This window comes from Acinetobacter sp. NigerLNRRAM0016, assembly GCF_054112845.1.
Map to the genome: position 1 here is coordinate 288,357 of NZ_JBSYVT010000001.1, position 43,658 is coordinate 332,014.

41 protein-coding genes (1 of these 41 only partly in view) are annotated in these 43,658 nt (G+C 43.2%); 14 read left to right on the forward strand and 27 right to left on the reverse strand.

Annotated elements, in window-relative coordinates; genetic code table 11:
• Together lptG and lptF are read right to left on the reverse strand one after the other, a co-directional pair.
• Positions 1 to 150, reverse strand: partial view of an LPS export ABC transporter permease LptG gene (gene lptG / locus ACWQ4X_RS01385; protein WP_457902441.1) — the 5' end (the start) only. The gene continues 921 nt to the left of window position 1, outside the view; only the first 150 of its 1,071 coding nucleotides appear in the window; its start codon is at positions 148 to 150; the stop codon falls past the left edge of the window.
• A gap of 2 nt (positions 151 to 152) precedes the next feature.
• Positions 153 to 1,253 (reverse strand): LPS export ABC transporter permease LptF, encoded by a 1,101-nt coding sequence (gene lptF, locus ACWQ4X_RS01390; RefSeq protein WP_142769718.1) that lies wholly within the window; start codon positions 1,251 to 1,253, stop codon positions 153 to 155.
• 159 nt (positions 1,254 to 1,412) lie between these two features.
• Between lptF and ACWQ4X_RS01395 the strand changes: the two genes are divergently transcribed.
• From ACWQ4X_RS01395 to ACWQ4X_RS01410, 4 genes are all read left to right on the forward strand, one after another.
• Positions 1,413 to 2,861, forward strand: coding sequence for a leucyl aminopeptidase (locus ACWQ4X_RS01395; protein WP_457902442.1), 1,449 nt, complete (start codon positions 1,413 to 1,415; stop codon positions 2,859 to 2,861).
• Positions 2,854 to 3,261 (forward strand): DNA polymerase III subunit chi, encoded by a 408-nt coding sequence (locus ACWQ4X_RS01400; RefSeq protein ID WP_457902443.1) that lies wholly within the window; start codon positions 2,854 to 2,856, stop codon positions 3,259 to 3,261. Before ACWQ4X_RS01395 ends, ACWQ4X_RS01400 begins: the two co-directional genes overlap by 8 nt.
• A 22-nt stretch (positions 3,262 to 3,283) precedes the next feature.
• Positions 3,284 to 3,916: a cell division protein BlhA gene (blhA, locus tag ACWQ4X_RS01405; RefSeq protein WP_457902444.1), complete on the forward strand. Its 633-nt coding sequence runs from the start codon at positions 3,284 to 3,286 to the stop codon at positions 3,914 to 3,916.
• Positions 3,917 to 4,046: 130 nt separating this feature from the next.
• The gene (locus ACWQ4X_RS01410; RefSeq protein ID WP_142769721.1) at positions 4,047 to 4,265 is read left to right on the forward strand and encodes a hypothetical protein; all 219 of its coding nucleotides are present in this window, start codon (positions 4,047 to 4,049) and stop codon (positions 4,263 to 4,265) included.
• 45 nt (positions 4,266 to 4,310) lie between these two features.
• Here ACWQ4X_RS01410 and ACWQ4X_RS01415 read toward each other — a convergent pair whose 3' ends face one another.
• The 7 genes from ACWQ4X_RS01415 to glnK form a co-directional block, all read right to left on the reverse strand.
• Entirely contained in the window at positions 4,311 to 4,859 is a 549-nt protein-coding gene (locus ACWQ4X_RS01415; protein WP_457902445.1) for a VTT domain-containing protein, read from the reverse strand.
• Between the two features lie 108 nt (positions 4,860 to 4,967).
• A complete protein-coding gene (locus ACWQ4X_RS01420; protein WP_161933099.1) occupies positions 4,968 to 5,627 on the reverse strand; it encodes a riboflavin synthase in 660 nt (219 codons plus the stop codon).
• 26 nt (positions 5,628 to 5,653) lie between these two features.
• The gene (locus ACWQ4X_RS01425) at positions 5,654 to 6,949 is read right to left on the reverse strand and encodes a DNA adenine methylase (RefSeq protein ID WP_161933098.1); all 1,296 of its coding nucleotides are present in this window, start codon (positions 6,947 to 6,949) and stop codon (positions 5,654 to 5,656) included.
• Positions 6,946 to 8,031: a bifunctional diaminohydroxyphosphoribosylaminopyrimidine deaminase/5-amino-6-(5-phosphoribosylamino)uracil reductase RibD gene (gene ribD, locus ACWQ4X_RS01430; protein WP_457902446.1), complete on the reverse strand. Its 1,086-nt coding sequence runs from the start codon at positions 8,029 to 8,031 to the stop codon at positions 6,946 to 6,948. The genes ACWQ4X_RS01425 and ribD overlap by 4 nt, the downstream gene beginning before the upstream one ends.
• 8 nt (positions 8,032 to 8,039) lie before the next feature.
• A complete protein-coding gene (nrdR, locus tag ACWQ4X_RS01435) occupies positions 8,040 to 8,501 on the reverse strand; it encodes a transcriptional regulator NrdR (protein ID WP_026441105.1) in 462 nt (153 codons plus the stop codon).
• Between the two features lie 140 nt (positions 8,502 to 8,641).
• The gene (locus tag ACWQ4X_RS01440; RefSeq protein ID WP_457902447.1) at positions 8,642 to 10,042 is read right to left on the reverse strand and encodes an ammonium transporter; all 1,401 of its coding nucleotides are present in this window, start codon (positions 10,040 to 10,042) and stop codon (positions 8,642 to 8,644) included.
• Positions 10,043 to 10,100: 58 nt separating this feature from the next.
• Positions 10,101 to 10,439 carry a P-II family nitrogen regulator gene (gene glnK / locus ACWQ4X_RS01445; RefSeq protein WP_016168502.1) on the reverse strand — a complete coding sequence of 113 codons (339 nt, stop codon included), beginning with the start codon at positions 10,437 to 10,439 and terminating at the stop codon, positions 10,101 to 10,103.
• Positions 10,440 to 10,717: 278 nt separating this feature from the next.
• Here glnK and ACWQ4X_RS01450 point away from each other — a divergent pair, with 278 nt between their 5' ends.
• Both ACWQ4X_RS01450 and ACWQ4X_RS01455 read left to right on the forward strand, forming a co-directional pair.
• Entirely contained in the window at positions 10,718 to 10,945 is a 228-nt protein-coding gene (locus ACWQ4X_RS01450) for an accessory factor UbiK family protein (RefSeq protein ID WP_100242593.1), read from the forward strand.
• Between the two features lie 66 nt (positions 10,946 to 11,011).
• A complete protein-coding gene (locus ACWQ4X_RS01455) occupies positions 11,012 to 12,499 on the forward strand; it encodes a YifB family Mg chelatase-like AAA ATPase (RefSeq protein WP_457902448.1) in 1,488 nt (495 codons plus the stop codon).
• 76 nt (positions 12,500 to 12,575) lie between these two features.
• Here ACWQ4X_RS01455 and ACWQ4X_RS01460 read toward each other — a convergent pair whose 3' ends face one another.
• Positions 12,576 to 13,343, reverse strand: coding sequence for a TorF family putative porin (locus tag ACWQ4X_RS01460; protein ID WP_374528328.1), 768 nt, complete (start codon positions 13,341 to 13,343; stop codon positions 12,576 to 12,578).
• 1,149 nt (positions 13,344 to 14,492) lie between these two features.
• Between ACWQ4X_RS01460 and ACWQ4X_RS01465 the strand changes: the two genes are divergently transcribed.
• Complete coding sequence (locus tag ACWQ4X_RS01465; protein ID WP_457902449.1) at positions 14,493 to 15,797, forward strand: OprD family outer membrane porin; 1,305 nt, start codon at positions 14,493 to 14,495, stop codon at positions 15,795 to 15,797.
• 102 nt (positions 15,798 to 15,899) lie between these two features.
• Here ACWQ4X_RS01465 and ppa read toward each other — a convergent pair whose 3' ends face one another.
• Positions 15,900 to 16,424, reverse strand: a complete 525-nt coding sequence (ppa, locus tag ACWQ4X_RS01470) for an inorganic diphosphatase (protein ID WP_374528324.1) — start codon at positions 16,422 to 16,424, stop codon at positions 15,900 to 15,902.
• Between the two features lie 111 nt (positions 16,425 to 16,535).
• Positions 16,536 to 16,934: an MAPEG family protein gene (locus ACWQ4X_RS01475; RefSeq protein WP_457902450.1), complete on the reverse strand. Its 399-nt coding sequence runs from the start codon at positions 16,932 to 16,934 to the stop codon at positions 16,536 to 16,538.
• 107 nt (positions 16,935 to 17,041) lie between these two features.
• Here ACWQ4X_RS01475 and ACWQ4X_RS01480 point away from each other — a divergent pair, with 107 nt between their 5' ends.
• A complete protein-coding gene (locus ACWQ4X_RS01480) occupies positions 17,042 to 17,428 on the forward strand; it encodes a hypothetical protein (RefSeq protein ID WP_457902451.1) in 387 nt (128 codons plus the stop codon).
• A gap of 50 nt (positions 17,429 to 17,478) precedes the next feature.
• On the opposite strand, the gene ACWQ4X_RS01485 is transcribed toward ACWQ4X_RS01480, so the two are convergent.
• From ACWQ4X_RS01485 to ACWQ4X_RS01510, 6 genes are all read right to left on the reverse strand, one after another.
• On the reverse strand, positions 17,479 to 19,155 hold the full coding sequence (locus ACWQ4X_RS01485) for a long-chain-fatty-acid--CoA ligase (protein ID WP_100242600.1): 1,677 nt from the start codon (positions 19,153 to 19,155) through the stop codon (positions 17,479 to 17,481).
• 151 nt (positions 19,156 to 19,306) lie between these two features.
• Positions 19,307 to 21,526, reverse strand: coding sequence for a DNA topoisomerase IV subunit A (gene parC, locus ACWQ4X_RS01490; RefSeq protein WP_457902452.1), 2,220 nt, complete (start codon positions 21,524 to 21,526; stop codon positions 19,307 to 19,309).
• Between the two features lie 260 nt (positions 21,527 to 21,786).
• Complete coding sequence (niaP, locus tag ACWQ4X_RS01495; RefSeq protein ID WP_457902453.1) at positions 21,787 to 23,106, reverse strand: niacin transporter NiaP; 1,320 nt, start codon at positions 23,104 to 23,106, stop codon at positions 21,787 to 21,789.
• A gap of 197 nt (positions 23,107 to 23,303) precedes the next feature.
• Positions 23,304 to 23,948, reverse strand: coding sequence for a trimeric intracellular cation channel family protein (locus ACWQ4X_RS01500; protein ID WP_100242603.1), 645 nt, complete (start codon positions 23,946 to 23,948; stop codon positions 23,304 to 23,306).
• A 63-nt stretch (positions 23,949 to 24,011) separates the two neighbouring features.
• Entirely contained in the window at positions 24,012 to 24,479 is a 468-nt protein-coding gene (locus ACWQ4X_RS01505) for a YchJ family protein (protein ID WP_457902454.1), read from the reverse strand.
• A gap of 72 nt (positions 24,480 to 24,551) precedes the next feature.
• Positions 24,552 to 26,129 carry a TerC family protein gene (locus ACWQ4X_RS01510; protein ID WP_457902455.1) on the reverse strand — a complete coding sequence of 526 codons (1,578 nt, stop codon included), beginning with the start codon at positions 26,127 to 26,129 and terminating at the stop codon, positions 24,552 to 24,554.
• Between the two features lie 334 nt (positions 26,130 to 26,463).
• Here ACWQ4X_RS01510 and ACWQ4X_RS01515 point away from each other — a divergent pair, with 334 nt between their 5' ends.
• On the forward strand, positions 26,464 to 27,081 hold the full coding sequence (locus ACWQ4X_RS01515; RefSeq protein ID WP_457902470.1) for an LOG family protein: 618 nt from the start codon (positions 26,464 to 26,466) through the stop codon (positions 27,079 to 27,081).
• Between the two features lie 63 nt (positions 27,082 to 27,144).
• Here the strand turns inward: ACWQ4X_RS01515 and ACWQ4X_RS01520 are convergent, their stop codons facing one another.
• The gene (locus ACWQ4X_RS01520; protein ID WP_100242623.1) at positions 27,145 to 28,110 is read right to left on the reverse strand and encodes a hypothetical protein; all 966 of its coding nucleotides are present in this window, start codon (positions 28,108 to 28,110) and stop codon (positions 27,145 to 27,147) included.
• A gap of 167 nt (positions 28,111 to 28,277) precedes the next feature.
• Positions 28,278 to 30,056: a choice-of-anchor I family protein gene (locus ACWQ4X_RS01525; protein ID WP_457902456.1), complete on the reverse strand. Its 1,779-nt coding sequence runs from the start codon at positions 30,054 to 30,056 to the stop codon at positions 28,278 to 28,280.
• Positions 30,057 to 30,220: 164 nt separating this feature from the next.
• Between ACWQ4X_RS01525 and mdtD the strand changes: the two genes are divergently transcribed.
• The 4 genes from mdtD (at position 30,221) to ACWQ4X_RS01545 (ending at position 34,394) form a co-directional block, all read left to right on the forward strand.
• Positions 30,221 to 31,612, forward strand: a complete 1,392-nt coding sequence (gene mdtD, locus ACWQ4X_RS01530; protein ID WP_142769736.1) for a multidrug transporter subunit MdtD — start codon at positions 30,221 to 30,223, stop codon at positions 31,610 to 31,612.
• 76 nt (positions 31,613 to 31,688) lie between these two features.
• Positions 31,689 to 32,459: a glycoside hydrolase family 25 protein gene (locus tag ACWQ4X_RS01535; RefSeq protein WP_457902457.1), complete on the forward strand. Its 771-nt coding sequence runs from the start codon at positions 31,689 to 31,691 to the stop codon at positions 32,457 to 32,459.
• A 101-nt stretch (positions 32,460 to 32,560) separates the two neighbouring features.
• Positions 32,561 to 33,616: a DNA polymerase IV gene (gene dinB, locus ACWQ4X_RS01540; RefSeq protein ID WP_457902458.1), complete on the forward strand. Its 1,056-nt coding sequence runs from the start codon at positions 32,561 to 32,563 to the stop codon at positions 33,614 to 33,616.
• Positions 33,617 to 34,037: 421 nt separating this feature from the next.
• A complete protein-coding gene (locus ACWQ4X_RS01545; protein ID WP_142769739.1) occupies positions 34,038 to 34,394 on the forward strand; it encodes a RidA family protein in 357 nt (118 codons plus the stop codon).
• Positions 34,395 to 34,433: 39 nt separating this feature from the next.
• Here ACWQ4X_RS01545 and ACWQ4X_RS01550 read toward each other — a convergent pair whose 3' ends face one another.
• The 3 genes from ACWQ4X_RS01550 to ACWQ4X_RS01560 form a co-directional block, all read right to left on the reverse strand.
• Complete coding sequence (locus ACWQ4X_RS01550) at positions 34,434 to 34,979, reverse strand: DUF2726 domain-containing protein (protein ID WP_457902459.1); 546 nt, start codon at positions 34,977 to 34,979, stop codon at positions 34,434 to 34,436.
• A 323-nt stretch (positions 34,980 to 35,302) separates the two neighbouring features.
• Positions 35,303 to 37,696, reverse strand: coding sequence for a YgiQ family radical SAM protein (locus tag ACWQ4X_RS01555; RefSeq protein WP_457902460.1), 2,394 nt, complete (start codon positions 37,694 to 37,696; stop codon positions 35,303 to 35,305).
• Between the two features lie 270 nt (positions 37,697 to 37,966).
• Positions 37,967 to 39,334 (reverse strand): MFS transporter, encoded by a 1,368-nt coding sequence (locus ACWQ4X_RS01560; protein WP_100242612.1) that lies wholly within the window; start codon positions 39,332 to 39,334, stop codon positions 37,967 to 37,969.
• A gap of 246 nt (positions 39,335 to 39,580) precedes the next feature.
• Here ACWQ4X_RS01560 and ACWQ4X_RS01565 point away from each other — a divergent pair, with 246 nt between their 5' ends.
• Positions 39,581 to 40,126 carry an NADPH-dependent FMN reductase gene (locus ACWQ4X_RS01565; RefSeq protein WP_457902461.1) on the forward strand — a complete coding sequence of 182 codons (546 nt, stop codon included), beginning with the start codon at positions 39,581 to 39,583 and terminating at the stop codon, positions 40,124 to 40,126.
• Between the two features lie 197 nt (positions 40,127 to 40,323).
• Here ACWQ4X_RS01565 and ACWQ4X_RS01570 read toward each other — a convergent pair whose 3' ends face one another.
• From ACWQ4X_RS01570 to ACWQ4X_RS01585, 4 genes are all read right to left on the reverse strand, one after another.
• Positions 40,324 to 40,572 (reverse strand): hypothetical protein, encoded by a 249-nt coding sequence (locus ACWQ4X_RS01570; RefSeq protein WP_457902462.1) that lies wholly within the window; start codon positions 40,570 to 40,572, stop codon positions 40,324 to 40,326.
• 462 nt (positions 40,573 to 41,034) lie between these two features.
• Positions 41,035 to 41,247: a hypothetical protein gene (locus tag ACWQ4X_RS01575; RefSeq protein WP_457902463.1), complete on the reverse strand. Its 213-nt coding sequence runs from the start codon at positions 41,245 to 41,247 to the stop codon at positions 41,035 to 41,037.
• A 5-nt stretch (positions 41,248 to 41,252) separates the two neighbouring features.
• On the reverse strand, positions 41,253 to 41,618 hold the full coding sequence (locus tag ACWQ4X_RS01580; RefSeq protein ID WP_158293840.1) for a hypothetical protein: 366 nt from the start codon (positions 41,616 to 41,618) through the stop codon (positions 41,253 to 41,255).
• Positions 41,619 to 41,813: 195 nt separating this feature from the next.
• A complete protein-coding gene (locus ACWQ4X_RS01585; protein ID WP_457902464.1) occupies positions 41,814 to 43,163 on the reverse strand; it encodes an aromatic acid/H+ symport family MFS transporter in 1,350 nt (449 codons plus the stop codon).
• Between the last annotated feature and the right edge of the window lie 495 nt (positions 43,164 to 43,658).

Sequence of the window (43,658 nt, forward strand, 5' to 3'; positions counted from 1 at the left end):
CTGCCAAGCGGTATAGGTCTCGCTCAGGTCACTCAGTTCACCCAAGTACGTAAATAAAATCTGTAACACCGACAAGACAGCGGTGGCGCCCAACATGGCATAAGCCGTGGTCTTAGTGACATGTTTCGCGACAATACGACGTGCAAACATTTTTAAGACCTCACTCGCTGAATCTGTTTCTTAATTTTTGGGGCTAATTTTTGCTTACGCGAGAAAAGCGCAGCGGCAATGGCATAGACAAAGAGCACCAATGGATAAGCCCAAACCCCAATTTCCTGTTTGCTCACGCGGGTTTTAATCGCCATCATTGCCACAATCAAGCTGGCAAAAATCAATAAGGCAGGGAACAATTTTAAATAACGTCCCTGACGCGGACTGACTTCAGATAATGCAACTGCCAAACCTAATGCCACAATCATGACCAAAGGCACAAACATCCGCCAACCCAGTTCACTGGCAACGACAGGATCATTGCGGTTTTGCCAGAGCTTGCCAGTCGGGAGCGCTTCAACTTCCGCACTTTCAAATTTGGCTTCTTTATCACTTTCTAAACGTAAACGATAACTTTGGAATTCGGCTTGGGTGTATTTGGGCTTGCCTGGATAGATTTCATAACGACGCCCTTGCACCAGATCCACCACATTGGCGCTGTCATTCGCGACTTCCACCCGTGTGGCTTCCTTCGCCAAAATCATCACATCTGGCTTGCCTTCTTTTTCCGCACGCTGGTAGAAGAAAATATCTTTCAGATTACGGCGATCTTCAGATAAATCCCCTGCATAAATGGTATAGGGACCTGAAGAGATAAACTCTTTGGGACGAACCAGATCGAAACCAGTACGTACCGCTTGGCTGGTGGTTAGCTGTTCAAACTGACGTAGCCCCCACGGGGACATCCACAGCATCAAACCAGCTTGAACCAGCATAAACACCAAGGTCATTGGGATAAGCAAACGCGCCAACTGATGACGGCTCACCCCACTGCCATTCATGACGGCCATCTCATGATCGACATATAAACGACCAAAGACCAGCATCAGGCCAATGAAGAAACCCAAAGGAAGAATCAGGGTTAAGAACTCAGGCAAGCGATAGCCAATGATGCTAAATAAAATACTGGCATCTAAACGACCTTGAGCAGCCACGCCGAAGTATTTGATTAATCGGCCACCCATCATGATTAAGGTCAATAAGGCAATTACAACCAATGAGGTAGAGACCACTTGCTTGACTAAATAACGCCGAATAATCAAATTGATTCTTCCAATTTTAAAAAGAGTAAAAACTATCGATAGTTTACCCGAATGTTAAAAATATAAAACCTATTCCCCTGCTTCTGCATTGAAACTCTATCCATAAAAATGTTTCAATGGTTGAATGACTTAATACTCTCAAAGGCGTGAAGACCCCCTATGAAACTCAGCTTGAATACCGCTCTATCCACTCCCGCTACCGATCAGGCTTTATTCATTTTAGCCACCAATGCTCAACTTGCTCAGATTGCAGCCACATATCAAATCAATGACTTAGAACAGATTGCTCAAGCAACTCAATTTAAAGCGGGCTTAAATGAGACATTGCCTTTGCTGGCAAAGATTCCTGGCTATGCTCATGCTGTCTTAATTGGATTAGATAAAGCTGAAGAGTTACAGCCAGCAAAGTTAGCAAAAATTGCACAAACTATTATCAAATCTTCACAAAAAAAATATCAGCAGATTCAAGTTGATCTGAATGCTTTGCCGGAAGCCTTACACTATGTCTTTGCCCTAAGCCTGACCCAAGCAGCTTATGGCTACGATGAATTCAAATCGAAGAAAAATGAGTTTTTACTCAGCGAAATTGGACTAATTGCGGCACAAAGTCCGTTAAGCAACCAACAGTTAAGTCTAATTCAAGCGATTCAATCGGGTCAGAATTATGCACGTGACTTAGGCAACCGTCCTGGCAATATCTGCTTCCCAGAATATCTTGCCGAGCAAGCCTTGGCATTGGCACAGCAATATCCAGAACAGCTCAAAGTCACCATCATCAATGAACAAGAAATGGCGGATCTGGGCATGTTTGCCTTCCTTGCTGTCAGCCGTGGTTCAGATCGCCCAGGTCGTATTATTACCCTTGAATATAATGGTCAGCCTGAACAAGCACCGATTGTGTTGGTCGGCAAAGGCGTGACCTTTGATACAGGTGGTATTTCATTGAAACCGGGTCTGGGCATGGACGAAATGAAATTCGACATGTGTGGTGCAGCCTCTGTACTTGGAACGCTACGTGCCCTTTGTGAAGCCAAATTGCCAATTCATGTGGTGGGTGCGATTGCTGCCGCAGAAAATATGCCTTCAGGTCATGCAACCCGCCCGGGTGATATTGTCACCAGTATGAGTGGTCAAACCGTTGAAATCTTGAATACTGATGCTGAAGGTCGTTTGGTACTGTGCGATACTTTGACCTATATCAAACGCTTTAATCCAGAACTCGTGATTGATATTGCGACGTTAACAGGTGCGTGTGTGGTGGCATTAGGTTCAGTGCTCACAGGTATGTTTACCCCTGATGATGAACTGGCAGTAGAACTTAATGCGGCAGGTCAAACCGCTTTTGACCGTGTATGGCGCATGCCCGTGATTGATGATTATCAGGAACAATTGGATTCTCCTTTTGCCGACATTGCCAACATTGGTGGTCCAAAAGCAGGTTCAGTGACTGCAGCATGCTTTCTACAGCGCTTTACCCGTGAATACCGCTGGGCGCATTTAGATATTGCTGGCACAGCATGGTTATCTGGCAGCAGCAAAGGGGCAACTGGTCGTCCAGTCCCATTGTTAATGCAATTCTTAGCCAACCGCGTTAATACGAATGGCTAAAGTTAGCTTTTATCTGTTTGAAAAAAGTCCAGAACGGCAAGTCGAAAGTACTTGCCGTTTGTGTCGTAAAATTTTGCGTCAACCGAAACGGATTTGGCTGTATTGCCCCGATCCCACTTTACAGCAACAACTGGATGAACGCTTATGGAGTTTTGACGACACCAGCTTTATCGGACATGGCATGGATCAAGAACAGGCACGCGTCTGCATCTCTGCGCACTTGCCTAAAGAAAATGATTGGATTGTCTTTAATTTTAACAATCAGGCACTTGATCAATTTCATGAATTTAGCCAAATTATAGAAATTATTGAGAATAATGATTCTGCCAAACAGCTCGGTCGTGAAAAATTTAAACAATATCGACGCTTAGGCATTGAACCTCAAACTTTCAAGCTGTAATTGTTCAACCTCAGGGAGATATATGGTGGCATTAAATGTCGGTCCAGATTTTAAACAGCGCTGGTTAGATGCGCCCGAAGCTGTGCGTCAGACATTTATGGATGACCTGAATCATATCTGTGATTTATTGCAGCCAGATACCCAGACGCAACTGTGGTTGGCAGCAGATCAAAAAGCTCAAGATCAAGCGCAGCAGATTATTGAACAGGCCTATGCCGACTTAAAAGCACGCTTGATTGAAGAAGCTCGGATTCGTCGCCAACTGGCACTGGAAAAATCTCTAGCAGAAAAACGCGCAGCAACAGCGTTATATGCGCAACAGCTATGGGAAGATGAAGGTCGTCAATTTGCCGAGCAAACCCAAACCTTAGCTCATTTACGCCAGCAGATTGAACAAGAAACCCTCGACTATGCCGAGCGTTACCATCAAAATGATAGTAGCCAAACCCTAGATTTTGCACCGGGTCTTGGACATTTTGACCAACACATTCACTCTGAACTAGAAAGCGTACGCTTACGTCTTGAGCTTGAAGCGGAAGCCCAAATTGAACAAGCGGTCAATCAATTCCGACACAAACTACGTGCTGCAGCACAAGAAGAAATTGAATACATATTACAAAATTCTAATTTTTCTGATGTAAAACCAATCATTTAATTTTTTCTTTCTGATTTTAACATTGTCATTAAACTGACATATAAATGTCACAAGATGGTCATCACTTTAAAACAAACGGTTTAAAGTGACCGCGCCAAAAATTGACTTATCAATAAATCAGGAAGAAAAAATGGACCTACTGAACCACGTTTCTCACCGCATTGCTGCACTCGATTCAGGCGAACAATGGATTGTATCTGCGCAAAAGTTACTGATTAGTCGAGCTGATTTTCAATCACTTTCAGTATTTTTAACCCGCGAATCGGAAAAAGGACATTTCAGCCTCTCCCCTGAAAGTGAAAGCCTCACGTGGCATGATGAACCTGCTGTGACCATTATCAAACACTAAACTTCAATCATCCCCGCTGAAGTTATCGAGTGATCTGTCAGCAGATCACTCCACCAATTCCAGTGTCGCAAAAAAGATATTGCCCGCCCCATAGCCTATACTGAGCAAGACGCCAATCCAGATCAAACTGCCCATGGTGTTGTACCACATAAAACTGGAAAATTTCATATGCCCCGCACCTGCGGCAAAGGGCGCAAATGAACGGACAAAGGGAATAAAACGCGCCAACATAATGGTCTTACCACCATGTTTGACAAAGTAATGATTGGTTTTACTCAAATATTCAGGCTTCATCCAACGCGAATGGCGATGTAAATACTTAAAGCCCAGTTTCTTGCCCGTGTAATAATTCACGGCATAACCCAAAATCGCGGCAACAATCAGCACCATCCCCATACTATGTAGCTGTATGATGGCTGAAGAGGAACACAATGCGCCTACGGCAATCAACAAACTATCGCCCGGCAGAAAAAACATAAAGACAAAGCCAGTTTCTGCAAAAATAATCAGAAACAAGATGGCATAAATCCATGTCCCATACTGCGCCAGCAGCATCGGCAACATTTGTTCAAGATTTAGAAAAAAATCAAGCATTACATAAATCTACGATATTCAATTTAGGTATCACGTGCTTTATTTCACTCAAATAGAAACGAAAACAGCCTAGTATTCTAGGCTGTTTTCAGAGCAAATATGTAGTTTTTATTTCAAAAAACCGTTTTCAGCCAAGAAATCCATGCTAATTTTTGACTGTGCTTGAGTCTCTGCCGCTTTGTCACCCAAGAGCAAACGTTCGATATAACGTGCCAACACATCGACTTCCAAATTCACTTTAGAACCCACTTTCCACGTGCCAATATTGGTCCGTTCAGCGGTATGTGGAATCAAGTTCAAACTCAAGATATTGCCACGTAAATGGTTAATGGTCAGACTGATGCCATCAACTGTCACTGAGCCTTTCTCCGCCAGATATTTGGCAATTTCTGCTGGCGCAGTCACTTCAAAATAAAGAGAGCGAGCATCTTCACGGACTAAAGTAATTTCACCTACGGCATCGACATGCCCACTGACAATATGTCCACCAAAACGCGTGGTCGGCAGCATGGCTTTTTCGACATTTACGGGTTGCCCAACTTTCCAATGCCCCAGGGTGCTTCGGTTCAGACTTTCACGTGAAACATCAGCCGCATACCAGTTATCGCCCCATTCAATCACGGTGAGGCAAATCCCATTGGTGGCAATCGAGTCGCCTAGGTGTACATCCGACATGTCCAAATCAGTTTGAATACGTAAACGTACATCACCGCCCACACTTTGTAAGCTTTCGACGCGACCAAGGCTTTCAATAATTCCTGTAAACATAATCTTTCTCTTTCCTGAATTTGGACTTACCACAATGCCAATTGGGTACTCACGCCTGAGGTGTCTACCCCGCCCAACTCTGCAAAATGATACAGTTGACCCAACAACTGACGCAGTGGTGGACCCGATTTGGCATGGGTATCGGTAATCACAATAAATTCCAATACACGTGCACGCTCAGACTGACGTTGTTTGCTGACGCGATAACGTGGCACATCTTGGGTTAATAGTGTCACGCGTCCACGCTCAAGATTGGCTTTGAGCAAATCAGCCGCTTCAATATTACCATCGGTCGAATAGCTGGTCAGAATATAACGTGCATTAATGGTCGACAGCAATTTTTCATAGGCTTCTTTGGCGTACTTGGAAGAATTGTACGGACTCGGACGTTCTTTCCGCCAAGCACGGTCAATCCCACTCTTAAAGCCTTTGGTATCTGGGCTTGGTAAATCCACCTGATCCCACAGCGTCAACGCATTCAACACATGATAGTTACTGCTATAGGCGTGCTGGTTGTACGGTGGATCCAGATACGCCACATCGACTTCAAAACCGCTCATCTGATTTGCCAGATGCTGTGCATCGACACACCACATTTCAGCCATCGGAGTCTTTTGCTTATTGGCCCCGACTTCACAAAAACGGCTTGGTGTCAGCCACAACAAAGATTCGATCCGTTCCAATGCAGTTTGGGTTTTACCGCCCCAACCATGGTGGAAACTTTTGAAAACGCCACTGGTATTACTCACGAAACTCGCCGAATAAAGTAGCGGTGCCAACAAAGCACTCATTTCCACATCATCAATTGCGCCTTGTGCTTGCCAAGTGGCAATTTGCTGACGAATGGCATCAATCCGCATACCATTGCGACGTTTAAAAAACAGTCGATCGCGGGCAGGATCATAAATTTCGTCATTGCGCGGGCACAGGTTATGCGTCACCCAACCTTTAACTTCAGGCAAACGGTTTAAATAATCAATCGCCTTTTGGTAGCCACCCAACTCTTTAAATGCGGGTGCATCGACACAGGCCAAAATGGCATGGTTCAAGGCATGGCTATAAGGTTCCCAGTCATTGGCAATCACACGATAGCCGTTTTGCCGAGCGAGACGGGATACCACGCCACTACCCGCAAAGAAGTCGGCAAAAATTGGCGCACGACCTTTGGCATTCAAGGTCCCTGTTTGTTCAAGTGCTTCTAAAATCAGATGCAATAAACGACGCTTGTTTCCTAAATAAGGAACCAATTGATGAAATAAGTATTCGTCTGTGGTCCGTGCCGCGTGACGTCGTTTATGATAAACCGTAGACTCTTGATTCATATAGACTCTTGAAGGGGAGTTAGTCTTAAGCGCACATCATTTCCCACTTGGGAAACCTCGATGAGCTTAAAGCGAAGTTGCTCTGCCAAATGCTCAAACTCTGCATTAAACATCGCGCGTGCAGATTGACCCAATAAGGTGGGTGCGACATAACTGATCAGCTCATCCACCAAACCCTGTTGCAAAAATGCACTCGATAAGGTTGCACCTGCTTCTACCAACACATCGTAAATTTGAAAATCTTTCAGCGTGCGTAGCAAACTATGCAAAGACTGAATTTCTAACTGGATTACACCCAGTTGTGCCAATTCGGCACGAAAAGGTCCCATCACCATCACGGTATCGGGCTGTTGTAAAATTTGCGTATCCAAAGGTAAGCGACCTTGACGATCCAGAACTACCCGTTTGGGTTGCACAACCGTACTGATATCTTCTACATCAGGCAATTGACGCACATTCAGTAGGCAGTCATCCGCAAGCACGGTTTCAATTCCTGTAATCACCGCTCCTGAAATGGCACGCCAGTGCTGCACATCCTGTCGTGCTTCGGGTCCTGTAATCCATTTTGACTCACCCGATGCCATGGCTGTTCGACCATCTAGGCTAGAGGCAACTTTTAAGCGTACATAAGGCAAGCCTGTGGCCATGGCTTTGAGAAAACCACGGTTTAATACTGCAGCTTCTGCTTCACAGACACCCGTACTGACCTGAATCCCAGCTTCCTGAAGAATCTGAATGCCTTTACCTGCCACCAGTGGATTCGGATCGGAACACGCCACCACCACTTGCGTAATACCCGCTTCGACCAGACCTTTGGCACACGGTGGTGTACGCCCATAATGCGCACAAGGTTCCAAAGTTACATAAGCCGTTGCCCCTTGGGTCAATTCACCCGCTTGGCGAATGGCAAAGACTTCCGCATGGGGCTGTCCTGCACGTGGGTGAAACCCCTCTCCCACCACTTTGCCATCTTTGACAATCACGCAGCCCACATTCGGATTCGGCCGAGTCGAATACTGACCTTGTTGTGCGAGATGAATGGCACGTTGCATCCAGATTTGGTCTTGGCTTAACTCAGACATGGGTACACTCACTCATGTTCACGTTGTTGCATTTGTTCAATTTGACGACGAAAGGCTTCTACATCCTGAAAGTCCTGATAGACCGAAGCAAAACGCACATAAGCCACGTGATCCAGAGCAAACAAGGCTTGCATCACAATTTCTCCGATGGTACGCGACTTCACATCACGTTCACCTAAACGACGGATATGCAGCTGGATATCACTGAGTACGGCTTCGATTTGTTCTTGGGTAACAGGACGCTTTTGTAAAGCGTGCATCAATGAACGACGCAACTTGGCTTCATCAAAAGGTTCATTTTTACCGTCTGATTTAATCACGCGTGGCATGACCACTTCAAAACTTTCAAATGTCGTAAAGCGTTCCCCGCAACTGATACATTCACGGCGACGTCTGATTTGACAGCCTTCCGCGGCTAAGCGCGAGTCGATGACTTTACTGTCTGCGGCGTTGCAAAAAGGACAATGCATGGCGGTTGAATTAAACAAAACAATTTTGAATTCTGAGTGTAGCAAAAATTATGGTTTTTGTAGAGCATTACGCTAGATATGGAAAAAAAACAGCCCTTTCGGGCTGTTTTACACAATATATTGATTATATCGTTATCAAATTATTCAATACGTTCGCCATGTTGACTCAAGTCTAGACCCATGCGTTCATCATCAGCTTCAACACGGATACCAATCACCACATCAATCACTTTTAAGATCACGAACGTTAACACTGCTGAGTATGCGATAGTGGCAAGTACACCTTCAACTTGAACCCACAATTGGCTCATCATGTTCGCTGGTACTTTATCACCCATGATGAATTCACTTGCAAAGATTGCAGTTAAAATCGCACCCACAATACCACCGACACCGTGTAGACCAAAAGCATCTAATGAGTCATCTGCTTTAAGAGCACGTTTCAGACCTGTAATCCCCCAGAAGCATACCACGCCACCAATCAGACCCATCGCCAAAGCACCACCAACAGTCACAAAACCAGCTGCAGGGGTAATTACTACCAGACCTGCGACTGCACCAGATGCGCCACCAAGTACAGAAGCTTTGCCACGTACCACTTTTTCAGTAATTAACCAAGCTACTGCCCCTGCCGCTGCTGCAACTTGTGTCGTCACAAGCGCATAACCCGCTGAGCCATTTGCACCCAGTGCTGAACCACCGTTAAAACCGAACCAACCTACCCATACAAGGCTTGCACCGAGCACAGTTAAAGTTAGGTTATGCGGCGCCATTGATTCACGACCCAGCCCCATACGTTTACCCAGCATATAGGCAGCTACAAGACCTGCAACACCTGAGTTAATATGGACCACTGTACCGCCTGCGAAATCGAGTGCACCATCATTGAATAACCAACCGCCACCCCATACCCAGTGAGTAATTGGTGCATAGACAACCACAACCCAAATGGCAATGAACGCCACGAAAGCACCAAATTTCATACGTTCTGCGATAGAACCACTAATGATGGCAACCGTAATAATGGCAAAGGTCATTTGGAAAATGACGAATAGAATTTCAGGAATCGTGCCTGTTAAAGCCGTTGTAGTAATGCCAGACAACATGACTTTATCAAAACCGCCAATAAAGGCATTTCCTTCGGTAAAGGCAAGTGTATAACCGACAATCACCCATGCAAGGCTGACTACTGCTGCCGCAACAAAACTGTGTGCCATGGTGCTTAACACGTTTTTCTTACGAACCATACCACCGTAGAAAAGTGCTAAGCCTGGAATGGTCATAAGTAAGACTAAAGCGGTAGAAACTAAAATCCAAGCCGTATCACCTGTATCAAGGGTTGGCTCAGCGGCAGGCGCTGCAGCTTCCTCAGCTGGAGCTGGTGTTGCTACTGCCTGTGCATCGGGTAATGCCGCTGCAGTAGTTTCAACTGTTGTTGTCATTTCTTCTGATGGAGCAGATGCTGTTACTTCTTCAGCCCAAGCAACAGAACCTCCTAAGAGTGCGCCTGATAGACTCAGCGCAAGTAGCATTTTTTTCATTCGTGTCCCCCAACCTAATTTTGCGAGTTATTCGATACTCTGCAAACTTTATGCCAAATTAAACAGCATCTGGCCCTGTTTCACCTGTACGAATACGGATAACTTGCTCTAAGTTAGTCACAAAGATTTTTCCGTCACCAATTTTTCCAGTGCTAGCAACACGAGTGACAGATTCAATCACTGCGTCAACCATTTCGTCGCTAATTGCGATTTCAATTTTAACTTTTGGTAGAAAATCAACGACATACTCAGCACCACGATACAGCTCAGTATGACCTTTTTGACGACCAAAACCTTTGACTTCAGTTACAGTGATCCCTTGAACACCAATTTCTGACAATGCTTCACGCACATCATCCAATTTAAAGGGTTTTACAATTGCAGTTACTAGCTTCATGTTTGTTTTTCCTTCGGCTTTTCTCACCAGTAAGGTTTTATGTTCAATTTTCGTGCCAAGATTTTTAAGGTTGAGGGAAATAAAAAACCTGATACACGCCTCTATTTATACCTTATTTTTATCTTTTAATCGAAGCTTAGGTCTTTAATATTCGAGATTTTTAGCCGAAAGTCGCCAATTTTGGTCTGATCGGGGTAAGGAGGATCGAGAAAGCACTATAGTCTCGCTTGAAGCAGTGATACACTGCACGCGCACGTCTCCATCAGATGGATAACACTATGATTGAAACTTTATTACAAGCCATTCTAGAACAAGTAGAACAACCCAAAAGCGATTTGGAACATAACTTAAGAGCCTTGCTGAATGAGGCCGTTACAAAAATGGATTTGGTTTCTCGTGATGAAATTGAACGCCAAAAAACTGCGCTAGCCAATGCCAATCTACGGTTGAATGAATTACTGAATCACGTCGAAGCACTTGAGCAAAAGTTACAGAACAAAAAATAAGCACACCTTTAGTGCAAAAAAAGACAAAAAACGACCAAAAATAACGCACCAAAACGGAACAACAAGATGTCTTTTGCTAAAATTAATACGCGAGGGCTATTGGGTCTGCACGCCCCGCTCATTGAAGTTGAAGTCCATTTAAGTCAAGGATTACCGTCACTTACTATCGTTGGGCTGGCTGAAGCTGCTGTTCGGGAAAGTAAAGATCGGGTCAGATCTGCCATTATTAATAGTGGTTTTCAGTTCCCCAGTAAGCGGCTGACGATAAATCTTGCACCCGCAGATTTGCCCAAAGATGGTTCACGCCTAGATTTACCAATTGCATTGGGCATTTTAATTGCTTCAGGACAATTGCCAGAACATTCGGTCGATCAACTTGAATTTATTGGAGAATTGGCTTTAGACGGACAATTACGTCCGACCACAGGTACCTTGAGTATTGCCATCGCCTGTCAGCAAGCGCAACACAAACTCATTTTGCCCGAACAAAATGCATTTGAGGCAGCACAACTGCCCCATTTTGAGGTGTATGCTGCAAAACATCTCAAAGAAGTTTGTGAACATTTAAGCCAAAACCAGCCTTTGTCACCTGTACATGTTCAGGCTGACTCATATTTACAAGCTTATAAATTTGATTTGGCCGATGTCAAAGGACAACTGCGTCCAAGACGTGGATTGGAAATTGCTGCGGCAGGAGGACATTCCTTACTTTTTCGAGGTCCACCAGGCACAGGAAAAACCCTATTGGCGTCTCGTTTACCCAGTATTCTGCCGCCTTTGGATACGCAAGAGAATTTAGAAGTCGCCAGCATTTATTCAGTTGCCAATACTCAGCATCAATTTGGGCAACGTCCCTTTCGTGCCCCGCATCATACGGCTTCCGCAATTGCACTGGTTGGCGGTGGTTCGCAACCCAAACCTGGTGAAATTACCTTGGCACATTTAGGGGTGCTGTTTTTAGATGAATTGCCCGAATTTGACCGCAAAGTTTTAGAAGTATTAAGGCAACCCTTGGAGTCCAAAGAAATTGTGATTTCTCGAGCATCGCGTCAGATTACCTATCCTGCAAACTTTCAGCTGATTGCAGCCATGAATCCTTGTCCATGTGGTTATGCTTTTAATCAGGATCAACGCTGCCAATGTTCAGCAGAGTCGATTAAACGCTACCAAAACCGAATTTCAGGGCCATTATTGGATCGTATCGATTTACATATCGATGTCCCACCACTGACCGTGCAAGAATTACAGGCACAAAGTGCTGCAGAGCGTTCTGAACAAGTACGTGAACGGGTGATCCAAGCCTATGAGCAACAGATTCAACGGCAAAATTGCCTCAATCATGCGTTGAGTCCACAGCAGCTTGAACAATATGCCTATTTAAATACTCAAAGCAAACAAATGCTAGAACTTGCGCAGCAACGTCTGAATTTATCGGCTCGTGCTTATCATCGGGTCTTAAGAGTGGCAAGAACGATTGCAGATTTGGCCAATGTGACAGAAATTCAAACGATGCATTTAAGTGAAGCTTTATCTTATAGACAGCAAAACCTTTAAGAATATTTGGTTTAACAATTCAAAATACAAAAACCTCTAGCTTTTAAGGCCAGAGGTCTTTTTAACACTCTTTTATTTAGAATGTTTTGGTTAAGGTGAATACGGCACCTGTTTCTACACCACGTGCAGTAGCATCATCCATATCATCTGTATCAATATTCGTACCTACTGCCGCCAATTCAGCTGTTGCACCTGAAATTGATTTAAACGCGTAGTTCACGCCAACTTTCCAGTCTACGTAGTTATCATCACCACCGAATGAATATTTATCTTCATCATCCACCACGGTATAGCCAACACTTGCTACACCACCAAAGCCTGAAGAACCGAATGGAATTGAATAACCCGCGTTGACGTTCCAACTGTCTGTATCAGCACCCGCATAATCATTGGTATAGTTCACATTGGTCAGGATGCTATCCCCTTCGGTTAACACACTTGCAAAGCTTAACTTGCCGTAAAACTCTGTCCAGCCAAAATCAGATGCACTTGGGTAACCGTAATATACAACACCTACATCTAACAAAGGTTTGCTCGCGAAGCTGTCTAATGTAGTAGCAAAACCGAGAGCGGCATCTAATTCTAAATGCGGTGACGCTGAGCCAAAATTAACATTTGAACCCCAAAATCCGACATACAAACCAGAATCATGTGCAAGCGTAAAGCCCGCTTGTACCGCTGGATCATTTTGGGTTTGGCTGAGTCCGCGGAAACGATAGTCTGTGGTCACCGCAGCATTACCGCTAAAAGATAAACCAAATGGTGATGCTACTTCATCCGCAAAGGTAAATGTTGAAGCCGTTGCAACAACCGCCATAGATAATACTTTTAATGTGAATTTCATTCTAAGGTTCCCCCACATCGAATTACGACGTTTTTGCTGTAATTAATAAACTCCTTGATGTATTAGCAAGCGTTATGCCAACTTTGAAAAAAACATTTAACACCCATCACTTTTTTCTATAAAAACCATAGAATCGACCAAAAATTAAATCTAAGCGATTCTTTATCCAAGCATAAGATTGGGTTTTGCTAGTTACAGCCTGATACAAATCAATCATCCTAAACTGAAGCAGTCAAATGGGGGCTATAGTGAAAAATACCTTTGACTTCCAATAACATTATATAAATAACAATTACTTAATAAAGTATTTCTATCTTCAAAATCTACATGGGCACTGCATCGATTTCAGTGAAAATGAGGTCGGAGAATCTCAATTTTTCACATTCGCTCATTGAATCTCTCCAAGCATTCCTGACTTTTAAAGCCATTCATGCTCACTATGGTGCATGATTTTGGGAGTTAAACAGACATGATCATGTTCCAATAATGCTGAGGATAAATGCAGCACGAATACCGATAAAATTGAGAAAGCAAAATTAGTCTAATGATAAAAATGACTGCTTTTTTAGGAAGATTGATAAATACAGCATAGTATTTTTTTTAAAATGCTTCATTTTAGATCAACAAATCTACTTGACAGCCTGTTCTGTACAAAATATGCGCACCACAACAGATCATTCCCCCACTTTGTTCATGAACAAAATCACAACTCCACTTTACGTGGCTAGCACCTTTCAAAAGGAATATTTTGAATGAACCAAAATGAAACATTTCTCATTTTCAATTAGAAATAAGGTTTAATAATAAAAACAAGCCCAGTATGGATTAAAAAACAAACAATCAAACCAATAATGAAGAAAAAATAAACAAAAGAATTGGCATTTTTTCCATCTTGATTTAAAACAAAACACGGCTAAATTTTCCGTTCAGTAAAATATAATTTTATCATGAATGAATAGCTTATGTATAAAATATGGTTATCACTTTTCCAACAACAAGAATGCAATTTCGTCAAGTAGCGTGTAACAAGAATGAAATAAAATTAATAAAAATCTATCTTTTTTATAGATTAATTATACAATTTATGAAAATTTCGAGTTATGCCAAAAAACGAAATTCTGAATCTATCTTTTTTTGAGGTTGTTTCTTATGCCAAATGCGCAAAAACTTACATTAGCAGTATTAATTCAGGCTGCCCTTATTACTACCGCTTATGCAAGCGAACAAAGTGAAGCAAAAGGATTTGTAGAAGATGCTGAAGGATCAGTATTGTTCCGCACTGGTTACCTTACTCGCGACAAAAAAAATGGCGTAGCAGATACGAGCTCTGTTGCTCAAACAGCTATGGTTAAAATCGAATCAGGTTATACCCAAGGTATCGTTGGTTTTGGTGTGGGTGTCATTGGTGATGGCTCATTCAAAATTGGTGATAATAAAAACGCTGGTAACAACATGATTCCACGCGAAACTTTAAATGGTAAAGAAAACTCTGGTGACACTTACGACACTTGGGGTCGTGGTGGCGGTATCGTAAAAGCGCGTATTTCTAACACTGAAGTCCGCTACGGTACTCAAGTACTTGATCTACCTGTACTTGCAAGTAACACAGCTCGTTTAGTCCCTGAATACTTCGAAGGTGTTTTAGCAACTAGCCGTGAAATTAACGGTTTAGAATTAACTGCTGGTAAATTTACCAAAGACCAATACTCAGACCAAATTGACACTGATGGCCGTCACTTAGACCGCGCTGTCGTTTGGGGTGCTAAATACAAGTTTAATGACCAAATTAATGCATCTTACTATGGCTTAGACAGCAAAAATGCACTTGAGCGTCATTACGTCAATGCAAACTATGCTCACCCACTTGCAAACAACAGCACCTTAACATTTGATTTTAGTGGTTATCACACTGAGTGGGATGAAGAGGCGAGCACTTACTCACAAATCACAACAGATAACTCTGATCGTAAAAACGATATCTTTGCAGTTTCTGGTACATACAACACTGGCAACCACAACGTGATGATGGCTTACCAACAAAACAGTGGTAACACGGGTTATGACTACGGTGAGAATGCTGTTGGTGGTCAAAGTATCTACCTACCTAACTCTTACCTTTCTGACTTTATTGGTAACGATGAAAAATCAGTACAGTTACAATATACTTATAACTTCGCTGGTTTAAATGTTCCTGGTTTAACTTGGACTACTGCATTTGTTTATGGTTGGGACATCAAAGCAACTGACAATAAAGGCACTATGATCAGTGATGATGAACAAGAGCGTGAATTCTTTAACCAAGTGAAATATACCGTTCAATCTGGTTTTGCTAAAGATGCGAGCTTACGTTTACGTCACTCATACTACCGTGCGAGCGACAACTACCAAAGCAACTATATCGGTGACACGAACGAATGGCGTATTTGGTTAGATATCCCTGTAAAATTTTTCTAATTTGAAGACTTTTTCAGAGATCTAAAAAAACCTGCACATTGTGCAGGTTTTTTTATGGGTTGAACTTTACAAAATAAAGTTCAACCTCAATCCTTGAAAGGATTATTTTGCAGCTTCGATGGCTTTAAGCACTTCAGCTTTCGCTACGTCAGCACCTTCCCAACCGGTCAACTTAACCCATTTGCCTGGCTCTAAGTCTTTGTAGTGTGCAAAGAAGTGCTCAACTTGTTGAATTAACAAAGGAGGAAGATCAGTATATTCCTGAACGTCTTTATAGATTGGTGTTAATTTTTCATGTGGTACAGCAATCAATTTCGCATCAATACCGCCATCATCTTCCATGTTCAATTTGCCCACTGGACGGCAACGAATTACTGAACCTGGCTCAACTGGATGTGGAGTCACAACAAGAACATCAAGTGGGTCACCATCTTCAGACAACGTATTTGGTACATAGCCATAGTTCGCTGGGTAGAACATTGCTGTACCCATGAAGCGGTCTACAAATAACGCATCCGAATCTTTATCAATTTCGTATTTGATTGGCGCTGCGTTTGCAGGAATTTCAATGATGACATAAATGTCATTTGGCGCATCTTTACCCGCAGGGATATTGCTGTAGCTCATAGCATCACTCTTGAATGAATTAATTTATATTGAAAGCCAAATAATCGTATTCGGTTTAATCACGGAGCGATTATACATCTGCCCCGTAAAAATAGGGAATATGTGCGTTCATTAGCTGAGTTTGATCACCAAAATCAACAGAAAAATTGGACACAATAAAGACAATAACCAGACGATTGAACGTAAAGTTGCCCAATTCGCCAAGTAACACACGCCATAAATCATACGCAGGACCAAATAGGCAATGCCGAAGGTCATAATGATGGATTGTGATACCACCATGTATTCTGCCATCAAAATCGCGGCAATAAACAGTGGCAGCCCTTCAAAGCTATTCTTTTGCGCTGCATTGGCACGTGCAGCCAAACCTGTGGTTTGTGCTAAAAAATCACGTGGATGTTGATTATCTCGTCCCTGAAAGCCACCTGCCATTTTGGCAATAACGGTAAAAACGTAGGGTAATAAGCATGCAATTAAAATGAGATAGACAATGCCGCTAATACTCTGCATCAATTTTATTCTCGTGAGGGATCAATAAGGCTTATCATAGCATGGCAATTCTAGAATATTTTTTGTTAAATATAGTGATTTTATAACCAAGCCTTTCGGGAATCGCTATGTCATTCAATACGGATCAGCACAAACTGTTTGATGAGCTGGAAAAACAGCATCAACATCAACGGCAGATGGATCGTGTACTCGCCATCGTGTTCCCGATTATCGCTTTCTTACTGACCGTCATTTGTTCCAACATGAACATCTGGTCGACGGTCTGTACGTTTATTCTACTTTGGGTCGCCTTTTGGGCAGTCGGTATTCGTCGCCTACCCCTCTGGCATTGGGTGCTGATTACCCTGATTTATTGCTTGGCAGATAATTTCCTCAGCTACGGCACTTTTAATCGTTCTGGCTTTAGCCGTCAGTTCGGTACCATCTTCATTTTTATCGGGATTGCAGGGGTTGGACGCCCTTATTTCGATCGCTGGCTGATGAAGAAAAAATAATGTAATCCAATAAAAAAAAGCGCCCAAAGGCGCTTTTTTTAATGTAGTGCTTAGGCACTCTTACGTAAATCTTTACGTAAAATCTTACCGACATTTGATTTTGGCAATTCTTCCATAAACTCGACATAACGTGGGCGTTTATATCCCGTTAAGTTTTCTTTCGCGAATTCAAGGACTTCTTCAGTCGTTAAAGAAGCATCTTTTTTCACGACGAATAACTTCGGTACTTCACCTGATTTTTCATCAGGTACGCCAATCGCTGCAACTTCCAATACTTTTGGATGCTTCGCAATGACTTCTTCAATTTCAGAAGGATAAACGTTAAAGCCAGACACCAAAATCATGTCTTTCTTACGGTCTACAATTTTGGTGTAGCCACGCTCATCCATCACACCGATATCACCCGTACGGAAGAAACCATTTACCATCACTTTGTCTGTTTCGTCAGGACGGTTCCAGTAACCTTTCATCACCTGAGGACCACGGATACAGATTTCACCCTGTTCACCCAAAGCAACTTCATTGCCATCATCATCTAAAATCGCAATTTCAGTAAGTGGTAATGGAATACCAATGGTGCCGCTAAACTCATCAGACGCTGGTGGGTTTGCTGTTGCTACAGGTGAAGTTTCTGATAAACCATAACCTTCAATGATGTTGGTACCTGTCACACGTTTCCATGCTTCAGCCGTTGACGGCAGCACTGCCATACCACCACCCATCGCCATTTTTAACTTGCTGTGATCGAGCTGTTTAAACTCTTCATTGTTCACAAGCGCATTAAACAGTGTATTAACGGCTGGGAAGAAGGTTGGTTGATATTTGCGTAATTCTTTCATCACCGCAGGTAAATCACGCGGGTTTGGAATCAAGACGTTGGCTTGACCTTTGTACATGCCGTACATGGCACAAACCATGAAGGCAAAAATATGATACAGCGGTAAAGCACAGAAAATACGATCTGTACTCGAACCATCTTGCACCCCAAATTTACTTTGGAAAATGCCATCACACTGCAATAAGTTCGCCACAAGGTTACGATGGGTTAACTCTGCACCCTTAGATACACCAGTAGTACCGCCTGTGTATTGAAGTACAGCAGTATCGCTTAAGGTCAGATTAGGACGTTTATAATTGCTTGGGCTGACTTTAGACATGGCCGCATTGAAACGGATATGACCTGGAATATTCCATGCTGGAATTTGTTTACGTACTGAACGCAAGACAAAGTTCACTAAAGTGCCTTTTAGTGTGCCGAGCATGTCACCCACAGAAGCCACAACCACATGTTTTACTGGCGTTTTACCAATAATACTTTGATAAACCGAAGCAAAGTTTTCAATAATCACTAAAACTTCAGAACCAGAATCATTCAATTGATGTTCAAGTTCACGTGCCGTATAAAGTGGGTTGACATTCACCAGCACCAGACCTGCACGCAATACACCAAGAGCAACCACTGGATATTGGAGAACGTTTGGCATCATGACCGCAACACGCGATCCCTTGGCTAAGCCTAAACTTTGCAAATAAGCAGCAAACTTGCGGCTAGCTTCATCGAGTTCACTAAAAGAAAGTGCTTTATCCATAAAAATAAAGGCATCACGTGAACCAAATTTTTGGAAATTACGCTCAAATACATCAACCAAAGAGGTGTTCTCTGGTGGCAATTCTACAGTTTCAGGAATGCCTGTCTTGCGGTATTCAGCGAACCAAATCTTTTCCATAATCCCAATCTCTCCAATCTATAGTCCTTAAAATATGCAGCTTTTTTTTCGGGTTTGTGCGTGTTTATTTAGCTTGTTAATGCACATTCCCGTATCCATTTTCACGAACACAGCCACATATATAACTTATTTCAACAACCACATGCTAGTTTTATCTCTGAACCAACAGTCTATTTGCTTTTTGATATCCACGTGGTAGCAGTTGCCCTTTTGTCGCACGTTTACCCATATATTTTTGTAAATCGTCACCTTTTAATTTCAATTGTTGTTGTCCCGCAACCACTTGAATTATTTCATCTAAATTCAGAGTTGTCATAGCAATAATCTGATCTTTGTCTTCGAGTTGTATCAATTTATTACCTTTGCCTTTATTCAGGATTGGCAATTCTGACAAATCAATAATCAGTAAACGCCCTGCCGAACTTAACAGTGCCAAATGGGTGGCTTGCTGTAAAGGATATAACGGTAACGGTTTCGCATCTTCAGGAATCGTTAGGAAAGCTTTACCCGCCTTGGCACTGGTATCGAGTTGTTTGGCTTGGGTTTTAAAGCCGTAGCCTTTACTGCTCATTGCCAAAATTTCCGACTCATCTTCTTCAATCAGCACTTGCAGGAAACCGACGCCACTGACAGGCGCAAGCTTAGAACTTAAGGGTTCACCTAGACCACGTGCCGATGGCAAGCTATTGATGGGCAGTGCATAGCTTCGTCCCGTCTGATCCATGATATAGACTTTTTGATTGGACTTGCCTTGAGCATGACTCAAGTATTGATCGCCCGCACGGAAATTCAGGTTCTCGGCATCCACATCATGCCCTTTGGCACTGCGAATCCAACCCGCTTCTGACAGCACTACCGTCACAGGGTCGGCAGGCATTAAATCTTGCTCGTTAATCGCCGTTGCTTCAGCGCGCTGTACAATTGGCGAACGGCGATCATCGCCAAAACGTTTTGCATCATCTTTGAGCTCATTGATAATCAATGCTTTTAAAGATTCTGGATTCGCCAACTGTTCACGAATAATGGCTGCTTTGGCTTCCAATTCCTCCTGTTCACGACGAATTTCCATTTCTTCCAATTTCGCCAAATGACGTAATTTCAATTCCAAAATGGCTTCGGCTTGAATCTCATCAATGCCAAAATGCGACATCAATTCCGCTTTCGGATGCTCTTCTTCACGGATGATACGAATCACGGTATCAATATCCAGATACGCAATCAGTAAGCCTGCCAAAATATGCAGGCGCTTTTCTATTTTATTTAAATGATATTGCAGACGACGGGTCACGGTGTCTTTACGGATTTCAATCCATTCCAGTAAAATGCGACGAATTGATTTCACTTGCGGGCGACCATCTGCCCCAATCATATTCATGTTGACGCGATAGCTGGATTCTAGGTCCGTAGTGGCAAATAAATGACTCATCACCGCTTCTGCATCAATACGGTTCGAGCGTAACACCACCACCAGACGGGTCGGATTTTGATGATCCGATTCATCGCGTACATCACTGACCAAGGGCAGTTTTTTCGCCTGCATTTGGTCGGCAATTTGGGTAATCACTTTGGAGCCCGAGACTTGATACGGCAAGTCGGTAATCACGATTTCATTTTTTTCTATCGTATACACTGCACGCATACGATAACTACCACGACCTGTAGTTTGAATTTTCAGCAATTCATCAGGTGGGGTAATAATCTCGGCTTTAGTCGGTAAATCAGGCGCAGGAATATATTCTGCGACTTTTTCATCCGTTAGATTTGGATTGCGAATTAAGGCAATGGTGCCTTTGATCACTTCACGCAAGTTATGGGGTGGAATATCCGTCGCCATCCCCACGGCAATACCCGTCGTACCATTCAAGAGAATATTCGGTACACGTGCAGGTAAATTCACAGGTTCTTTGAGCGAGCCATCAAAATTGTCTTGCCAATCACATGTGCCTTGTCCCAATTCAGCCAGTAATACTTCACTGTACTGCGACAGTTTGGCTTCGGTATAACGCATTGCGGCAAAGGATTTAGGATCATCGGGTGAACCCCAGTTGCCCTGACCTTCAATAAATGGATAGCGATAGCTAAACGGTTGCGCCATCAATACCATGGCTTCATAACAGGCTGAATCACCATGTGGATGGTATTTACCCAATACATCACCCACGGTACGCGCAGATTTTTTCGGCTTACCGCTGTGTTTTAACCCCAATTCACTCATGGCATACACGATACGGCGTTGTACTGGCTTTAAACCATCACTGATGTGAGGCAAAGCACGGTCCATAATCACGTACATGGCATAGTTGAGGTAAGCACGTTCAGTAAATTCTGCGACGGAGCGGTTTTCAGTTGCGTGATGCGCAAGGTTTGTCATAACAACCTTTCATCCTAATCAAATCATTTTTTTATCTAAGTTCTTATGCTAAGTCTCAGACTGTGACTGCACAAGGGTGTGCCCTTCACTACCACGACAATTTGTGTCTTAACGAGGTGCTGATGTCGTAAAATTATCCACTTTTAAATAAATGATCAACTTATAATTTTTATTTTCTAAAGAATCCATTTTCCACGTGTATCTGTACGTGCTGAAAAAGCTGAATGGTGACGGAACATCACCATGACAACTTGAACATTTTACATCCCAATTGACTCTAAGGTTTTGCCTTTGGTTTCTTCACCCAAAACCAAAATCACCAATGCCACCACCAGCAATACCGCAGTGAACATCATAAACACATGATTAAATCCGTTCTGCTGCACCATCATCTGGGTGACAATCAACGGTGCGACAATCCCGCCCATACGCCCAATCGCCGATGCCCAACCTGAACCAAAGGCACGAATATTGGTTGGATACTGTTCTGGCGTGTAGGTATACAGTATGCCCCATGCGCCTAAATTAAAGAACGACATCAGGCAGCCCCAGAACATAATCAAGGTAACGGTATTCGCCTGACCAAAGAAATAAGCCGACACGGCACAGAAGCCGATAAAACCTGCCAATGTCAATTTACGCCCCAATTTTTCCACCAGCCACGCGGCAGCGATGTAGCCTGGCAGTTGTGCCAAGATCATCACCAGTACATATTCAAAGGACTGAACAATGCTATAGCCCTGTTTCACCAACAAGCTTGGCAACCACGTGAAAATGCCGTAATAAGAATAAACAATCCCAAACCAGATCAGCCACAGCATTAAGGTACGTTTCGCAAAAGGGTTTGACCACAGTTGTGAAAAGGATACGCTTTGCTTGGCGGCAACGGGTTGCACTTCAATCTGCTGAATCACTTCCACACCGCATTCACGCTCCAGTTTTTGTACTAAGGCATGGGCTTCTTCTATTCGTCCGCGATTAATTAAATACGGTACCGATTCAGGCACTTTCTTTAAAATCATGAATACATACAGCGCAGGTAGTCCGCCAATCAAGAAGGCGACATGCCAGCCATAGCTTGGAATCACAAAATAAGATACCAGTGCTGCGACTAACCAGCCCAATCCCCAGAAGCTTTCCAGTAAGACGATAAAACGTCCACGCACCTGTGCAGGGATATATTCACTGACCAAAGTCACCGCAACAGGGAGCTGTCCACCCAATCCCAAGCCGACAATAAAACGAAAGACCAACAACCAGGTCAGATTCGGTGCAAAAGCACATAAAGCAGTGGCAATACTGTAAGTCACCAGAGTGGCCGCAAAGACATTACGGCGCCCCCAACGGTCGGCCAAAGCCCCGGAACAGACCGCACCAATGGCCATACCGACAAAACCGATGGAGACGACCCAGCCTTTTTCGGCAGGGCTCATATTCCACTCGGTCGCCATCTTGGTCAGAATAAAGGAAATTAGCCCTGTATCCATAGCATCAAACATCCAGCCCAAGCCAATCACCCACAGCAAGGTATAGTGGAACTTTCCAACAGGTAAACGTTGTACACGTGAAACTAAATCCATAGTGATGACTCTGGTCAAGAAGTGAAATCATGACAGCACGGTGGCATGCTGTTCAGATTGAAAAGAAAAATAGTAGATCCGCTTATTTTAATAAATTCTGCGTAAGTATGGGGAATGAAATTTCGCTTTATACACAGCAAAAAGCCCAAAATAGGTTTGGGCTCGACTGTTTGATCACTGAATACAGATCAAATCGATCAGTGTGAATCGGTGGAAGAGGCCGAATCCGCATCATCATCTTTATAGATAAATTTCGGCATTTCCAGACCAAAATAAATCGCAATCAGACGTAAAGTAAAACCAAAAATCAACGTAGAAATCACGGTCAATTCAAGGGATAGTCCAATTTCCTGACAGACCCAATAACAAATCACCGCGACAAAAGAAATACTGGCATAGAGCTCACGGCGGAACACTAAAGGCACATCGTTACATAGAATATCGCGCAGGATACCGCCCGAAACCCCAGTCATAATCCCTGCCACCGCAGAAACGACAAAACCATGCCCCATCGACAAAGCAATCTGACAGCCAATGATGGTAAAACCAATTAAGCCCAAGGCATCCAGCACCAAGAAAATATTGTGTAAATGGCGCATCCATTTGGCAATCAGAATAGTGAATAAGGCAGCACAACACGTCAAGACCAAATATTCAGGATGTTTGACCCAAGTCAAAGGATAATGTCCCAGCAATACATCACGCACCGAGCCACCCCCAAGTGCGGTGACGCAGGCAATCAGAATCACCCCAAACCAATCCATACTACGTCGACCCGCAGACAGTGCCCCAGTCATGGCCTCAGCCGTAATCGCAATAATATAAATTATGGTCAGTAACATCGCCCTGCGCTTCCATTGAAGGGTTAAGATGCGGGCTATTCTAAGCCATATCTGAACTGAACGTTATAAAAATTGTGCACAACATTGCTTAAATTTTTTCCCCGAGCCACAAACGCAGGGCTGTTTCATGGTCAGCACTTGATCCGTGGTCGGATCAAGAAAATACCAGTGCTGGGCATGCTTCACAAAACGTGAAACCTCATGATGGGTGTGTGCCTGCTGACCATCGTTATAATGGGCTTTGAATTCCACCTGTGCATGGGTTTTGTCCAGCTTTTCCTGTGCCCGCACCACTTCGAGTCCAAGCCATTGGTTGGATTCACTCCATGCTTGAATCGCAGGGACATCCAAGGCTGGCTGCTGCCCCAGTGCCGTGGTCTGCACAATATAATCAATCTGATGTTTGGCAAAAGCACTATAGCGCGAACGCATTAACTGTTCCGCAGTTGCAGCCACCCGTTGTCCTAAGTGCAAAGGCTGGCAACATTCGGCATAAATGCCTAAACCACAAGGGCATTGTTCTTCTGACATATATTTTCCCAATAAAATAGCCCGAATGATCGGGCTAGTTTAACTGAAGTTCGCGTGAGACACTGCTCAGAATTAGTCGCCTTGTCCAGTGTCATGTTGCGGAATGACATGGACTTTCTCAATTTTATGTCCATCCATGGTCACCACTTCAAAAATAAAGCCATCGGCTTCAATACTGGAGCCATTTTCAGGTAAGCGCCCTAAATGGAACAGAAGATAACCCGATAAAGTCGAGTACTGTTCTGACTCATCCACCAAGTCTTTACCCAATAATAAAGACACATGACGAATATCGGTCGAACCTTCCAACATCAAGGTTCCATCTTCCAGACTTTCCGCAGCAGTTTCCAGTTCATCTTCATCTGGGAATTCGCCAGCGATGGCTTCAAGGACATCAATTGGAGTCGCAATGCCTTCAATCGAACCATATTCATTCAGCACAATCGCTAACTGTAACGGCGCCTGACGTAACTGTTCCATCACCATCAGCACCTGCGCATTTTCATGCACAATCACAGGGTCACGTAAATGTTTCTCGAAATTCAGCACGCCTGTTTCGATGTATTCATTCATGACTTTATGGGTGAGTACCACCCCTGCAATATTGTCCAGCTCACCATGCGCCACAATCAAGCGTGAATGAGTCATGCTCAACAGCTGTTCTTTAATTGAAGCTTCATCTTCGTCTAAATCCAACCATTCCAGTTCAGGACGCGGTGTCATCACCGATTTGACCGGACGCTCTGCCAATCCTAGAACGCCCTGCACCATGACACTGTGATAGACCCCGTTTTCCTGATTAAACACTTCATCGGCAAAGGCACGCGTCGCCAATACATCTTCGTTTTGTTCAGGCGCATCACTGGATTTACCGCCCAACATACGTAATACAGCAGAGGCTGTGCGGTAGCGTAAATCGGTGGTGGTGACCATTTTTTCCTGATTTTTCTTCACGGTTTGGTTCAGGAATTCGATCAAGACAGAGAAACCAATCGCAGCATATAAGTAACCCTTCGGAATGTGGTAGCCAAAGCCTTCCACCACCAAAGAGAAACCGATCATCATCAAGAAACACAGACACAGAATCACCACGGTCGGATGTTTATTGACGAAATCCATGAGCGGTTTGGAAGCCCACAGCATAATTCCAACGGCAATAATGACCGCAATCATCATCACGGAAAGATGCTTCACCATGCCAACTGCGGTGATCACGCTGTCTAAAGAGAACACGGCATCTAAAATGACAATCTGAACAATCACCATCCAGAAGGTCGCATGCACAGGGTTCTCTTCTTTCAGCGCAGGTTTGCCTTCAATCCGTTCACGCAATTCCATGGTGCCTTTAAACAGCAAAAATACCCCGCCCAGCAACAAGATTAAGTCGCGACCAGAGAATGGATGTTCAAGAATATGGAATAATGGACTGGTCAGGGTCACTACCCATGCAATTGATGCCAATAGGATCAAACGCATGCCAAGCGCCAACAATAGACCGAGAATACGTGCGGTATTGCGTTGTTCAGGAGGGAGTTTTTCTGCCAAAATTGCAATAAAAACGAGGTTATCAATCCCCAATACAATTTCAAGCACGACCAAGGTGGCCAACCCCACCCATGCAGAAGGATCAGACATCCACTCAAAAATCATTGAATGTTCTCCTTCAAGATGTCTTCAGGATAAATAAACTGAGGTTTAAGCGCAGATGGGCTCTGCATCATCTTCTCTTTTATTATGGCAAAAATGTGTGTTCGTCCTAAGTGACAACAACCACGACTCATGATGATTCATTTGTTGTAAAACAGAATCTCAGTATAGGCAAGATCAACGCTAAATTCATCTTTTTTTCAGTGCCTGATGGGTCTGCTTCACTGAGTCACCACATTAAAGTGACCCAGCCGCACTATAGGCAACATCGCCTTGTCATATTTCTTGCATAAGCTAGAGCAGCCAACAAGAAAGTGATAAGGTTAAACAGAGAATGATGAATAGCGTATTAAAAATGACTGTACATGAAAAAGTAACCATTAAAACAACTCAACCCCTCATTGCGCTCTACTGTGGTTCACGTTCTGGAAATCGTCCAATTTATCAAGAAAAAGCAATTGCGCTGGCAACTGCAATTACAGAACAAGGTTTCGGTCTGGTCTATGGTGGTGCCAGTATTGGCTTAATGGGGCAAGTCGCAGACAGCGTGATTGCTCATGGTGGTCAAGCGGTCGGCGTGATTCCCGAGTTTATGCTGGACTATGAAATTGCCCATCATCAACTGACCGAATTACACATCGTCAAAACTATGCATGAACGTAAGGCCATGATGGCAGAGCGTGCCAGTGCTTTTGTTGCCCTACCCGGTGGCTTAGGGACTTTTGAAGAAATTTTAGAGGTGGCGACATGGGGCCAGCTCAATCAACACCAAAAACCCATGATGCTGTATAACGTGAATGGCTTTTATGATGCCCTGATTGCACAACTGGATCATGCGGTACAAGAAGGCTTTTTACCCGCTCAGCATCGTGCCAAACTGATTGTTTGTAACCATGCCGATCAAATTCTAATTGTGCTAAAAAATCTACAAGCACCAGAACGCTTTGTGATTTAACTTTTCTTTTAAACATAAAAAAGCGAGCCTGAATGACTCGCTTTTTTCATGTTTCAGGTCAAATTAACCTGAAATCTGTTGATACAGCCAAGGCAAGCCTGTTGCCAACAAGACACTGACGGCTAAGCCAAACATCAGCTTCATGGCATCCTTACTCACATTGCGTGAGGTACGGTATTTATTTACTTCAGCCAAATGCATCGACATGGCGAACTCACGACCTGCCAGCAAACCAAGGAAGACCCAAGTGGTACTCATTGGAATGTTGCTCCACTCTTTGAACACCAACAAAATCAACGCATACATAAAGTCGATGATGGTGGCTGAGCGAATATCCGCAACGCCCGTTTTGGTATCGATAATGTTTTGAATGGCACCACCACGGCGGTAGAAAATCCAGCCAAGCAACACCACAAACACCAGAATGCCAAAAATCAGGAATTCAAACGGTACTTGACGCGGGACATAGACAAAAATGTTGGCCAAATCTTGAATCAGCCACTGACTCCATAAGAAGGCAGTCGATACCCACTGTAAACCAACCCAAATATGAGAAGGTTCTTTGTGACGGGTTTTACTTAGGTAAATCGTAATCCCTTTCATCACATAGCGGTACACCAAGATCGCCACCACAAAGGCAACTGCATAACCCATCATGGATTTGGTCAGCATGGAGCTTAAGCTACTTGGTGAGAAGATGGTCAGTACTAAAAAGGTGGTACTGACTGGAATCCCATATTTGGTCAATATAATTAATAAAATCGGTGGAACAATATACAGCCAAGTAATGCCTGTTTCTGGGAAAGGAATGGTTTCCAAACGTCCATAAGATGCATCACCAATTCCTGAGGCATACCAACCATAAAGTAAGACAACAATCAGGATACTGCTTGTATATAGCCAAAGAACCCACCAAGGGCGGTGTGCATTGGAGGAGATAAAGGTCCCCAAAGTTTGTGGCACATCATTTCCGACAATTGAGTAAGCTGCTAAACAGAAGCCTACAATCATCAAAATCTCGATTGTCATAAAACCTAAACCTTTGTCAGTCAAAAGGACCCCTTATGGGGAAGGCTCATAAATTATGACATTTTTATTTCATTTTCATGACACTGCCGTGACCGCAAGTTCTCACTCACAAAAAAGAGCATCTTTGGGATGCTCTTTCGGTCGATGCATTGAACTGTTTTAAAGCCCTATGAACCCTTCACATTAATTTGGTAAATAGCCGTCGAACCACTGACTTCATTACCCACCACCAAAAGCGGCTTGCCATTCGGTGAATCCTTGGCCGCAATAAAAATCAGCCCTTCAGGTCCTAAGTCCCCTTGTTTTTCAGGTACTTCTGCAAATTTACGGTCATTAAAATACTGAATAAACTTACCTTGTTTCGGATCCGTAATGTCATACACCATAATCCCGCCCATGCGCTCCAGACCAATAAAAGCAAAGGTCTTTTTCCCTAAAGTCCCAAGTGCCACGCCTTCGGGTTCAGGGCCTTTATTATCACTACGATCATCAAATGCGGTTTCTTCATGGTTGCTGTTGAAATAGTCGGGGAACAACTCCGCCACTTTTTGTTCAAACTCACTGCCCGAATCCCAAACCAGACTACCTTGGGTATTCCAGATACTGAACGAACGTCCACCCATCGCATACAATTTGTCATAGGTTAAATAACCTTTGCTGTCTAGCTTCGGGGAACCATCGGCATGGGTTTGATAGCCCATATTCCAGACCACATTCAGGCGTCCCAATTGATCATCATCACGGCACGCACCTGCATTACCCAAAGTCGCACCACAATACGCAAAGACTTCAGGATTCAAATTTGCTCCTGTTGCCAACAACGCTAAATGTGCTGGAAAATCATCACCATTACGGCGAGCAAAACCATCTTTATGAACCAAATGCTTGACGCGGAATTCTTCAGCATAGCCTTGGGTGCTGTCTCCTGAAAAATATGCGGCCTCATCCTTTAACCATTCTCGCGCATCACCTTCATTCGCAGTCACAAAATAGGTGTTGCCGTTTACCTGATAATTGGCAATCGCATCTGGCTGATACATCCCAACCACACCCGACCAGTTCTGAATATTAATTTTGCCGTCCGCATCACTCAGATCCAGCTCATTGCCAGTAATCCCATGATCTTTGGCCCCTAAAGCATAAATTTGACTCACGTTTTTAGTGCTGAGATCAATTTTGGCCAAAGCATTATTTTCTTGTAAAGTGACCCATGCAGTTTTACTGTCTGCGGCAATGGTAATGAATTCAGGCTCTAGGTCTTGTGCCACTGTTGCATTGGGACCGTAAATGCGTACACCTGCTGCGAGTAACTCCGCCTTACGCTCATTCCATGCTTTAAAGTCAACCAGTGTGGCTTGAGGATTTTTCAAATCACGAATATCGATGACGCTGACCGAACCTTCTGGGTCCACACTATAATCTGCATTCGGCTCGGCTTCGTTCGCCACCACCACCATGCTGCCATCTGGACTAAAGGTCAACATATCGGGTAAAGCCCCGACGTCAACCTGACTGATAACACTCAAATCTTTGGCACTAAAAAATGCCACGATGCCGTGGTCGGTTTTAGTGGCCGCTTGAACAGCTAAAGCCACGACCCCATTTTGAACACTGACACTGTTGACTTCTGAATCAGCTAAATATGCCCGTGCAGACAGCTCGCCAATATGTACAGGCTGTGCGGGTTGACTCATATCTAGAACATCCACCATGCCTTTTTTGGCATTCACAACAAATAGGCGTTTACTGCTGGCATCAAAGGCGGGAATTTCCGCCGCGCTTTCGCCAAAAATCCCCGTTTCGTAGCCGCCTATCTTGACCAGCTCAATGCTCTCAGGTGTGGTTTCTTCTACAACTGGCGTGCTGACACTTTCATCTGAATCATTACACGCCACTATCCCCACGGATAACAAGGCAATCATTAATGCTGTTAGTTGGACTTTCATTTCTAACCTATTTATTTCTCTAAAGTTTCATCTACTTTAAAAAACACAGGTGTAAACCCCGTGACATTGTGATGTCAGTTTGATGGCATTTTTTTGACCTATTTGGACCGCAGTTTTGCTATGATGAGCTTCTCCATTTCATTGATTATTCACACTTCCTGTCTATGAGCCAAACCACGCCGCATCGAGCCTTACAACCTGAATACCGACTCTTGGTGTTACTGGTTTCAATCGGCTTTTTTATGCAAGCGCTGGATACCACCATTGTCAATACGGCGATTCCAGCCATGGCAGCACATTTACAGGAAGACCCACTGAATATGCACAGTGTGGTGGTGGCTTATGTCTTGGCTGTGGCGGCATGTATTCCCCTCAGTGGTTGGTTGGCGGATCGTTTTGGCGTGCGGAATACCTACTTTGCCGCGATAGTGATTTTTACCCTTGCCTCACTCGGCTGCGGGCTTTCACAAAGTCTGAATCAACTGTTATTTTTCCGGATTATTCAGGGCATTGGTGGAGCCTTGCTCTTGCCTGTTGGCCGTCTGGCCATGCTGAAATTGATTCCACGCGATCAATTCCTGTCTGCCATGAGCTTAATGAGCTTGGCGGGTTTGATTGGTCCCTTAATTGGACCCACGCTGGGCGGCTGGCTTGTCGAAGTGGCGACATGGCACTGGATTTTTCTTATTAATCTACCCATGGGGATTTTGGGAATTTTGGTCACCTTAAAAGCACTCCCCAATGCAACGGAACCAAGTGTCAAAACTTTTGATTTGAGTGGTTTCCTCTGGCTCGTGGTGGCAATGGTCGGACTATCCTTGGGCATCGAAAGTTTTGCCAGTCCCAAGCATGGTCATTGGCAAGGACTGGCTTTGGTCGGACTGGGATTAATCAGTACCGCCATCTATGCCTACCATGCCCACACCCATGAAAATGCACTATTTCGCAGTCGCCTATTTCAAAATAAAATCTATGCTATTGGCATTCTCGGTAACTTCTTTGCACGACTCGGCGGCAATGCCTTACCTTTTCTCCTGCCGTTAATGTTACAGGTTGCCTTTCATTTTGAACCTTTTGTCACAGGTTTATTGATGATTCCTGCGGTACTGGGTTCCTTGGCATCTAAACCCCTAGTTCGCCCTGTCATTCAGAAACTGGGCTATCGTCGTGTCCTGATCATCAATACCCTGCTGGTAGGCAGTTGTATTGCCAGTTTTGCCTTAACCACCGCCGATACGCCTTTATGGCTACGCACATTGCATTTCTTTATTTTCGGCATTCTTAATTCAACTCAGTTTGTCGCCATGAATACTTTTACTCTAAAAGATTTGTCTCAACAAAATGCCAGCAGTGGCAACAGTTTCCTGTCCATGATCATGATGCTGTCTATGAGTATTGGGGTGGCACTGGCAGGGACACTGGTCAATCTGTTTACTGCACATTATGGTGTAGAACAGGTCACGACGGCGTTTCATCTGACCCTTATTTGTTTGGGTGCGATTAATATCATTACCGCGGCAGTATTCTGGCAGATTCCCAAAAACAGTACCCTCTAAGACTTTTGCAAAATGCACGTGGAGTCGGTTTTATGATCGCGTTATCATAGCTGCACGACATCAGATGAAATAACATATGAGTAAAGCAACGCGCACAAAAAAATCCAAGTCTTTGCTGGCTTCCTGCATTGGGTTGGGTACATTTGCACTTGCCGTGTTCCTTTATCTCTCTATTTTTCATCAGAATCCTGCTTCTGCGCAGGAATTTCCTGTGCAGGGCTTCGATGTCTCGCATCATCAAGGTGAAATTAATTGGAAGCAGATTCCCCGTAAAAAATTCCAGTTTATTTATCTAAAAGCCACAGAAGGCGGCGATTTTAAAGATCGAAAGTTTCAGGACAATTGGCTACAAGCCCGTGAACAAGGTTTTCTGGTTGGGGCATATCATTTTTATCGTCTGTGCCGCGATGGTCAAATTCAGGCACAGAATTTTATTGAAACAGTACCCAATAAACCTGACGCCCTCCCACCTGTGATCGATTTGGAATATGACAGCCGTTGTATTAATACCTATACCAAAGAGCAACTGCTATCCGAGATTCAGGTCATGCATGACCAGTTGCAACAGCACTATGGGAAACAGCCAATATTCTATATTTCCAAAACGTTTTATAACATTGTACTGGCAGGCGAATTTAAACAAACGCCACTTTGGGTGCGTGAATATCAAGGACAACCTGAGCTGAAAGGCAATCCGAAATGGATCTTTTGGCAACATACCAATCAAGGCTCAATCCAAGGGATCACAAAACCTGTCGACATGAATGTCTTCCACGGTTCGGTCTATGACTGGAGCATTTTTTTGCAAAAGAATGGTATTCAACCCCTGACACCAACCTCACCTTAAACCATAACCGTCATAGGTTGTCGTGCAGTAAAAATGTGTGGCTACACAGCACTGCCTGAGCATGCCATACTCTCCAATTCAGGGAGATTGATTTGAGTGTTATGAGAAAAATCATACATATTGATATGGATGCTTTTTTTGCATCGGTCGAATTGCGTGATCGCCCCGAACTCAAGCATCTGCCTGTGGTAATTTCCTCGCATCATCCACGTGCAGTGATTGCTGCCGCCTCTTATCCAGCCCGTCAGTTTGGTCTTCGCTCCGCCATGTCCATGAGTCAAGCCAAAAAGTTGTGCCCGCAGGTGGTGGTGATTGAACCCAATTTTAATAAATATCGTGAAGTCTCCGAACAAATTCATCAAATTTTTCAGCGCTATACCCCGCTGATTGAACCACTGTCTTTAGATGAAGCCTATCTGGATGTCACGGAAAATTTGTTTGCTTTACCCAGCGCAACCGAAGTTGCACAGCGCATTCGTGCCGAGATTGTTCAAACCACAGGACTGACCGCCTCTGCAGGTGTAGCACCAAATAAATTCTTGGCAAAAGTCGCCTCAGACTGGAATAAACCCGATGGGCTGTGTGTCATCAAACCCAGCCAAGTGCAAAGCTTTATTCAGCATTTACCTTTAAAGAAAATTCCTGGGGTTGGAAAAGTCACTCAAGAAAAATTAAAACAGCTGCAACTGGAAACATTGGGTGATTTACAAAAAATCGAAGAAAGCACCCTGATTCATCACTTCGGTAAATATGGGCACCAATTGTTTTTATATGCGCAAGGCATTGATGATCGCCCTGTGCAGGTGGAACGTGAGCGTCAGCAAATTTCCAAAGAAACCACCTTTGATGATGATTTTACCTTGCAAGAATGTCAGCCTTACTGGTCCAAGTTAACAGTACAGGTCTGGGAGAGTTTAAATCGGAAACAACTGCGAGCACGCGGTGTCACGGTCAAACTGAAATTAAAGAACTTTCAAGTGCTGCAACATAGTAAAAGTTTTAAATCCCCGCTCCGCAGCCTTGCAGAACTCACCCAAGTGCTGGAGCTACTGCTCAATGAAATGCATATTCCAGATACCAATCAATTCCGGCTGATTGGTGTGGGGGTCTATCAATTAACTACTGACGATGAGCAACCACAACTCAGCCTGTGGTAGGCATGACGATATTTTGTTTCTTTTTTAGACAAAAGAATAAAAAGACAACAATTAGCCCTACACTTTTTTTATTTTTAGGTTACCCTAGTTCACGCGAGACATTATCCATGTAAACGCTGAAATGCTAAAAATCACCTTTACTTTTAGCATGTTGTCCTGTGATGAACGCGACGATCCAATCCGAGTATTACAGGGCAATTCTGAATAAGTCACATGGTTTCAATCAATTGTCTTCTTATCATAAAACTACAAGACCAGCTCATTTCTTCTTTCTGTTCCCATTCAAACGCTTAAGAATTTTTCTCAGACATGCATCGCGCTCAATGCTTCTGTTTTAGGCTTTATGCTATCTACAAAACAGCATTTGCAGTTCATCGCGGATCACGTAAACTGAGTGTTCTCTTAACATCATGGAAATCACATGACGGTTCAACGTTTACATGTCGAAAAGCGTTTTTCTGAAATTGCCATTTCAGGTAACTTGGTTCATCTTGCAGGACAATTGGCTGCAGACACCAGTCTCGATATTAAAGGACAAACCCAACAGACTTTAGACATTATTGATCGTTTCCTTGCCGATGCTGGCACAGACAAACGCCATATTCTATCCGTCATGATTTTTTTAAAAGATATTGAAAATGATTATGCGGGTATGAATGAAGTTTGGGATGCTTGGTGTGCAGATATGCAAGCTTTACCACGTACCTGTGTCGAAGCGAAGATGTATAAACCAGAAGTATTGGTTGAAATGACCGTCGTAGCGGTTCGCCCAGAATAATCTGCTTACCCTCAGCTTGAACCATCGTTCAAGCTGATCTTATCCCCATACTTTCAGTTTGCGCTTTTCGTGGTTGTGATAAAAATTATATTTTTTCAATGAGGTATCCTTTTCTTGGGCATCAGGTTCCTGCCATTCCTTACGCAACTCACCGAAAAAGTCGCGACGAATTTGCTGATAACTCGGCACTTCATCATAACGAATCACACGATAGCCTGCCATCGAGAGCAACGCATCCTTATAATGGGCTTGCTGAAAGCGTTTGAGTACGTTCGGATCATCTAAGCCAATAATCGCCACAATTTGATGTGATGCATCCATCACCACAAAATCAGCCAATAAATTACGATACTTATTGCGGGTACGACTATATTTGGTCGTCATCAAGGCATCATAGGAAACATGCGCCAATATGGTATGCGTCGGCAAGGTTTCTTTTAAACGGGTAAAAGCCAGCTGTTCATTCAAATTGAATACAGCACGACGTTTTAGCACGCTATCTTGTTGTTTTGATTGGCTATTAAAACTTTTAAATACCATCAAACTAAAAATTAATAGGAGTCCAATCAACAAATACATACTCATAAATTTATTCCTTAAATCTATTCTTATAATCCTGCGGCTTTATCCCGATTTTTTTTGCCGAAAATCGATTATAGCGCCTCTATTTTTATTCAAGCGTTCAAGTTAAAAAAACTACATTCATCTTGACGAAAATTATTATAAAAACTGACCACACGTGACTTGACGCGAGCCAACTAATCCGTATGTTTTTTACACACGCAAACTGAATAGGATTACTTTAGCCTAATCTTGAAGCAAGATGCAATTCATCTTAGGTCTGGTGTCAAACAATTCCGACGAATAGAAGCATAAAAAAAGACGCCGAAGCGTCTTTTTCCATCCTGTTAAGCTCGTGCTTTCGGATTTTTTCTTTTCTTCGCTGCATTGGTATTAAACGGACGTTTCTCACCCGTTTCGCGTGGCGGTAAACCCGTATGCTGGGTCAAGACCTGCCCCTTTTTCGGACGGTTATTTTGACCTTGACTATTCGAGTTACGCGTACCTGCGGTACGTTTTTGCGAATCACCTGCAACCGTCGAGTTTTTCTTACGTGCAGATTTGTATTCCCCTTCCGTGCCTTGTGGCTGGTAGGTTGGAATCAAATGCTGCTTCGAGTTACCAATAAGATCCGCACGCCCCATATCCTTCAAAGCCTCACGGAGTAAAGGCCAGTTGTTTGGGTCATGGTAACGCAAGAAGGCTTTATGTAAACGACGACGTTTTTCACCTTTCACAATATCGACTTCTTCGGTATAGCGTGCCACTTTCGCCAATGGGTTTTTACCCGTATGGTACATGGTGGTTGCCGTTGCCATTGGAGATGGATAGAAGGTCTGAACCTGATCGGCACGGAAACCATTCTTCTTCAACCACACCGCAAGGTTCATCATGTCGTAATCGGTGGTACCCGGATGTGCCGCAATGAAATAAGGAATCAAATACTGTTCTTTACCCGCTTCTTTACTGAAACGATCAAACATTTGTTTGAAACGGTCATAAGTCCCGATCCCCGGTTTCATCATCTTGGACAATGGACCTTTCTCGGTATGTTCAGGGGCGATTTTGAGATAACCACCGACGTGATGCTGCACCAGCTCTTTCACATATTCAGGGTTCAATACGGCCAAATCGTAACGCAGACCTGAACCAATCAGAATCTTTTTCACACCTTTAATTTCACGTGCTTTACGGTACAACTGTACCAAAGGCGCGTGATCGGTATGTAAGTTCTGACATACGCCTGGATAAACACAGGAAGGCTTACGACAGTTCTTTTCAATTTCAGGATCTTTACAGTGCAAACGGTACATGTTGGCGGTTGGCCCACCCAAGTCCGAAATAATGCCGGTAAATTGTGGTGCAGTGTCGCGAATCTTTTCAATTTCACGCAGAATTGATTCTTCAGAACGGTTCTGAATGATTCGCCCTTCGTGCTCGGTAATGGAACAGAAGGTACAGCCACCAAAACAGCCACGCATAATGTTGACTGAGAATTTGATCATATCAAATGCAGGGAAACGCGCACTGCCGTAAGCAGGATGTGGCAAACGCGCATAAGGTAAATCAAACACATAGTCCATTTCTTCCGTCGTTAACGGAATTGGAGGTGGGTTAATCCACACATCACGTTCCCCATGACGCTGAACCAAAGCACGGGCATTACCTGGATTGGTTTCCAAATGCAAAATACGGTTGGCATGGGCATACAGCACCTGATCATCTGCCACTTGTTCAAAAGACGGCAGACGAATCACCGCTAACTCACGTGGCGGAAGTTTATGCTTAATCGCTTTCGATGGCGCAGCTCTGAGCTGAACGATTTGCGTATCGTCATCCAGTTGATCGCCTTCGCGCACAATCGGATTGGCAACCATTTCTTTTTGGAAATCTTGATATTGCGCTAATGAATTACCTTTGTCTTTTTCAACTTCACAACCATCAATATCATCTGTCATCACATAAGGGTTGATGATCGGGTCAACACGACCCACGGTATCGACATCATTCGAGGCAATTTCCACAAACTGTGCTTTAGACGCACGATTGTGTTTATTAATAATAAATGCAGTACCACGAACATCAGTAATTTCGTGAATTTTTTCACCTTTGGCTAAACGGTGCATCACCTCAATAATCGAGCGTTCACCATTGCCATACATCAATAAGTCGGCTTTCGAATCCATCAAAATCGAACGACGCACTTTATCTGACCAGTAGTCATAATGCGCAATACGACGCAAGGAACCCTCAATCCCGCCCAGCAATACAGGCACATCTGGGAAAGCTTCACGTACACGTTGGCAATACACCGTTGCAGCTCGGTCTGGACGCTTGTTCGGGACATTGTCTGGTGAATAAGCATCATCGGAACGGATTTTACGATCAGCCGTATAACGGTTAATCATTGAGTCCATGTTACCTGCGGTCACGCCCCAAGCGATGTTCGGTTTACCCAAAACACGGAATGCTTCCGCATTGGTCCAATCGGGTTGTGCAATAATGCCGACACGGAAACCTTGAGCTTCTAAAGTACGACCAATAATGCCTGAACAGAATGATGGATGATCGATATAAGCATCACCACACACCAAAATAAAGTCGCAACTATCCCAACCGAGTTGATCCATTTCCTCGCGTGACATCGGCAAAAATGGTGCGGGTTCAAAACATGACGCCCAATATTTGTCGTAATCAAACAACGCTTTTGGCGCAGTCTGCATGGTATAAGCAGTAGACATGGCTAGCAATTCTCGGCTGGCAGATGGAAGATCCAAAAAAATAGATCAAAGATGAAAGTCGATCATTTTACCATGAATTTAATTCATCTTGCTTGATTAAAATATATACAAAAACAAGCATCTAAAAATTAATGTTTATTCGAAAATCAAAACCCTGCATCTTTAGCATACTTACCTAACTCATAGACTTGCTCACATAGAAAAACCACCTTTTCGATTGCCGTAGCATCAAGCAGGTGGTCATTGAATGCATACATTCAGAATAAAGATTTAACTCACTGCTGAACGTTTAGAGGTCTGTAACGGAGCCTGTTCTTGAGCAGCACCATCGACTGATGCTTTTAAATTCACCATGAATACCGCCAATGCAGCAATCGCACCTGGAATCGCAATCACCAGAAAATTCATTTGATGCGGCAACTGCAAGGTCAGTAATGCACCTGTCAAGATTGGACCCACGATCGCACCAATCCGTCCAATCCCTGAAGCCCAACCCATGCCCGTTGAACGTACAGCAGCAGGATAAAATTGTGCAACAAAGGTGTAGAGCAGAATTTGTGAACCAATGGTGGCTGCACCAGCAATCGCAATCAGGGTATACAAGATTGCCTGTGGACTTTTAAAGCCGAGTAAAATCAAGGCTAAAGCACCTACAGTGAACATAATGCTGAGTACAGGTTTAAGATGGAAACGATCTGCCAAAGCTCCGCCACCAATCGCACCGACCATGCCCCCAATGTTCAAGGCGAACAGGAATAACATGCTGGCGCCAAGTGAATAGCCCGCTTGAATCATCAATTTTGGTAACCAGCTGCCAAGGGCATAGACCATCAACAAGCACATGAAGAAAGCCACCCAAAACATCAGGGTACTGAAAGTACGTCCTTGCTGAAACAAGGCACGTAAGGGCGCTTCATCACCCGCAATCACATCATTCAGCACAAACTGTGTTGCCGCATTAATGTTTTGTTCAGGGCTAATTTTCTGAACGATCTTCGCCACTTGTGCAGTGTCACCTTTTTTAGTTAAGAACATTAAAGATTCAGGTAGAAACTTCCACAGGATCGGCAAGGCGACAAATGGAATACCCGCAAGAATGAACATGATTTTCCAGCCATAATCTGCGACAAGCCATGCCCCCAGTAAAGCCGAAGTCATACCACCAATGGCATATCCACTAAACATCACCGCAACCAAAGTACTGCGAATGCGCTTCGGGGCATATTCGGTCATCAAGGCAACCACATTCGGCATTACCCCACCAATCCCCAATCCTGCCAGAAATCTTAAAATGCCAAACTCGACTGGCGATGAAGCAAAAGCACCTAAAAAGGTAAAACCACTGAAGATCGCCACACAGATCATGATGGTTTTCTTGCGCCCCAATTTATCGGACAAAGTACCAAAACTCATTGCACCAAACATCATCCCAAATAATGCCGTACTGGCGAGTAAGCCTGCCTGTACGGCACTTAGCCCCCACTCCTGCATCAGCAAGGGTAAGGCAACGCCATAAATCACCAAATCGTAGCCATCAAAAATAATAATCAGCAAGCACCAAATCAAAACACTCCAGTGAAAGGGTGTAAATTTGGCTTCATCAACCACCGTGTTGATATTCAAGTTCTGTGTACTCATGCTTCACCTCCAACCTGTGAAGTCGTCCCAAATTAGACCACCACAATGCGGCAAAGCTGCTTTATTGTCCAAAACCGATTGCATATATAGATATGCCATAAAGGTATGCAATTACTTAATTATTCACGTTTTTATATTGTTCAAGATATAGATCGAGCTATTTTTCCGTATTATTCACAAAGTTACACTGGGAAAACCTGCACGCGCTGGTTAATTTAGCAACAAGAATAAAATATCGGAAAGATCATGCTAATTTACATTATTGTGGGCAGTGTTCGTGAAGGTCGAACCGCCATTAAAGTCGCGAACTGGGTCAATGCGTGTATCCCCAGCCTTGAATTAAATGACCTGAAAATTGAATTAGTCGATCTCAAACAATGGGATTTACCGCTCTTTGCGGGATCACATCCGCCTGCAACAGGCATTTATGATCAGCCAAAACAGCAGCAATGGGCTGATAAAATTGCCTTAGCTGAGGGTTTTATTTTTATTAGCCCTGAATACAATCATGGCTATAGTCCCGCACTGAAAAATGCCTTGGATTATGTGGGCAAAGAATGGCAAGACAAACCCGCAGCTTTTATCGGCTATGGCACAACCAATGGCTCTCGCTCCGTCAGCCAAATCCGTCAAGTGACCTCAAGCTTGGGCATGATTGATCCAAATGCCGTGCTTGAAATTCGTGATATTTTTAAACGCAATAAAGATGAAATTTTTGAGGCGAATGAATTTGAAGTGCGTGGCTTGCAAACGATGCTGCACAAACTGATGAAATATGCTGCAACCCGCTAAATATAATTCTTTTGATTATTTTTGAAGATAAGAAACCCTGTCCAACAGCGTTTCTTATCTTGTTCTGGTACTCGTTTGCAAAACTGTTAACTCTACGTGAATTGATTTTTCCTGTTTCTCTTTAAATCCATAGATGGGTGATTCAATACATTTTCTTTAAGAGTTGATCTCCTTTATCGAGCGATTGATGGCTTTGGTTAAAATCTCATCCTTTTGGTCTCTTTCATTAAATCAACTGATGCTAGTCGTATAAATTCTGCCACCTTCACGATGCTTAAGGCTTGTGTTGAAAGTGATTGATCGTTTGCCTTTGTTGAATAATATCGATTAATTTTCCATGGATGAGCAGGAGGACAATTTTTTGGGATGACGACATCATAGATTGCTGGAATGCGCTGTCCGATGATGGAAAGCCGTCGTGAATTGAGGGTTAAGGTTGTTCCCATGAGGGTATCCTCTTTTATCTCCTTTCCACGCCTGATTTGCGTGTCGCATTAATTTTGAATAAATAAAATCTCCTGAAATTGAATGAAAATCAAAGTTCATATGCTAAATAAAATATGAGAAGAAAAGTTACTGGATGCTGACACCACCTTTATTTGTTTAATTTTCACTCAACATAGAACGTTTGTAGGTAATCATCAAGAGTAGACCGTCTCTAGCTTTTCAAGCAGAGCGTGCTCTGCTTTTCCCTTTTATTCACAAGCATGATGTGGGACGCTCTTCTGCAATACTTTTTGATATTTTTGTTTACACTTTAAGCAAAGCACTAATGCCATTGCTAAGACTTAGCCAGAGCAGATCTACAATTTAGGTTAGATTTGAAAAGTCTAATACTTAAAGTTGAAAAGTAGCACTTTGAATGAAACAAAGTTCCTCGATCTTACAATTATAGGCTCACTGAATTTTTAATAAGATTTCGGTGATTGAATCCAAGCAGCACAAAGCGTCAGTACAAAATTAACTAAAGTAATCACACCACGTTTCCAGCGGTTCTTCGTCAGTAAAAACAGTAGCGGCATCACACCCACGCCAAACATTAAAATTGTGCCCAACGCGAATAATGGTTCTTTAAACATCCAAACATCGACCAATACCGCAACCAGCCCCCAAGTTGACACGGCAATTAAGGCACCACGCCCTCGCCAAATGGTGCGCTCTTCATGAATCCCTTGAATATCCTTTTCCTGCTGAGGTACAACCAGTGCACTCGCAAAAAAATGGTTAAGGATAATAAAAGTAAGGCCAAAAACTCAGGTAAGGTCCATGTTCGGATCAAACTTGGAAGTTCAATAATTGCCCAGAGATATTGAATTTGCCAAATAAAAATACAGGCTGACCATGTAAGCGGAATCCAGTCTAAAGAAAAATGTCGATAGGATCGCACCCATAAAATCATATCTGAACAAAGCCGTGTGATGCCCAAACTTAAAATAATCGAGGGAGCAACCCAAACGGCACGAAAAGCTGATTCAGCGGATTGAATTTCCAAGTGTAAATCCTCCTATTCTTTTTCTAGATAGGTATACATATTGTTATTCTTCGTTGATTTTAAATTAGATTATATTTTCAGCAATAACAATCATATTCTGCATAACTTTCATTCGCAAATTTGCCAAAAAAATACCCAAATCGATTGATTTGGGTATTTGGATTCTTGCTTTGACTCAATTAGATTGAGAAAAAGTTAAGCTTTAGCCGTAACAGAAGCATTGTTTTTGATCTTTTCGAGGTCACTTTCATCCATAATTAACGCGACAGCAATCGCGGTAATGAGTACGGGTAAGCCCACCGCAATAAAGTTGAAATGTGCAGGCAAATTCATACCAAGCAACGCACCAATGAGAATAGGACCAACAATTGCCCCCATACGACCAATCGCAGATGACCAACCAATTCCAGTAGAACGGACAGCTAACGGATAATATTGCGCCACATAGCTATACAACAGCATTTGCGAACCAATTGATGCTGCACCCGCCATAAAGACTAAGATATAAAGCAAGAACTGATTCGATTGGAAGCCCATCAAGCTCATCACAATCGCCCCCATAATGCCTAAACACATTAAGACTGGTTTTAGATGGAAACGATCCGCCAATACGCCACCGCCAATAATACCAACCACAGCGCCGACATTCATGGTCATCATGAACATTAAGCTGTTATTCATGGAATAGCCTGCCGCCATCATCAGCTTTGGCAACCAACTGCTTAAAGCATACATGGTGAGCAAGCAGGTAAAGAAAGCCAGCCAGAACAGCAAAGTATTGATGGCACGACCACGTTTAAACAAACTCACCACATTCGCCGCTTCAGGTTCATTGGTCTGATGTAAAGCAAAGGTGGTCTCTGGAGTAATGCTTAATTCAGGAGCCAAACGTGCAACAATCGGACGTGCCTGTTCTTGCTTATTTTCTTTGACAATAAACATTAAAGATTCAGGTAAGAATTTCCAAATTACAGGTAATAAAAATAAAGGGATCCCTGCAATGAAGAACATAATCTGCCAGCCAAAAGTCGGCGTAAAGGCAGCGCCTAATAATGCCGCCATAACACCACCCACAGCATAACCACTGAACATCGTGGTCACCAGTGTGCTACGCATGGTTTTTGGTGCATATTCAGATGTAAGCGCAACTAGGTTTGGCATCACCCCACCAATCCCTAAACCCGCAAGAAAACGTAAGATCGCAAATTCTGTTGGATTTGAAGCAAAACCGCCTGCGAAAGTTAAACCGCTAAACAGTACAATACAAATCATGATGACTTTTTTACGACCAATTTTATCAGCCAAAGAGCCAAAGGTCATCGCACCAAACATCATCCCTGCCAATGCAGTACTTGCCAACATCCCTGCTTGTACAGCGCTTAAGCCCCATTCATCCATCAATAATGGTAAAACTACGCCATTAATCGCCAAATCATAACCATCAAATAGAATGATCAGTAAGCACCAAGCGACAACATTAAAATGAAATGGCTTAAATTTTGCGTGATCAATAATATCATTCACATTTACTGTTTTAGCTGACATTACCCACCCCCTGTGAATCGATTGTTTCATTGCACTTTAACTAGCGCTCTTCGGTTTTATAATCTGTAAATTCAGTTTAAACAGAAGTCATTCACTAAAGTAATTTATGCAATATTTACATATTTTATAGTGGTATAAAAATTCAACATTAGTCTAAATTAAAAATAAAATATTGTTTTTTAAAATTTATTTATCAGTATAAAATCAATGGAATTTTTGAAATTAAAACGATTTGTTTAATGGAATTAAACAAAAATTAAATATATTAAGCCTAGAGCAATAATAAAATTTTATATAAAATTAAATTAATATTTCCAGTTTCACGAAACTCAAAGAAAATATTTTTAATAATACTGAGTTATTTATTTTTTATTCTATTCATGAACAGTTAAATCTGATTTAACAGTCTCATAACTTCTATTAGCTAGAGTTTGTATATATTTAATTTCTTATCTATAATAAAAAACACCCCTAACCGTTAGGTTAGGGGTGTTA

What these genes read in the sequence shown, in the direction of transcription:
- ACWQ4X_RS01395 (WP_457902442.1), top strand. Translation starts at nt 1,413, where the DNA reads ATGAAACTCAGCTTGAATACCGCTCTATCCACTCCCGCTACCGATCAG.
- ACWQ4X_RS01400 (WP_457902443.1), top strand. Translation starts at nt 2,854, where the DNA reads ATGGCTAAAGTTAGCTTTTATCTGTTTGAAAAAAGTCCAGAACGGCAA.
- blhA (WP_457902444.1), top strand. Translation starts at nt 3,284, where the DNA reads ATGGTGGCATTAAATGTCGGTCCAGATTTTAAACAGCGCTGGTTAGAT.
- ACWQ4X_RS01410 (WP_142769721.1), top strand. Translation starts at nt 4,047, where the DNA reads ATGGACCTACTGAACCACGTTTCTCACCGCATTGCTGCACTCGATTCA.
- ACWQ4X_RS01415 (WP_457902445.1), bottom strand. Translation starts at nt 4,859, where the DNA reads ATGCTTGATTTTTTTCTAAATCTTGAACAAATGTTGCCGATGCTGCTG.
- ACWQ4X_RS01420 (WP_161933099.1), bottom strand. Translation starts at nt 5,627, where the DNA reads ATGTTTACAGGAATTATTGAAAGCCTTGGTCGCGTCGAAAGCTTACAA.
- ACWQ4X_RS01425 (WP_161933098.1), bottom strand. Translation starts at nt 6,949, where the DNA reads ATGAATCAAGAGTCTACGGTTTATCATAAACGACGTCACGCGGCACGG.
- ribD (WP_457902446.1), bottom strand. Translation starts at nt 8,031, where the DNA reads ATGTCTGAGTTAAGCCAAGACCAAATCTGGATGCAACGTGCCATTCAT.
- nrdR (WP_026441105.1), bottom strand. Translation starts at nt 8,501, where the DNA reads ATGCATTGTCCTTTTTGCAACGCCGCAGACAGTAAAGTCATCGACTCG.
- ACWQ4X_RS01440 (WP_457902447.1), bottom strand. Translation starts at nt 10,042, where the DNA reads ATGAAAAAAATGCTACTTGCGCTGAGTCTATCAGGCGCACTCTTAGGA.
- glnK (WP_016168502.1), bottom strand. Translation starts at nt 10,439, where the DNA reads ATGAAGCTAGTAACTGCAATTGTAAAACCCTTTAAATTGGATGATGTG.
- ACWQ4X_RS01450 (WP_100242593.1), top strand. Translation starts at nt 10,718, where the DNA reads ATGATTGAAACTTTATTACAAGCCATTCTAGAACAAGTAGAACAACCC.
- ACWQ4X_RS01455 (WP_457902448.1), top strand. Translation starts at nt 11,012, where the DNA reads ATGTCTTTTGCTAAAATTAATACGCGAGGGCTATTGGGTCTGCACGCC.
- ACWQ4X_RS01460 (WP_374528328.1), bottom strand. Translation starts at nt 13,343, where the DNA reads ATGAAATTCACATTAAAAGTATTATCTATGGCGGTTGTTGCAACGGCT.
- ACWQ4X_RS01465 (WP_457902449.1), top strand. Translation starts at nt 14,493, where the DNA reads ATGCCAAATGCGCAAAAACTTACATTAGCAGTATTAATTCAGGCTGCC.
- ppa (WP_374528324.1), bottom strand. Translation starts at nt 16,424, where the DNA reads ATGAGCTACAGCAATATCCCTGCGGGTAAAGATGCGCCAAATGACATT.
- ACWQ4X_RS01475 (WP_457902450.1), bottom strand. Translation starts at nt 16,934, where the DNA reads ATGCAGAGTATTAGCGGCATTGTCTATCTCATTTTAATTGCATGCTTA.
- ACWQ4X_RS01480 (WP_457902451.1), top strand. Translation starts at nt 17,042, where the DNA reads ATGTCATTCAATACGGATCAGCACAAACTGTTTGATGAGCTGGAAAAA.
- ACWQ4X_RS01485 (WP_100242600.1), bottom strand. Translation starts at nt 19,155, where the DNA reads ATGGAAAAGATTTGGTTCGCTGAATACCGCAAGACAGGCATTCCTGAA.
- parC (WP_457902452.1), bottom strand. Translation starts at nt 21,526, where the DNA reads ATGACAAACCTTGCGCATCACGCAACTGAAAACCGCTCCGTCGCAGAA.
- niaP (WP_457902453.1), bottom strand. Translation starts at nt 23,106, where the DNA reads ATGGATTTAGTTTCACGTGTACAACGTTTACCTGTTGGAAAGTTCCAC.
- ACWQ4X_RS01500 (WP_100242603.1), bottom strand. Translation starts at nt 23,948, where the DNA reads ATGTTACTGACCATAATTTATATTATTGCGATTACGGCTGAGGCCATG.
- ACWQ4X_RS01505 (WP_457902454.1), bottom strand. Translation starts at nt 24,479, where the DNA reads ATGTCAGAAGAACAATGCCCTTGTGGTTTAGGCATTTATGCCGAATGT.
- ACWQ4X_RS01510 (WP_457902455.1), bottom strand. Translation starts at nt 26,129, where the DNA reads ATGATTTTTGAGTGGATGTCTGATCCTTCTGCATGGGTGGGGTTGGCC.
- ACWQ4X_RS01515 (WP_457902470.1), top strand. Translation starts at nt 26,464, where the DNA reads ATGAATAGCGTATTAAAAATGACTGTACATGAAAAAGTAACCATTAAA.
- ACWQ4X_RS01520 (WP_100242623.1), bottom strand. Translation starts at nt 28,110, where the DNA reads ATGACAATCGAGATTTTGATGATTGTAGGCTTCTGTTTAGCAGCTTAC.
- ACWQ4X_RS01525 (WP_457902456.1), bottom strand. Translation starts at nt 30,056, where the DNA reads ATGAAAGTCCAACTAACAGCATTAATGATTGCCTTGTTATCCGTGGGG.
- mdtD (WP_142769736.1), top strand. Translation starts at nt 30,221, where the DNA reads ATGAGCCAAACCACGCCGCATCGAGCCTTACAACCTGAATACCGACTC.
- ACWQ4X_RS01535 (WP_457902457.1), top strand. Translation starts at nt 31,689, where the DNA reads ATGAGTAAAGCAACGCGCACAAAAAAATCCAAGTCTTTGCTGGCTTCC.
- dinB (WP_457902458.1), top strand. Translation starts at nt 32,561, where the DNA reads ATGAGAAAAATCATACATATTGATATGGATGCTTTTTTTGCATCGGTC.
- ACWQ4X_RS01545 (WP_142769739.1), top strand. Translation starts at nt 34,038, where the DNA reads ATGACGGTTCAACGTTTACATGTCGAAAAGCGTTTTTCTGAAATTGCC.
- ACWQ4X_RS01550 (WP_457902459.1), bottom strand. Translation starts at nt 34,979, where the DNA reads ATGAGTATGTATTTGTTGATTGGACTCCTATTAATTTTTAGTTTGATG.
- ACWQ4X_RS01555 (WP_457902460.1), bottom strand. Translation starts at nt 37,696, where the DNA reads ATGTCTACTGCTTATACCATGCAGACTGCGCCAAAAGCGTTGTTTGAT.
- ACWQ4X_RS01560 (WP_100242612.1), bottom strand. Translation starts at nt 39,334, where the DNA reads ATGAGTACACAGAACTTGAATATCAACACGGTGGTTGATGAAGCCAAA.
- ACWQ4X_RS01565 (WP_457902461.1), top strand. Translation starts at nt 39,581, where the DNA reads ATGCTAATTTACATTATTGTGGGCAGTGTTCGTGAAGGTCGAACCGCC.
- ACWQ4X_RS01570 (WP_457902462.1), bottom strand. Translation starts at nt 40,572, where the DNA reads ATGGGAACAACCTTAACCCTCAATTCACGACGGCTTTCCATCATCGGA.
- ACWQ4X_RS01585 (WP_457902464.1), bottom strand. Translation starts at nt 43,163, where the DNA reads ATGTCAGCTAAAACAGTAAATGTGAATGATATTATTGATCACGCAAAA.